Annotated in this window: 43 protein-coding genes and 2 pseudogenes; 16 read left to right on the top strand and 29 right to left on the bottom strand. The window is 66.4% G+C overall.

Annotation, left to right across the window (positions count from 1 at the left end; translation table 11 throughout):
* Window positions 1-116: 116 nt before the first annotated feature.
* Window positions 117-1,067, bottom strand: coding sequence for an aldo/keto reductase (locus QMX85_RS15625; protein ID WP_282342354.1), 951 nt, complete (start codon window positions 1,065-1,067; stop codon window positions 117-119).
* 195 nt (window positions 1,068-1,262) lie between these two features.
* On the opposite strand from QMX85_RS15625, the gene QMX85_RS15620 reads away from it, so the two are divergent.
* Window positions 1,263-2,057, top strand: a complete 795-nt coding sequence (locus QMX85_RS15620) for an SDR family oxidoreductase (RefSeq protein WP_282342352.1) — start codon at window positions 1,263-1,265, stop codon at window positions 2,055-2,057.
* Between the two features lie 149 nt (window positions 2,058-2,206).
* Here the strand turns inward: QMX85_RS15620 and QMX85_RS15615 are convergent, their stop codons facing one another.
* The 3 genes from QMX85_RS15615 to QMX85_RS15605 form a co-directional block, all read right to left on the bottom strand.
* The gene (locus QMX85_RS15615) at window positions 2,207-4,186 is read right to left on the bottom strand and encodes a methyl-accepting chemotaxis protein (RefSeq protein ID WP_282342350.1); all 1,980 of its coding nucleotides are present in this window, start codon (window positions 4,184-4,186) and stop codon (window positions 2,207-2,209) included.
* 197 nt (window positions 4,187-4,383) lie between these two features.
* Window positions 4,384-5,346: a D-2-hydroxyacid dehydrogenase family protein gene (locus tag QMX85_RS15610; RefSeq protein WP_282342348.1), complete on the bottom strand. Its 963-nt coding sequence runs from the start codon at window positions 5,344-5,346 to the stop codon at window positions 4,384-4,386.
* A 28-nt stretch (window positions 5,347-5,374) separates the two neighbouring features.
* Window positions 5,375-6,499 carry a metallophosphoesterase gene (locus QMX85_RS15605; protein WP_282342346.1) on the bottom strand — a complete coding sequence of 375 codons (1,125 nt, stop codon included), beginning with the start codon at window positions 6,497-6,499 and terminating at the stop codon, window positions 5,375-5,377.
* A gap of 153 nt (window positions 6,500-6,652) precedes the next feature.
* Between QMX85_RS15605 and QMX85_RS15600 the strand changes: the two genes are divergently transcribed.
* Entirely contained in the window at window positions 6,653-7,549 is an 897-nt protein-coding gene (locus QMX85_RS15600; RefSeq protein ID WP_282342344.1) for a LysR family transcriptional regulator, read from the top strand.
* Between the two features lie 62 nt (window positions 7,550-7,611).
* Here the strand turns inward: QMX85_RS15600 and QMX85_RS15595 are convergent, their stop codons facing one another.
* Complete coding sequence (locus tag QMX85_RS15595) at window positions 7,612-8,493, bottom strand: LysR family transcriptional regulator (RefSeq protein WP_282342341.1); 882 nt, start codon at window positions 8,491-8,493, stop codon at window positions 7,612-7,614.
* Between the two features lie 115 nt (window positions 8,494-8,608).
* Here QMX85_RS15595 and QMX85_RS15590 point away from each other — a divergent pair, with 115 nt between their 5' ends.
* Window positions 8,609-9,019, top strand: coding sequence for a DoxX family protein (locus QMX85_RS15590; protein ID WP_282342339.1), 411 nt, complete (start codon window positions 8,609-8,611; stop codon window positions 9,017-9,019).
* 57 nt (window positions 9,020-9,076) lie between these two features.
* On the opposite strand, the gene QMX85_RS15585 is transcribed toward QMX85_RS15590, so the two are convergent.
* The 4 genes from QMX85_RS15585 to QMX85_RS15570 form a co-directional block, all read right to left on the bottom strand.
* A complete protein-coding gene (locus QMX85_RS15585) occupies window positions 9,077-9,202 on the bottom strand; it encodes a hypothetical protein (RefSeq protein ID WP_282342337.1) in 126 nt (41 codons plus the stop codon).
* Between the two features lie 72 nt (window positions 9,203-9,274).
* Entirely contained in the window at window positions 9,275-9,502 is a 228-nt protein-coding gene (locus QMX85_RS15580) for a PLD nuclease N-terminal domain-containing protein (RefSeq protein WP_282342335.1), read from the bottom strand.
* Between the two features lie 75 nt (window positions 9,503-9,577).
* The gene (locus QMX85_RS15575; protein ID WP_282342333.1) at window positions 9,578-11,341 is read right to left on the bottom strand and encodes a thiamine pyrophosphate-requiring protein; all 1,764 of its coding nucleotides are present in this window, start codon (window positions 11,339-11,341) and stop codon (window positions 9,578-9,580) included.
* Between the two features lie 126 nt (window positions 11,342-11,467).
* Window positions 11,468-12,343 carry a DMT family transporter gene (locus tag QMX85_RS15570; RefSeq protein ID WP_282342331.1) on the bottom strand — a complete coding sequence of 292 codons (876 nt, stop codon included), beginning with the start codon at window positions 12,341-12,343 and terminating at the stop codon, window positions 11,468-11,470.
* A gap of 453 nt (window positions 12,344-12,796) precedes the next feature.
* Here QMX85_RS15570 and QMX85_RS15565 point away from each other — a divergent pair, with 453 nt between their 5' ends.
* Window positions 12,797-13,609, top strand: a complete 813-nt coding sequence (locus tag QMX85_RS15565) for an outer membrane protein OmpK (protein WP_282342329.1) — start codon at window positions 12,797-12,799, stop codon at window positions 13,607-13,609.
* Between the two features lie 81 nt (window positions 13,610-13,690).
* Here QMX85_RS15565 and QMX85_RS15560 read toward each other — a convergent pair whose 3' ends face one another.
* Together QMX85_RS15560 and QMX85_RS15555 are read right to left on the bottom strand one after the other, a co-directional pair.
* Entirely contained in the window at window positions 13,691-16,267 is a 2,577-nt protein-coding gene (locus QMX85_RS15560; protein ID WP_282342327.1) for an EAL domain-containing protein, read from the bottom strand.
* 108 nt (window positions 16,268-16,375) lie between these two features.
* Window positions 16,376-16,708: an antibiotic biosynthesis monooxygenase family protein gene (locus tag QMX85_RS15555; protein ID WP_282342325.1), complete on the bottom strand. Its 333-nt coding sequence runs from the start codon at window positions 16,706-16,708 to the stop codon at window positions 16,376-16,378.
* Window positions 16,709-17,103: 395 nt separating this feature from the next.
* On the opposite strand from QMX85_RS15555, the gene QMX85_RS15550 reads away from it, so the two are divergent.
* Complete coding sequence (locus QMX85_RS15550; protein ID WP_282342323.1) at window positions 17,104-18,036, top strand: AraC family transcriptional regulator; 933 nt, start codon at window positions 17,104-17,106, stop codon at window positions 18,034-18,036.
* 75 nt (window positions 18,037-18,111) lie between these two features.
* On the opposite strand, the gene QMX85_RS15545 is transcribed toward QMX85_RS15550, so the two are convergent.
* Entirely contained in the window at window positions 18,112-18,537 is a 426-nt protein-coding gene (locus QMX85_RS15545; RefSeq protein ID WP_282342321.1) for an organic hydroperoxide resistance protein, read from the bottom strand.
* Between the two features lie 199 nt (window positions 18,538-18,736).
* Window positions 18,737-19,186, bottom strand: a complete 450-nt coding sequence (locus QMX85_RS15540; protein ID WP_282342319.1) for a MarR family transcriptional regulator — start codon at window positions 19,184-19,186, stop codon at window positions 18,737-18,739.
* Between the two features lie 411 nt (window positions 19,187-19,597).
* Here QMX85_RS15540 and QMX85_RS15535 point away from each other — a divergent pair.
* Window positions 19,598-19,732 (top strand): annotated as a pseudogene (locus QMX85_RS15535) (general stress protein); the annotation flags it as partial.
* A 58-nt stretch (window positions 19,733-19,790) separates the two neighbouring features.
* Window positions 19,791-19,925: pseudogene (locus QMX85_RS15530) on the top strand (general stress protein); the annotation flags it as partial.
* 139 nt (window positions 19,926-20,064) lie between these two features.
* Here QMX85_RS15530 and QMX85_RS15525 read toward each other — a convergent pair.
* The 4 genes from QMX85_RS15525 to QMX85_RS15510 form a co-directional block, all read right to left on the bottom strand.
* Window positions 20,065-20,355 carry a DUF6506 family protein gene (locus QMX85_RS15525; protein WP_090223775.1) on the bottom strand — a complete coding sequence of 97 codons (291 nt, stop codon included), beginning with the start codon at window positions 20,353-20,355 and terminating at the stop codon, window positions 20,065-20,067.
* A gap of 23 nt (window positions 20,356-20,378) precedes the next feature.
* Window positions 20,379-21,326, bottom strand: coding sequence for a bifunctional enoyl-CoA hydratase/phosphate acetyltransferase (locus QMX85_RS15520; RefSeq protein WP_282342315.1), 948 nt, complete (start codon window positions 21,324-21,326; stop codon window positions 20,379-20,381).
* A gap of 182 nt (window positions 21,327-21,508) precedes the next feature.
* The gene (gene xsc, locus QMX85_RS15515) at window positions 21,509-23,269 is read right to left on the bottom strand and encodes a sulfoacetaldehyde acetyltransferase (RefSeq protein ID WP_090223778.1); all 1,761 of its coding nucleotides are present in this window, start codon (window positions 23,267-23,269) and stop codon (window positions 21,509-21,511) included.
* 342 nt (window positions 23,270-23,611) lie between these two features.
* Entirely contained in the window at window positions 23,612-25,081 is a 1,470-nt protein-coding gene (locus QMX85_RS15510; RefSeq protein ID WP_282342312.1) for a PLP-dependent aminotransferase family protein, read from the bottom strand.
* A gap of 170 nt (window positions 25,082-25,251) precedes the next feature.
* On the opposite strand from QMX85_RS15510, the gene thiS reads away from it, so the two are divergent.
* Both thiS and QMX85_RS15500 read left to right on the top strand, forming a co-directional pair.
* Window positions 25,252-25,452, top strand: a complete 201-nt coding sequence (thiS, locus tag QMX85_RS15505) for a sulfur carrier protein ThiS (RefSeq protein ID WP_175534287.1) — start codon at window positions 25,252-25,254, stop codon at window positions 25,450-25,452.
* A 36-nt stretch (window positions 25,453-25,488) separates the two neighbouring features.
* Window positions 25,489-26,286, top strand: a complete 798-nt coding sequence (locus QMX85_RS15500; protein ID WP_282342310.1) for a thiazole synthase — start codon at window positions 25,489-25,491, stop codon at window positions 26,284-26,286.
* Between the two features lie 132 nt (window positions 26,287-26,418).
* Here the strand turns inward: QMX85_RS15500 and QMX85_RS15495 are convergent, their stop codons facing one another.
* The gene (locus QMX85_RS15495) at window positions 26,419-27,753 is read right to left on the bottom strand and encodes an MFS transporter (protein ID WP_282342308.1); all 1,335 of its coding nucleotides are present in this window, start codon (window positions 27,751-27,753) and stop codon (window positions 26,419-26,421) included.
* Window positions 27,754-27,842: 89 nt separating this feature from the next.
* Window positions 27,843-29,507: a choline dehydrogenase gene (locus QMX85_RS15490; protein WP_282342306.1), complete on the bottom strand. Its 1,665-nt coding sequence runs from the start codon at window positions 29,505-29,507 to the stop codon at window positions 27,843-27,845.
* A gap of 237 nt (window positions 29,508-29,744) precedes the next feature.
* Between QMX85_RS15490 and QMX85_RS15485 the strand changes: the two genes are divergently transcribed.
* On the top strand, window positions 29,745-30,542 hold the full coding sequence (locus tag QMX85_RS15485) for an IclR family transcriptional regulator (RefSeq protein ID WP_282342304.1): 798 nt from the start codon (window positions 29,745-29,747) through the stop codon (window positions 30,540-30,542).
* 419 nt (window positions 30,543-30,961) lie between these two features.
* On the opposite strand, the gene QMX85_RS15480 is transcribed toward QMX85_RS15485, so the two are convergent.
* The 5 genes from QMX85_RS15480 to QMX85_RS15460 all read right to left on the bottom strand — a co-directional run bounded on the left by QMX85_RS15480 (window position 30,962) and on the right by QMX85_RS15460 (window position 36,060).
* Window positions 30,962-31,678 (bottom strand): ABC transporter ATP-binding protein, encoded by a 717-nt coding sequence (locus QMX85_RS15480; protein WP_282342302.1) that lies wholly within the window; start codon window positions 31,676-31,678, stop codon window positions 30,962-30,964.
* Complete coding sequence (locus QMX85_RS15475; protein ID WP_273229068.1) at window positions 31,675-32,547, bottom strand: ATP-binding cassette domain-containing protein; 873 nt, start codon at window positions 32,545-32,547, stop codon at window positions 31,675-31,677. Before QMX85_RS15475 ends, QMX85_RS15480 begins: the two co-directional genes overlap by 4 nt.
* Window positions 32,544-33,824: a high-affinity branched-chain amino acid ABC transporter permease LivM gene (gene livM / locus QMX85_RS15470; protein ID WP_282342299.1), complete on the bottom strand. Its 1,281-nt coding sequence runs from the start codon at window positions 33,822-33,824 to the stop codon at window positions 32,544-32,546. The genes QMX85_RS15475 and livM overlap by 4 nt, the downstream gene beginning before the upstream one ends.
* A complete protein-coding gene (locus tag QMX85_RS15465; RefSeq protein WP_090223793.1) occupies window positions 33,824-34,738 on the bottom strand; it encodes a branched-chain amino acid ABC transporter permease LivH in 915 nt (304 codons plus the stop codon). The genes livM and QMX85_RS15465 overlap by 1 nt, the downstream gene beginning before the upstream one ends.
* Before the next feature lie 200 nt (window positions 34,739-34,938).
* Window positions 34,939-36,060, bottom strand: coding sequence for a branched-chain amino acid ABC transporter substrate-binding protein (locus QMX85_RS15460; protein WP_282342294.1), 1,122 nt, complete (start codon window positions 36,058-36,060; stop codon window positions 34,939-34,941).
* Between the two features lie 33 nt (window positions 36,061-36,093).
* Between QMX85_RS15460 and QMX85_RS15455 the strand changes: the two genes are divergently transcribed.
* Window positions 36,094-36,270, top strand: a complete 177-nt coding sequence (locus tag QMX85_RS15455) for a hypothetical protein (protein WP_282342292.1) — start codon at window positions 36,094-36,096, stop codon at window positions 36,268-36,270.
* An 86-nt stretch (window positions 36,271-36,356) separates the two neighbouring features.
* Here the strand turns inward: QMX85_RS15455 and QMX85_RS15450 are convergent, their stop codons facing one another.
* Window positions 36,357-37,643, bottom strand: a complete 1,287-nt coding sequence (locus QMX85_RS15450) for an FAD-binding oxidoreductase (protein WP_282342290.1) — start codon at window positions 37,641-37,643, stop codon at window positions 36,357-36,359.
* A 67-nt stretch (window positions 37,644-37,710) separates the two neighbouring features.
* Window positions 37,711-39,201, bottom strand: coding sequence for an aldehyde dehydrogenase family protein (locus tag QMX85_RS15445; RefSeq protein ID WP_282342289.1), 1,491 nt, complete (start codon window positions 39,199-39,201; stop codon window positions 37,711-37,713).
* A 128-nt stretch (window positions 39,202-39,329) separates the two neighbouring features.
* On the opposite strand from QMX85_RS15445, the gene QMX85_RS15440 reads away from it, so the two are divergent.
* Entirely contained in the window at window positions 39,330-40,217 is an 888-nt protein-coding gene (locus QMX85_RS15440; protein ID WP_282342288.1) for a LysR substrate-binding domain-containing protein, read from the top strand.
* Window positions 40,218-40,324: 107 nt separating this feature from the next.
* Here QMX85_RS15440 and azu read toward each other — a convergent pair whose 3' ends face one another.
* Window positions 40,325-40,774, bottom strand: coding sequence for an azurin (azu, locus tag QMX85_RS15435; RefSeq protein ID WP_090223801.1), 450 nt, complete (start codon window positions 40,772-40,774; stop codon window positions 40,325-40,327).
* Window positions 40,775-41,208: 434 nt separating this feature from the next.
* Between azu and QMX85_RS15430 the strand changes: the two genes are divergently transcribed.
* The 4 genes from QMX85_RS15430 to QMX85_RS15415 all read left to right on the top strand — a co-directional run bounded on the left by QMX85_RS15430 (window position 41,209) and on the right by QMX85_RS15415 (window position 44,809).
* Window positions 41,209-41,796: a TIGR00730 family Rossman fold protein gene (locus QMX85_RS15430; RefSeq protein ID WP_282342283.1), complete on the top strand. Its 588-nt coding sequence runs from the start codon at window positions 41,209-41,211 to the stop codon at window positions 41,794-41,796.
* 49 nt (window positions 41,797-41,845) lie between these two features.
* On the top strand, window positions 41,846-42,871 hold the full coding sequence (locus QMX85_RS15425) for a DUF5924 family protein (protein ID WP_282342281.1): 1,026 nt from the start codon (window positions 41,846-41,848) through the stop codon (window positions 42,869-42,871).
* A gap of 97 nt (window positions 42,872-42,968) precedes the next feature.
* Window positions 42,969-43,478 carry an MgtC/SapB family protein gene (locus QMX85_RS15420; protein WP_282342279.1) on the top strand — a complete coding sequence of 170 codons (510 nt, stop codon included), beginning with the start codon at window positions 42,969-42,971 and terminating at the stop codon, window positions 43,476-43,478.
* A 14-nt stretch (window positions 43,479-43,492) separates the two neighbouring features.
* Window positions 43,493-44,809: a sorbosone dehydrogenase family protein gene (locus tag QMX85_RS15415; RefSeq protein WP_282342277.1), complete on the top strand. Its 1,317-nt coding sequence runs from the start codon at window positions 43,493-43,495 to the stop codon at window positions 44,807-44,809.
* 17 nt (window positions 44,810-44,826) lie between these two features.
* Here the strand turns inward: QMX85_RS15415 and QMX85_RS15410 are convergent, their stop codons facing one another.
* The gene (locus QMX85_RS15410) at window positions 44,827-45,744 is read right to left on the bottom strand and encodes a transglutaminase family protein (protein ID WP_282342276.1); all 918 of its coding nucleotides are present in this window, start codon (window positions 45,742-45,744) and stop codon (window positions 44,827-44,829) included.
* Window positions 45,741-46,765: alpha-E domain-containing protein (locus tag QMX85_RS15405; RefSeq protein WP_282342274.1), on the bottom strand; the 1,025-nt coding region annotated here is incomplete at its 5' end. The genes QMX85_RS15405 and QMX85_RS15410, both read right to left, overlap by 4 nt.

Below are 46,765 nucleotides of genomic sequence, written 5' to 3'. Positions count from 1 at the left end.
CCGCAGGCGGGCGGGATCACCGGGCAGGGCCTGCGCGCCAACGGCGGCGTGGCCTGAGGCGCGGCGCCGGATGGGCGCCGCAGACACCTCCCTGGGGCGGGCTCGCCCTCCGGCGATCAGGCGCCGGTGGCGTTCAGGATCGCCATGTCTTCCCCGTCCAGCTTCAGGCTGACCGCCTTGACCAGGCTGTCCAGCTGGCTGCGCCTGGTCGCACTGGCGATCGGTGCGGTGACTCCGGGCGTGGCGATGAGCCAGGCCAGGGCGACCTCGGCCGGCGTCGCCCGATGCTTCTCGGCGATCCCGTCCAGCGCGGAAAGAATGCGCTGGCCGCGGGCGTCGAGGTACTTCCCGATGTCTTCGCCGCGCGGGCTCTTGCCGAGGTCGGCCACGGAGCGGTACTTGCCGGAGAGGAAGCCGGAGGCGAGGCTGTAATAGGTGATGACGCCCAGGTTCTCCTCGATCGCCAGGTCGCGCAGGGCGCCCTCGTAGCCGCTGCGGTCGTAGAGGTTGTACTCCGGCTGCAGCGTGGCGTAGCGCGGCAGGTCATTCGCCGCGCTCACGTCGAGGGCCCGGCGCAACTGGCCGGCGTCGTGGTTGGAAGCGCCGATGGCGCGCACCTTGCCTTGCTCGATGAGGCGCTGGTAGACGCCGAGGGTTTCCTCCAGCGGCACCTCGGGATCGAACAGGTGCGACTGGTACAGGTCGATGGTTTCCACCTGCAGCCGCCGCAGCGAATCCTCCACCGCGCGTTCGATCCAGCGCCTGGAAAGCCCCTTGCGGTCGGCGCCCAGTTCCATGCCCACCTTGGTCAGGATCAGCACCTTGTCGCGCTTGCCCGGGTTGGCCTTGAGCCAGTTGCCGATGATGGTTTCCGACTCGCCGCCCTGGTTGCCGTCAGCCCACACCGAGTACATGTCTGCGGTATCGATGGCGTTGAGGCCGGCATCGACGAAGGCGTCGAGCAACTCGAAGCTGGTCTTTTCATCGATGGTCCAGCCGAACACGTTGCCGCCGAACACCAGGGGGGCGATTTCCAGGCCGGAATGGCCGAGAGGACGTTTGTTCATCGTTGGACTCCTTGGAAGAAAGGAAGGAACCGCGCACGGCCGGCGGGTCTCTGAACTAGGTTCGAGCCGAGGATAGCGCAAAGATTCTCTTGCCCGGCCGGAGGACGCCTCCGGCCCTTCCCGGCATTTTCCACGGTGCGGCACCGGGCATGTTCTGCCGCCGCGGCTTCGCGCCCAGCCACGAGGAGAAGCAGCATGCACATCGATCTTTCGGGCAAACAGGCGGTGGTCAGCGGGTCCACCGGGGGCATCGGGCGGGCCATCGTCGAGGGCCTCGCCGCCGCCGGCGCCCGCGTGGTGGTCAACGGCCGCCATGCGGACAAGGTGGAACAGGCGATCGCCAGGGTCCGCGAGAAACACCCGCAGGCCGACCTGCTCGGTTTCGTCGGCGACCTCGGCAGCGCCGAGGGCTGCGCGGCCCTGCTGGAGAAGCATCCGCACTGCGACATCCTGGTGAACAACCTGGGCGTCTACGGCCCGCAGGACTTCTTCGAGATTCCCGATGCCGAATGGACGCGCTTCTTCGAGACCAATGTGATGTCCGGCGTGCGCCTGGCCCGCGGCTACGTTCCGGGCATGGCCGAGCGCGGCTGGGGACGGGTGGTGTTCCTGTCCTCGGAATCGGCGCAGAACATCCCAGCGGACATGATCCACTACGGCTTCAGCAAGACCGCCCTGCTGTCGATTTCCCGCGGGCTGGCCAAGCGCATGGCCGGTAGCGGGGTGACGGTGAACGCGGTGCTGCCGGGGCCGACGCTGTCCGAGGGGGTTGGCGAGATGCTCGCCGAGCAGGTCGAGGAGACCGGCAAGTCGCTGGAGGAAGTCGGTGCCGAGTTCGTCCGCACCCAGCGGCCGTCGTCGATCATCCAGCGCCTGGCGACGGTGGAGGAAGTCGCCAACCTGGTCGTCTACACCTGCTCCACCCAGGCCTCGGCTACCAGCGGCGCGGCCCTGCGCGTGGATGGCGGCGTGATCGACGCGCTGGTCTGAGGCAGGTTGCCGAAGGGCGGGCGACCGCAGCCACCAGCGGCGCTGGCCGTGGCTAACGTAGGGTGCGCCGCGCGCACCGATGGGATTACCCAGAACGCCAAGCCCCGCCGGTGCGCATGGCGCCCTACGAGAACCTTCGCTGACACATTTCAGCCGTGGAAGCGGCCGATTTCGTGGCGCAGCTCGTCGGCCAGGCGGTTCAGTTCCTGCGCGGTTTCCGCCAGGTGGGCGACCACTTCGCGCTGTTCGCTGTTGGCCTGGGCGATGCCCTGCAGGTTGGAGCTCAGCACCGTGGCGGTGCTGCTCTGCTCCTGGGTGGCGGTGGTGATGGCGGCGAACTGCTCGCCCGCCGCCTCGCTCTGCCCGGCGATCTGCGACAGCGCGGCGCCCACCTTGGCGTTGAGTTCCAGGCCGCCCTGCATCAACTGGCGACCGTGTTCCATGGTGCTGATGGCGCTGCTGGTCTCGCTCTGGATGCTGCCGATCATCCCGGAGATCTGCTCGGTGGCCTTGCGGGTTCGCGCGGCGAGGTTGCGCACCTCGTCGGCGACCACGGCGAAACCGCGGCCGGCCTCGCCGGCGCGCGCGGCCTCGATGGCGGCGTTGAGCGCCAGCAGGTTGGTCTGCTCGGCGATCGAGGTGATCACCCCGACGATGCCGCCGATTTCCTGCGAGCGCTGACCGAGCGTGTCGATCACCGTCGCCGTGCCGTTCAGCGCGCTGGCGATCTGTTCCAGCGACCGCGAGGCCTCGTCCATGCTGCGCAGGCCGATGCGCGTCTGCTGCGCGTTGTCGCTGGCCATGCGTTCGGTCTCGCGCATGTTGTCGGCGATGTTCAGCGAGGTCGCGCTGAACTCTTCCACCGCGCCGGCCATGCTGGCGATCTCGCCGGACTGCTGCTCCATGCCCTCGTAGGCGCCGCTGGACAGCCCGGACAGCGCGTGGGCGCGGCTGCTCACCTGCAGCGAGGCGCTGCGGATGTGCTCGACCATGTCCGCGAGCGCGCTGCCCATGTGGTTGAAGCTGCTCGCCAGTTCGCCGATCTCGTCGTGGCTGCTGACCGTCATCCGCGCGCTGAGGTCGCCGCCGCCGAGGGCGCGGGCCTGCCGGACCAGCTCGCCGAGCGGACGCAGCTTGCGCCGCAGCAGGCCGATCACCAGCGCCGCGGCGATCAGCATCGCCAGCAGGCTGCCGAAGGCCAGCTGGCTGCCGACGTGCCAGGTCACTTCGCGGATTTCCTTCTTCGGCAGGCTGGCGATGACCTGCCAGGGCCCTTCGCTGAAGGGCGCGGCGACGGCGTAGAAGTCCTCGCGGCCGTCGTTGAAGAACTGCCCGCGGCCCGGCTCGCGGGCCAGTTCGGCGGCGCGCGGTGCCAGTGCGGCGGGGTCGTTGGCGCCGGCCGGCGGCACCAGCCATTTGCCCTGTTCGTCGAGCAGCGCCAGCGAGCCGGTCTGGCCGATGCGAAAGCGCGCCAGGTTGGCGAACTGCGCGTTCTGCGCGTCGGTGTAGTCGAAGCCGACGAAGAGCACCGCGATGACCTGGCCACTGGCGTCGCGCACCGGGGTGTACTGGGTCATGTAGAGCCGCTCGAACAGAGACGCGCGGCCGACGTAGCCCTGCCCGGCGAGCAGGCGCTGGTAGGCCGGGTGGGCGTGGTCGAGCGCCGTGCCGATGGCGCGGCTGCCGTCCTGCTTACTCAGCGAGGTGGTGACACGGACGAACTCCGCCCCGTCGCGGACGAACACCGTGGCGGCGCCGGCGGTGAGCTGGCGAAACTCGTCCACCAGGGCGAAGTCGTTGTTCAGCACCTGACCGTTCAGATAGAGCGTCGGCGGGGTCAGCGAGCCGACCGCGACCCGCTCGTCCGCGCGCAGGCTCAAGCCGCTGGCGAAGCGCTTCTCGAACAGGCTGGCGAGGCGCTGTGTGCTCTCGCGCAGGCTGCCGTGGAAGGTCGCCAGTTGATCGGCGAGCAGGCGCGCCTCGCTGGCCAGGTGTTGCTCACGGGTGGCGAAGTTGGCGCTATCCAGCGAACGCAGGGCGAACAGCGTGCTGGCACCGATCATCACCACGAGAATGAGGGCCAATGCCACGGCGAGCTGCCAGGCTATGCGGGACTTGGGTTGCGACATGTGATCTCTCGCTGCGAATGACGGGCGCCGGGGGGGGGGCCAGGTACCCCGTTATTCGGCGGGTGGCGAGCTTACTTGAGTCCACCACTGCGGTATAGCGACGCACAGGAACCCGGCAAGAAGAGCTCGCAACGCCGGCCCGCCGGGCTACGGCCGCGACGGAGGAGCCCGCCCTGCGATCCCCGGCAACACGTCGATCAGCCGATCACCCGAATTGGCGCGCCCGCGGCCCAGGCCTGGATGTCTTCGATCATCTGGCCGTAGAACACCCGGTAGTTGGCCTCGCTGACGTAGCCGACGTGCGGCGTGGCGAGCACGTTGTCGAGGTGGCGGAACGGATGATCGGCGGGCAGCGGCTCCTCGTCGAAGACATCCAGCGCGGCGCCGGCCAGACGTTTTTCCTGCAGCGCGGCGATCAACGCCGCTTCGTCGACGATCGGCCCGCGGGCGGTGTTCACCAGGTACGCCGTGGGCTTCATCCAGCCCAGCGCCTGCGCGTCGACCAGGCCCCTGCTGCGCGGGCCGAGCACCAGGTGCACGGTGAGCACGTCGGCCTGCTCGAACAGGGTGCGCTTGTCGACATACTCGACGCCCAGCGCCGCCGCACGTTCGGCGGTGAGGTTCTCGCTCCAGGCGATGACGCGCATGCCGAACGCCTGGCCGTAGCCGGCGATGCGCTGGCCGATGGCGCCCAGGCCGAGGATGCCGAGGGTCTTGCCGTACAGGTCGCGGCCCAGCCCGACCTGCCAGCCGCCGTTGCGCAACGAGGCAGCCTCGGCCAGCAGGTTGCGTCCCAGCGCCATGATCAGCGCCCAGGTCAGTTCCGGCGCCGCCTGCTTGTAGCTGTCGGTGCCGCAGACCTGGATGCCGCGGCGCGTGGCGCTGGCAAGGTCGATGGCGGCATTGCGCATCGCCCCGGTGACCAGCAGCCTGAGGCGCGGCAGGCCGGCCAGCAGGGCGTCGTCGAAGCGGGTGCGTTCGCGCATCACGCAGATCACCTCGAACGGGGCGAGCCGCTCGATCAGCGTGGCGGTATCCGCCGGATAGTCGTGCAGAAAGCTCACCTCGCCGATGCCCTCGAGCACCGACCAGTCCACCACGTCGCGGGCCACGTCCTGCCAGTCGTCGATCACCGCGATGCGCACCTTTGCCGAACTCATTGCTCACCTCTCGCTCAGGGAAAAGGAATTACTGGCCGCCGGCGGCCGTCAGGCTGATCCGGGTGATCTCCGACGGCGCGCCGAAACGCAGCGGCGGCCCCCAGTATCCCGTGCCCCGGCTGATATAGACCTGCAGCGTGCCGAGCCGGTGCAGGCCGGCGACCCACGGCTGCTGCAGCCGAACGAAGTGCATCCACGGCCAGAACTGGCCGCCGTGGGTATGCCCGGAGAGCTGCAGGTCGAAGCCGGCATCCAGCGCCGCCGGCGCCGAGCGCGGCTGGTGCGCCAGCAGCAGGCGGACGACACCCTCGGGCGCGCCCTCCAGCGCGGCGAGCGGATCGCTGCGGTGGCTCGGTTCGTACATGCCCGCCGAATAGTCGGCGATGCCGGCGAGCAGCAGTTCGGCATCGTTCTGGCGGATCAGCACATGCTCGTTGAGCAGCACCGTCAGGCCCAGGCGGCGCAGTTCGGCGATCCAGGCCGGCGCGCCGGCGTAGTACTCGTGATTGCCGGTGACGACGAACGTACCGTGCCGCGCGCGCAGCTCGGCCAGCGGCGCGATGTGTTCGCGCAGCTGCGCCACGCTGCCGTCGACCAGGTCGCCGGTGATGGCGATCAGGTCCGCCTGCAAGCCGTTGGCGCGCTTCACCATCGCCTCGATGTAGCCACGGCGAATGGTCGGGCCGACGTGGATGTCGCTGAGCTGGACGATGGAGAAACCCACCAGCCCGGCGGGCAGGTTGGGCACCGCGATACTGACTTCGCGCACCGCCGCTGTGCGCCGCGCGTTGAACAGGCCGATCAGCGTGACCAGCGCCACGCCGAGCAGCACCGCCTCGGCGGAGTGCTCGGCGAAGCCGGCCGGGTCGTGGCCGATCAGCACCAGCACCGCCACCACCAGCGCGCGCAGCAGCGAGAACACCGCCAGGCTGGAGAAGATGCCCATCAGCATCAGCCCGCTCCAGCCGAGCCAGCGCCAGCGCAGCCCGGAGGCGCGAAAGCCCAGCGGCAGCAACGCACAGGACGCCGCCAGCAAGCCCCAGGCGAGAAGGCGGCCCGGCAGTTCCAGCGGCAGGTAGGGGATCAGCGAGGCGCCAACCAGCAGGTGCAGCACGAACAGGATGGAGAACATGGTCAGACGCGAACGCAGCATGGGCGCGAATACCTCGACGCAGACGGAATGGGCCATAGAGTCGCACGTCGCGAGCCGCGGCGGCAGCGCAAATCGCCGCCGCGCGCGCCCGGTTAGGCGGCGAGCGCCGAAGGATGCCACCATGTGCGCCTCCATCGCCGGCCCGGGCCCGCCATGAAAGTCCATTCCGAAGAACTGCAGCACTTCGTCGCCGTTGTCGAAAGCGGCTCCCTCAGCGCCGCCGCCCAGCTTCTCGGCCTGACGCCCTCGGCCCTCAGCCGCTCGCTGTCGCGCCTCGAGCAGAAGCTCTCCACCACCCTGCTCAACCGCACCACGCGGCGTATGGAGCTGACCGAGGAAGGTCGCTTCTACCTGGAAAACGCCAAGGCCATCCTGCAGCAGATGGAAGCGCTGGAAGAACGCCTGACGCTACGCCGGCAGACGCCCTCGGGCCGCCTGCGCATCGACGCCGCCTCGCCGTTCATGCTGCACGCGGTGGTCCCGCACATCGGCGAGTTCCGTCGCCTGTACCCGGACATCCAGCTGGAATTGAGCAGCAACGACCTCAACATCGACCTGATCGAGCAGCGCACCGACGTGGCCATCCGCATCGGCACGCTGAGCGACTCGACCCTGCACGCCCGCCCGCTCGGTGCCGCGCCGCTGAACCTGGTGGCGAGCCCCGACTACCTCGCCCGCCATCCAGCTCCCACCCGCGTCGACGCGCTGCGCGAGCATTCGCTGATCGGCTTCACCCAGCCGGAAAGCCTCAACCTCTGGCCGCTGCTTCACGACGGCGGCAACCAGTGGCCGATCACCCCGGACATCGCCGCCTCCAGCGGCGAGACCCTGCGCCACCTGGCCCTCGCCGGCCAGGGCATCGCCTGCCTGGCCAGCTTCATGAGCGACGCCGACATCGCCGCCGGGCGCCTGATCCGCCTGCTCCCCGAGCACATGAGCGACTACCGCCAGCCGATCCACGCGGTGTACTACCGCAACTCGCAACTGGCGCTGCGCATCCAGTGCTTCCTGGATTTCATTCAGGAGCGCCTGCAACCGGCGCGACCCTGACGGTGGAAGATTCGTCGGCCGCGCTGACGCGCCACCGACCTTCTGAAGCGCATCGCCCTCGGCTACGCGGCGAACGCATCCCTCAGGTAATCGACGAACGCCTTCACCACCAGCGACGACTGCCGGTGCTGCGGGTAGACCGCGTAGACCTTGCTCTGCGGCGGGCCGAAGCGTTGCAGCAGCGGCACCAGCCGGCCGTCGGCGAGGGCTTCGCCGATGATGAAGGTCGGCAGGCAGGCGATGCCCAGGCCGGCGATGGCGGCGTCGCGGATCAGCTCGCCGTTGTTCACCCGCAGACGGCCGCTCAACGGAAAGCCCTGCGCCTTGCCGGCGATCTGGTAACTCCATTCGACGTTCTTGCCGTGCCCGTAGAGCAGGCATTCGTGGTCGCGCAGGTCGGCGGGGGTCTGAGGCGCGCCGCGCTCGGCGAGGTAGCCCGGGCTGCAGCAGGTGACGATTTCCAGCGGCGCGATCTGCCGGGCGATCAGCGAGGAGTCCGCCAGTACGCCGATGCGCACCGCCATGTCGTAGCCCTCGCCGAGCAGGTCGACGGCGCGGTCGTTCAGGTCCATCTCGATGCTGACCTGCGGGTATCGACGCAGGAACTCGGGGATCAGCGTGCTCAGGTGCAGGGTGCCGAAGGACATCGGCGCGCTCAGGCGCAACGAACCGCGCGGCGCGGTGCTCTGCTGGGCGATGGCCTGCTCGACGTCGTCGACGTCGCTGAGAATGCGCTTGGCCCGCTCGTAATAGGCGTGGCCGAGGGTGGTGACGTCCAGCTTGCGGGTGGAGCGGTTCAGCAGACGCACGCCCAGGCGCTCCTCCAGCGCCGCCACCCGCCGGCTTACGAACTGCTTGGACAGGCCGAGGGCGTCGGCTGCCGCGGTGAAGCTGCGATTGTCGAGCACGCCGACGAAAATGCGCATGTCTTCGAGCTGGCTCATTGTCCCCTCCAGGTGGACGATTTTGCGCAGTTCAGGTGATTTTTGCGCAGTCGGCGACACAGTAACCTATCTCCAAGGTGCTGAACACGGCGCCACTTACTCAGGAGCACTCACCATGAACACCTCGTCCCAAGCCATTTCCTCCCTCGTCGGTCGCCTTCTGCTCAGCGGCCTGTTCCTCTTCAGCGGCGTCGGCAAACTCGCCGCGCCCGCCGCGACCAAGAGCTACATCGTCGCCGCCGGCCTGCCGCTGCCCGACCTCGCCTACCTCGGCGCATTGCTGGTGGAAATCGGTTTCGCCCTGGCCCTGCTGATCGGCCTGCGCACCCGTCTGGTGGCCCTGGCGATGGCACTGTTCAGCGTGGCGACCGCGCTGGTCTTCCACAGCCAGCTCGCCGACCAGAACCAGCTGATCCATTTCCTGAAGAACTTCGCCATCGCCGGCGGGTTGCTGCAGGTGGCCGCCTTCGGTGCCGGCGCCTTCAGCCTGGATGCCCGGCTGCAGAAGCGCCCTGCCCTGGCCTGATCCGACGCGCACAAAAAAGCCGGCTGATGCCGGCTTTTTCGTGTACGTAGTTGCGGATCACTCCGCCCCCGCCGGGATCGGGTCGCGCTTGAGTCGTTCCAAACGCTCCTGTTCCTCCGGCGTGCTATGCGCCGGGATGCCTTCGGCCGGGTTGTTTTCGTCACGTTCTTGGTCGTCGTTCATGGTGCCTCCAAAGGTTTCAGGGATGCAGACAGGTCGATCGAGGCGGCAGGCCGGGATTGGGGGCAATCCTGATCAACCCTTGCTGTGCTCCGGTGAGCTGGGGGCTTCGGTGACGCCGCGCGGTCCGGCCACGCCCCAGGCGATCAGGCCCAGCACCGGGAAGACGGCGATCGCCAGCGTCCAGAGAAACTTCGCGCCGGTACTGGAGGGGCTCTTGAACACGCTGACGATGGCCCACAGGTCGAGCGCGATGACCACCACCGCGGCGAGGATGAAGACGATCATATTGGCTTCGATCATGGTTAAGGTCCTCGAACAGGTCTCCTGATTGGGGCCGCGCCCCGTCGCCATCGGTTCCGGCGCGGCGCCGAGCGGTCATTTCAGGATCTGCCTGGCGCTCTGCTTGATCATCGCCCAGCGATCCGGATCGCTGCGCAGTGCGCCGAGGAAGTGCCTAGCCTGCTCGAATTCGATGTGCGGCGGCAACGGCGGCACATTGGGATCGGCGACGAACTCGATGAGCACCGGCCGGTCGGCGGCGAAGGCCTCGCGCCAGGCATCGGCGACGGCCTCCGGGGAGTCCACGCGAATCCCCCTGAAACCGAGCATCTCGGCATAGCGCGCGTAGGGGAAGTCGATCACGTCCTGCGCCGGGGCGAACTTCGGATCGCCGCCGATGGCGCGCTGTTCCCAGGTCACCTGGTTGAGGTCACCGTTGTTCAGCACCAGCACGATGAAGGTCGGGTTGCTCCAGCGCTTCCAGTACTGCTGCACGGTGACCAACTCGGCGTTGCCGTTCATCTGCATCGCGCCGTCGCCGACCATGGCGATCACCGGACGTTGCGGGTGCGCCATCTTCGCCGCGATGGCGTAGGGCACGCCGCTGCCCATGCTGGCCAGCTTGCCGGACAGCGAGCCCATCATGTTGCCGCGCAGGCGCACGTCGCGGGCGTACCAGTTGGTGTGCGAGCCGCTGTCGCCACAGAGGATGGCGTCGTCCGGCAACTGCGCGGACATCTCCCAGAACACCCGCTGCGGGTTCAGCGGATCGGAATCCTGCATCGCCTTGTCCTCCAGCTCCGCCCAGGATTCGGCGACGCTGCGCTCGACGCTCTTGCGCCACGCGCCGTGGGCCTTGGGCTGTAGAAGCGGCAGCAGGCGCGCCAGGGTTTCCGCCGAGTCGCCGAGCAGCGCCTGCTCGATCGGGTAGCGCATGCTGATGTTGCGCGCGTGCAGGTCGATCTGCACCGCGCGCGCCTGGCCTTCCCTGGGCAGGAACTCGGCGTAGGGGAAGGTCGAGCCGACGATCAGCAGGGTGTCGCACTCCTTCATCAACTGGTAGCTGGCGCGGGTGCCGAGCAGGCCGATGGATCCGGTGACCCAGGGCAGGTCGTCGGGCAGCGCCGCCTTGCCCAGCAGCGCCTTGGCGACCCCGGCGGACAACGCCTGGGCGACCGCGATCAGTTCGTCGCGCGCACCCAGCGCACCGGCCCCGGCGAGGATCGCGACCTTCTCCCCGGCGTTGAGAATGTCCGCCGCCGCCTGCAGGTCGGCGTCGCGCGCATAGGGCCGCGGCTCGATGAAGCCGACGCCGGAGAGCACGTTGGCATGCTTGTGCGGCGGCGACTCCACCGCCGGCATCTGTTGCACGTCGTTGGGGATGATCACCGTGGCGACGGACTTCTCGGCCATCGCCACGCGCAATGCGCGGTCCAGCACATGGCGCAGCTGCGCCGGAGTGACCACGGTCTCGACGTAGGCGGACACGTCCTTGAACAGGGTGTGCAGGTCGGTTTCCTGCTGGTAGTCGCTGCCCAGCGAGGTGGACGCCTGCTGGCCGACGATGGCGAGCACCGGCATGTGATCGAGCTTGGCGTCGTACAACCCGTTGAGCAAATGGATGGCGCCGGGCCCGGAGGTGGCGAGGCAGACACCCACCTGGCCGGTGAACTTGGCGTGGGCGCCGGCCATGAAGGCGGACATTTCCTCGTGGCGCACGCGCACGTAGTCGAAGTCCTCGGCGTGCCGGCCCATGGCGCCCATGATGCCGTTGATGCCGTCTCCGGGGTAACCGAAGATCCGCTCGATGCCCCATTCGCCCAGGCGTTCCAGCAGGTGATCGCCGACCGTCTTGCTCATGATGCCTCCTCGACAGGATGGAACCGCCGCGCCGGGGAAGGCGCGGACGAAAAAAAAGCTCCTGTCAGGAGTGACTGGCGGGGCGCGCCATTAGTTGCAGCGGATGCCGCGAGTGGAAGGCGCCGCTCAGCGGCGGTGGCGCCAGGCGGCGGCCAGCCCGCTGAGACAGATCACCAGGATACCGAGCATCGCCCCGGTATCCGGGGTGTGGCCGAAGAACAGCATGCCGATCAACCCGGCGAAAACGATCTGCAGGTAGCTGAACGGCGCCAGCATCGCCGGCGCGGCGTGGCGAAACGCCTGCGTCATCAGCAGGTGGCCGCCCATCCCGCAGGCGCCGAGCGCGATCATCAGCAGCGCGTGGCCAAGCTGCGGCGTCTGCCAGAAGAACGGCAGCGCCGCGCTCATCAGCAGGCTGTTGAGCAGGCCGGTGAGGAAGTTGCTGGTGGTCGGACTGTCGGTTTCCGAGAGGCGCCGGGTGATCAGCTGATAGAAGCCGAAGCAGAACGCCGAGCCCAGCGGCAGCAGCACCGCGGGCGTGAACAGCGCGCCGCCGGGGCGGATGATGATCAGCACGCCGACGAAGCCGCAGATCACCGCCGCCCATTGCCCGCGGCTGACCTGTTCCTTGAGCAGCGGCACCGACAGCGCGGTGACCAGCAACGGCGCGAGGAAGTTGACCGCCGTCGCTTCGGCCAGCGGCAGGTAGTGCAGCCCGGCGGTGAACAGCAGCGAGCAGCCGATCAGGCACAGCGCCCGCGCCGCCTGTAGCCCCGGCCGCTTGGTGCGGATCACCAGCAACCCGCTGCGCGGCACGAACACCACCAGCATCAGCAGCGTGTGCACCACGTATCGCGCCCAGACCACCATGACGATCGGGTAGAAACCGGCCAGGTATTTGGAAACGGCGTCGTGGCTGGAGAACAGCATCACCGCGAAGCAGATCAGCAGGATGCCGCGAACCGGTTGGTTCATGCCGGGGAACGTGGTGGTGGAACTCATCGGAAAGACCAGACGGTTGATGCGCAGCGATGGGCGCGAGGTCGCGTAAGGGGTGTGACGAAACTATAGAGCAGCCCGACACCTACGTTCGTCGTGCCGAAATGAACCGTTGCGGTGCCTTTGCAACGCCGCCTGCACGCTGCGGCGCCCCAAGGCTGCCGTCTCGGCCGGACGGCCGCCCCAAATTAAAGCAGAACTTGTCCTCACGGTCAGAAAACCGCGCACCTACTGATTTCCTCGGCTGCCGGGAGGGTATCGCAGGAATACTGGCTATCTGCTGTTTATCCTTGGAAAATAGGGACTTAAAAATAGAACAGGCTGTTCCGAACGGATTCTTTAGCGGACGGGCGAGAAACAGGACGGCTCTTGGCTTCGTTCTTGCTAAATCGCCTCAAGCCTGACTGAACGGACAGGTTATTAGATCGATAATTTTTGCACCGGGAGCCAACACCGATGAAACGTACCCTTACCTCTCTGATCGTTGCAGGCGGACTTCTCGCCGCAGGCCAGGCCATGGCCGACGGCCCGCTGCTCTGGCAGGGAAACAGCCTCACCTATCTGAATGGCCATGACTACAAGGTCAACCCGGGCATTCAGCAGACGGTGACTTTCGAACACGCCAGCGGTTGGACCTGGGGCGATATGTTCATGTTCGTCGACTGGATCAACTACAACGGTGAGGCGGACAGCGGTCAGGGCAACAGCACGTACTACGGCGAATTCTCGCCGCGTCTCTCCTACAGCAAGCTGAGCGGCAATACCTTCTCCTTCGGCCCGGTCACCGACGTGCTGCTGGCCGCCACCTACGAGCGTGGCGAGAACCGTAATCGCAACTACCTGCTCGGCCCGGGCTTCGACCTGGCCATCCCTGGTTTCGATTACTTCCAGCTGAACTTCTACTACCGCAAACCCGACGGTATCACCGGTGTTCCGTCCGGCCAGTGGCAGATCACCCCGGCCTGGTCCTACACCCTGCCGGTCGGCGACTCGGACATCCTGATCGACGGCTTCATCGACTGGGTGGTGAACTCCAAGGGCTCGGAATCCAAGGGCGATTACGTGTCCAAGAACCTGCACATCAACCCGCAGATCAAGTACGACCTGGGCAAGGCCCTCAACATGGGCGAGAAGAAAGTCTATGTCGGTATCGAATACGACTACTGGAGCGACAAGTACGGCATCAAGGACGGCGGCTTCGTCAGCGACAACTTCGTCGGCAAGACCGACCAGAACACCTTCAGCGTGATCGCCAAGGTGAACTTCTAAGCGCCTGACGCTTCCACCCGCCCGGCGGGTGGCCGTATCCGGACTGCCCGCGCGATGAGAATCGCGCGGGCAGTTTTCGTTTCAGGGGTTGCTGCGCAGGGCCTCGCGGAACGCCTCCGCCACCATCGGCCGGCCCAGATAGAAGCCCTGCGCCTCCTCGCACTCCACCTGCAGCAGAAGGTTCAACTGATCGGCCGTTTCCACGCCCTCGGCCGTCACCGTCAGGGTCAGCGCCTTGCCCAGGCCGACGATCGCCTGAATGATCGCCAGGCTGTCCTCCGAGTCGGAGAGGTCGCTCATGAAGCTGCGGTCGATCTTCAGCCCGTCGAAGGGGAACGCGCGCAGGTAGCTGAGCGACGAATAACCGGTGCCGAAGTCGTCCATCGACAGCCGCACGCCCAGGGCCTTGAGCTGCAGCATGGTCTGCAGCGCGCCCTCGGCATCGTCGAGCATCACGCTTTCGGTCAGCTCGAGCTCCAGTTGACCAGGCGGGAAGCCGGTTTCCTCGAGCACCGCGCGGACCCGTTCGACCACCTCGCCACGCTTGAACTCGATGGGCGACAGGTTGACCGACACGAAGGCCGTGCTCGGCCAGGAGCGTGCCTCCAGGCAGGCGGTGCGCAACACCCAGTCGCTGAGGGGAACGATCAGCCCGGTCTCCTCGGCGAGCGGGATGAACACGTCGGGCGCCAGCCGTCCGCGCTGCGGATGCTGCCAGCGCACCAGCGCCTCGGCACCGGCGATGCGTTGCCCATCGACCCGGTAGCGCGGCTGGAACTCCAGCCGCAGCTCGCCATCGCGCAGCGCGTGGCGCAGGTCCTGCTCCAGCAAGCGGCGCTCGACGACCCGCTCGTTCATGCCGCTGGCATAGAAGCGCCAGGTGTCGCGCCCGGCTTCCTTGGCCTCGTAGAGGGCGATGTCGGCGTAACGCAGCAGCTCTTCGGCCTGGGTGCCGTCGGCGGGCGCCAGCGCGATGCCGATGCTGGCACCGATGAACACCTCGTTGTCGTCGATCATGAAGGGTTGCTGGATGCGCGCGAGCAGCCGCCGGCACAGCCGTTCGACCTCGTACTGGGAAGAGATGCCGGTGACGATCAGGGTGAACTCGTCGCCCCCCAGGCGAGCGACCAGATCGCCCTCGCGCAGGCACTGGCGCAGACGGGCCGAGACCTCGTTGAGAACGCGGTCGCCGGCGGCGTGGCCGAGCGCATCGTTAACCGGCTTGAAGCGGTCCAGGTCGACGCTGAGCATCACCAGCGGATGCTCACGGGTCGGCGAAGCCTGCAACTTGCCATCGAGGAATTCCTGCATGCGGCGGCGGTTCGGCAGGCCGGTCAGCGCGTCGTGCTGCGACAGATGCTCGATGCGCGCCCGCGCCTGGATCTCCTCGGTGATATCGGCCGCGGTGCCGCGATAGCCGGCGCTTCCGGAAATCCGCCGCAGCGAGAGGGAACAGGCGCGCTCCAGTCCGTCGCCGGCGACGTATTCGCATTGCAGGACGCTGCGGCTGCCCGGACGCGGTGTGTGACCGTCGAGCCAGGCGGAAACCGAACCGGCCGCGCTGGTCAGCAACTCGTCGATCGGGCGCCCGAGCCAGGCTTCGCGGGAATGCCCGCTGACCTCTTCGAAACGCTCGGACAAGTAGGTCAGGCGATGCTCGTCGTCGATTTCCCAGATCCAGTCGGAGGCCGCTTCGGCGACCTGGCGGAAGCGCTCCTCGCTGTCGGCCAGCGCCGCGCGCCCTGCCTGCAGGCTGGCGTAGCTGAGTTCCATCGCCCGCGCCGCGACGAGCGAGCGGCGCAATGCGACCACCGTCAGGCCGACGATCAGCAGACCGGCGCTCACCAGCAGCGGCAGCACCAGCGAAAGAAGGTAATGGCCCGGCTCGGTGGCTTCCCAGCGCAGCTGCAGCGCGCCATCCTGCACCGGCAGTGCCAGGTTCGGCTGGGCCTGTCCGTCCGCTGCATCCCGGGCCAGGCGCAGCCCATGGATGCCGTAGTCGTCGCCCAGCACCTGCAGTTCGCCGTCGCTGAGGGTGTCGACGAACAACAGCACCGAGGCCGGCCCCGGCACTTCGGCGACCTCCGGGTCGCCACCGATGGTCAGGGCCGCCGCGGCGACCAGCGTCGGACGCCCATCGACGCGCAGGTAGCGGCTGGCGCTCTCGCCCAGCTCGGCGCTTTCGCGCGCGGCTGCCACCAGGTCGGACAGGTCCTGCTGCAACCATTGGCCGGCATCCAGCGACCGTCGCAGCTTGCCGTCGATCACCGCGTAAGAGGTTCTGCCATAGGCGTCAACGACGAACAGCGCTTCGCAGCCCTGGTCGTCGAACAGCGTCGGGCCCAGGTTCTGCCGGGTGTAAGCCCAGTCGAGGTCGAGTTTCACATGGAGGTTGCGATAGGCATCACCCCAGAAGGCGTTGTCCATCACCGACGCCTGCAGGCGCTTCTTGCGATTATCCAGCGCCTTCTTCACATAGAAGAGGCCCTGCTCGTTCGCCGCCTGATTCTGACTGCGAGCGATGGTGATCAGGGCGATACCGGCGGCGACGAACAGCGCCAGCAGCAGAGCGGAAATCCAGAGCAGCGATCGTCGGGCGCGACGCGAATTTGCAGCGGTAAAAGCGGACTCGCCTGGCAAGGAGGAAGAGGTCGACATCGGGAAAACCACGGCGCTCTATTAATTGGCGCCGGTATCCTGTCATACGACGACCCGGAGGAGAACATTCATTCGCCGAAACCTGCTCCCGCTGGTCTTTCGACGGCCTCAGGCCGCGCAGCGCTGGGCCGCTTCCTGCGCTGCGAAAGTGCCTTCCAGCGTGCGCAATTCCAGCTCGCGCGCACTGCAATTGTCGATGATCGTCGAGAACACCTGCGCCTGCGGCGAGCCGAGGTAGCTCATCAGCGCATCGCGCGACGACCACACGGCGTGGACCAGCCACAGGTCTGTGTCCCCGGCGTCGCGCTGCACCGCGCAGTGCAGGCAACCCGGCGCCGCGTGCGCGGGCTGGAGCAGCGTCGAGAGCTGGGCGCCCAGCTCATCCGAGCGTCCGCGACGGGAACGGATGAGGGCCAACTGGGTAACGGTCTGGTCGAACATGCTGCGGTCCTCCCGATGAGGGCGATAGGGCTTTGTTGTCGATAGGCCGGGCGGGTGCCGGGCGCGACACCTGGGCGGCATCGCTGGAACGAGGCGAGAGGAAGGCCGGCACCGGCTCGATAGCCTATGACCTGAACCGGGAGACAGCCTTGGTGTGAAGCCTAGGCCCCGGCAAGCGCCGGCGGGTAGTCGATTCCTGCTGGTTTATTGCCTGAAACTGTCAGCGCGTCCGCCTGACGTTCGCCATCGGGCTTTGGCGCCGGATAAATGCCTGGGCGCCCCCGATTGCCTGATCCTGCTCATTGGTTGTCCGTTTCTGCCGCCCGAGCGGCGTCGGGCAGACGCGCGCGAACGCGCGGGATAAGCTTGCGAAAAGCCCTTCGGGAGGTTCGAACATGTCGCTGCCCCACTCCTCCAATTCGCCCTTGCCGCTGGAGATCGAAACCCGCCGCACCGAGCTAGCCGACCTGGTAATGCGCCATGTACCCGGCGAAGGCGTCCACACCACCGGAATTTCCAAGCTCGACCTGATCCGCGGCGACCAGCCGACCGAGCATTCCACGCCGGCCCTCTATGAACCCTGTCTTTGCCTGATCGCCCAGGGCCGCAAGCAGGCCTGCCTGGGGGAGGAGATCTATTTCTACGACCCGCTGCATTACCTGATCGCGTCCGTTTCCCTGCCGATTTCCGGACGGGTGATCGAGGCGTCGCCGCAGGAGCCCTACCTCTGCGTGCGACTTTCGCTGGACCTGGCGCAGATCACCGAGCTGATCGCCGAAACCGGCATTCCGCAGCCGCCCCGCTCGCAAAGCAGCCGCGGATTGTTCGTCGAGCGTGTCGACTCGTCGCTGCTGGATGCGATGTCGCGTCTGCTGCGCCTGCTGGAAACACCGGCGGACGCGCCGACGCTGGCGCCGCTGATCATCCGCGAGATCTACTACCGCCTGCTGCGCAGCCCGCAGGGCGCGCGCCTGCAGGAAATCGCCATCGTCGACAGCCAGGCCCACCGCATCGCCCGCGCCATCGAGTGGCTCAACCAGCACTATCACAAGCCGCTGCGCATCGACGACCTGGCACAGGTGGTCAACCTCAGCTCGTCGACGCTGCATCACCGCTTCAAGTCGGTCACCGCGATGAGCCCGCTGCAGTACCAGAAGCAGCTGCGCCTGCAGGAAGCCCGGCGCCTGATGATCACCGAAGGGCTGGACGCTTCGGCCGCCGGCTACCGCGTGGGCTACGAGAGCGCCTCGCAGTTCAGCCGCGAATACAGCCGCCAGTTCGGTGCCCCGCCGCTGCGCGACCTGGCGCGCCTGCGCACCTCGGCCTGACGAATCGCAGGCGAAAAAAAAGCCGCCACGGAAGGCTTCCGTGGCGGCTTTTGTCGTTACCGCAGCGAGACGGGCTCAGACCAGCGTGAGGGTCACGTCGATGTTGCCACGGGTCGCGTTCGAGTAAGGGCAGACGATGTGCGCCTTCTGCACCAGTTCCTCGGCCTCCGCACGTTCCAGCCCCGGCAGGGTGATCTTCAGCTCGACCTCGATGCCGAAGCCGGTGGGAATCGCGCCGATGCCGACCACGCCTTCGATCCAGGTGTCGGGCGACAGCGCGTGCTTGTCGCGGGCGGCGACGAACTTCAGCGCACCCAGGAAGCAGGCCGAGTAGCCGGCAGCGAACAGCTGCTCGGGGTTGGTGCCCTGGCCGCCGGAGCCACCGAGCTCCTTGGGCGTGGCCAGGCTGACGTCGAGCACGCCATCGGAAGAGACGGCGCGGCCATCACGGCCACCGGTGGCATCGGCATAAGCACGGTAGAGAACGTTTTCGATCGACATGGTGTATTTCCTTTTCAAGAGTGGGGTCAGGTGCAGGCGCCCGTTGGCGTCGCGGTAGACGGACGGGCGCGAGCAACCGGGGTACTCCTGCTCTGTAGCGCAAATCAGATCCGTGGAATTAAGTTAGCTCGCATTTATTTTGCGCGCAAGTTATTTGTCGAAAAATTTGCCCAGACAGAAAAAACCCGCCGGCGGCGGGTCAGAGGACGTTTCGGAAATGGCTTCGCAAGGTGACCAACTGGTCCTTCAGCGCGACCAGTTCCTCCACGCTCTGGCCGCTGGCCTCGACGATGCAGAGCGGGAACGCCTCGGCCTGCTTGCGCAGCGCCCAACCCGCTTCCGTGACATGCAGTTCGACCACGCGCTCGTCGCTGCTGCTGCGGGTGCGCGTGATCAGCCCGATGCCTTCCAGGCGCTTGAGCAAGGGCGTCACCGAGCCGGGGTCGGTCAGCAGTCGAGCGCTGAGATCGCCGACGGTGATGCCATCGCCCTCCCACAGCACCAGCATCGCCAGGTACTGCGGGTAGGTCAGCCCTACCGCCTGCAGCAGCGGCTTGTAGATCTTGGTCATCAGCAGCGAGGTGGAATAGAGCGCGAAGCACAGCTGGTTATCCAGCTTCAGTTCCTCGCAGGCATCGGTCCTGGACATGGCGGAGTCCTCCGTTCGACGGCGATAACGTTAACGCGCAAAATGATTCTGCGCCAGTTATTGCCACCAAAGTACACCTATTCGGGAGGCTCTAGTGCAGGCATTCAAACGAAGCGGTGTATCGAAAAACACACTCGAAAGTTGCGTCGAAGTTCAACGCGGAGCGATCAATCGAGCATCGTGCTCCATCGTCGAGACAACATAAAATGCAACTGTGCGCCAACAGATAATTGCAAAAAGCCACCCCTGATTAATTCATGGAAAACCATTCGTCAGTGTTCCATGGATATGCGACTGAACGCCGAACTAGTTGGCGAAAGCGGTCTCAGAAAAAGTGCAAGCCGATGGTAATGATTCTTGAATCAGCGTACTAGCGACGGAGGAAAACCCTTTATGGCTACCCCGCACAGCAACCCCGGAAACTTCGCCAACAACCGCGAGAAGGCCGCCGAAGCGGGCCGCAAGGGCGGCCGCAACAGCGGTGGCAACTTCGCCAACGACCGGGAACGCGCTTCCCGAGCCGGTCGCAAAGGCGGCTCGAACTAGGCGGACGGAACCACCGGAAACCCCTCAATCGATGAAGGAGTGCAGCATGGCTCATTCGAATCCTGGCAACTTCGCCAATGACCGCGAAAAAGCGGCAGCCGCCGGGCGCAAGGGCGGACAGAACAGTGGTGGCAACTTCGCCAACAACCGTGATCGGGCGTCTGAAGCCGGTCGCAAGGGCGGCTCCAGGTAACTTCGGAGCAGCGCAGCACTTATCGCGCAAACTATCGAGTCGCGGCGATCAGCGTATTGAACTTAATCGCACCTACAGATGCAGAAACGGGAAAGTTGCCTGAGCGACTTTCCCGTTTTCATATAGCAAGAGCTGCTCGTTAGCCGACGGCACTCAACGGCGGCGCATCCAGATACTGCACCAGCCCCACCCTCGCCCGCCCCTGCAGCGCCTGGCGAACCTGCTCGGCGTCCCGCATATCGAAGCCGCCGGACAGCTCGATCACCTGCACATGCCGGGTGAGCAGCTCTTGGGCAACCATGACCGCCTCCTCGACGGTCCGCACCGCGCATACGGCGATTTCGAACTGCTCCGATTTCAGGCGCCCCTGATGGGCGAGGAAGTCCATGTCGGGCGTCTTGACGATGAATCCATAGCGTTGTTGCAGCATGCACTGTTCCTCCAGGTGTTCGCTCAGCTGGCCCGCTCGTGGAGCCGGCCGCGCTGATGGTCGATGAAGATCGAGGCCAGCGCGCAGGAGGCCAGGCGCGCCTCCAGCGGGTCGGCACGCGAGGTGATCATGATCGGCACCCGTGCACCGAGCACCAGTCCGGCCGCCGTGGCGCCCATGAAGTACACCATCTGCTTGAAGAGGAAGTTGCCGGCCTCGAGGTTCGGCACCAGCAGGATGTCGGCGTTACCCGCCACCTCCCCGGTGATGCCCTTGATCTGCGCGGCTTCCACCGACACGGCGTTGTCGAACGCCAGCGGTCCTTCGATATGCGCGCCGCCGAGGGCGCCGATGGCCGCCAGCTTGACCAGTTCGGCGGCGTCTACGCTGGACGGCATGGCGGCGGTGACCTCCTCGGTGCCGGAGAGGATCGCCATGCGCGGCTTGGCGTAACCCAGCGCGTGCATCAACTCGATGGCATTGCGCGCGATGTGCAGCTTGTCGATCAGCGTCGGCTGCACGTTGATCACCGCATCGGTGATGCACAGCGCGCGGTCGTTGCCCGGCAGCGTCATGTGGAAGACGTGGCTCAAGCGACTCTGGGTGCGCAGCCCGGCCTCGCGCTTGAGCACCGCGCGCAGCAATACGTCGGTGTGCAAGTGGCCCTTCATCAGCGCGTCCGCTTCGCCGCGACCGGCGAGCATCGCGCTGATCTGCGCGCTCTGCGCGTCGTCGTCGGCCTGCAGCAGGCGGATGCCATGCAGATCCCAGCCGATGCGCTCGGCCAGCGCGCGGATGGCGGCGTCGTCGCCAACCAGGATCGGTTCGATCAGCCCTTCGTCGCAGGCCTGGCGCGCGCTGGACAGGCTCAGTTCATTGACCGGATTGACCACCGCGGTGACCACCCTGGGCAGGCGCTTGGCGCGTTCGAGCAGGAACGGCGGGCATTCACGGGGAATCGTGCTGAGCATGAAGGCTCTCCGGTAGAAAGATTCGGGATGTGGCGCCACGGCGCCGGCCTGTACCGTCGAACGACGGTGCAGGAACTCGGATCAGTGGAGCGACACACGTGCAGCGCGTGCCGTTCCAGGCCTCCCGGGCAAGGAGGATGCCGGCCCGCAGCCGGACGGCAGCGGGCCGAAGCCTTACACGATCAGCAGTAGTCCTTGTACTTGTCGAGGTAGCGCACCGGCTTGGACAGCGCATCGCGGCGGAACGGATCGCCCAGCTCGCGGGTACACATGATCTCGATCACCGTGGTCTTGCCGTCCTTCTGCGCGGCGCAGGCGGCCTTCAGCGCCGGACCTACGTCTTCCAGACGGTCGACGGTGACGCCTTCGGCGCCCATCGCCCGGGCGATCTCGGCGAAGCTCTGGTTCTCCAGATCGCCGGCGACGAAGCGGCGGTTGTAGAAGTCCACCTGATTCTTCTTCTCCGCGCCCCACTGGCGGTTGTGGAAGACGATCGAGGTGACCGGAATGTTCTCCCGCACGCAGGTCATGATTTCCATCATCGACATGCCCCAAGCGCCGTCGCCGGCGTAGGAAATGGCGGTGCGGTGCGGCGCGGCGACCTTGGCGCCGATGATGGTCGGCAGCGCGTAGCCGCAGTTGCCGAAGCTCATGGCGGCGAAGAACGAACGCGGCTTCTCGAAGCGCAGGTAGCTGTTGGAGACCGAGTTGATGTTGCCGATGTCGGTGGAGACCATGGCATCGGCCGGCATCGCCTTCTCCAGCTCGCGCAGGACCTGGCGCGGGTGCAGGTAGCTGCCCTCCTCGCCCTCCTGCTCCTTGATCATGTCCAGCGAGTATTCGTCCTTCTCGTGGACCCATTCGTCGAGTTCCGCTTCCCAGGCGGATTTCTCCGCGGCGATTTCTTCGGCACGCGCGCCCTTGGTCTGCAGGCAGGCCACGTCCAGCGCCTTGAGGCGTTCGTGCAGGCTGACGGCGGCGGCCTTGGCATCGCCGCAGATGCCCACGGAAATCTTCTTCACCAGGCCGAGCATGGTCGGGTCGCAGTCGATCTGAATGATCTTGGCATTCTTCGGCCAGTAATCCATGCCGTGTTGCGGCAGCGTGCCGAATGGGCCGAGACGGGTGCCCAGCGCGACCACCACATCGGCGCGGGAAATCAGCTTCATCCCGGCCTTGGAGCCCTGGTAGCCGAGCGGACCGCACCACAGCGGGTGGCTGGCCGGGAACGAGTCGTTGTGCAGGTAGCTGTTCACCACCGGCGCACCGAGGAATTCGGCCAGCGCCTTGCACTCCTCCACCGCGTCGCCCATCACCACGCCGCCGCCGGAGATGATCACCGGGTTCTTCGCCTGCGCCAGCATCGCCGCGGCTTCGGCCAGGCTCTGCTCGCCGCCGGCGCTGCGCTCGATGCGGATCGGCTTGGGAATCTCGACGTTGATGTCGCCGTAGAAGAAGTCGCGCGGGATGTTCAGCTGGGTCGGGCCGTTTTCCAGCATCGCGCGGTCGAAGCAGCGCGCGGTCAGTTCGGCCATCCGCGCCGGGTTGGCGACATGGCCCTGGTACTTGGTGATGGTCTCGAAGAACGGCAGTTGCTGGGCTTCCTGGAAGCCGCCGAGGCCCTGGCTCATCGAGCCGGTTTCCGGGGTGATCACCACCACCGGGCTGTGCGCCCAGTAGGCGGCGGCGATGGCGGTGACGAAGTTGGTGATGCCCGGCCCGTTCTGCGCGATGCATACGCCGTGGCGGCCGCTGACGCGCGAATAGCCGTCGGCCATGTGCCCGGCGCCCTGCTCGTGGACCACCGGAATGAAGCGGATGCCGGCTGGCGCGAAGATGTCCATCGCGTCCATGAAGGCCGAGCCCATGATGCCGAAGATGTCGGTGACGCCGTTGGCGACCATCGTTTCGACGAGCGCCTCGCTGGGAGTCATGCGTGCCATGTATTGTTCCTTATCGGTTGGTTGCGTGCAGCGACTCGCGCGCCGCGGGAAGGGAGAGCGGGGACGACGACGCCATCCGCGCGGGTCGCGCGACGGCCTGGCGGGCGTGATGGGTGTTCACGGATCGGGTTTTCGCCGGCATCTGCGCCTCGCCCCTTGTTGTTCTTGTGGCTGACATCCGTCGCGACCGCCTCGTGGGCGAGGCCGCGCGAACCTGGACCAAGACTAGGAGCTGCGCGCCCCGCCGCCATAGGGCCAGTTCCCTGCCATGCGTTACGCCAGCCGCTCTGCCGCGGCCTGCGGCGATGGGACCAGTCGGCAGGAAATCGTCGTACCAGGGCGTCATGAGCACAGCCCCTGGATCAGTTCGGCGAGAATCTCGATGCCCGGCCGGATGCGCTCCACCGGAATCGACGAATAGCCGAGCCGGAAGAAATTCTGCGGCGCGTTCTCGCTGTGGAAATGGATGTCGCCGGGCTCGATCAGCACGCCGCGCTCGGCGGCGAGCTGGCGCAGCACGCGGGCATCCAGGTTGTCCGGCCCCTTCACCCAGTAGCAGGAGCCGCCGAAGGCGGGCTGCTGCGACGACTCGGGAAGAAACTCGTCGAGCGCCGCGTGCATCGCCTGCGAGCGCTCCTCGTAGGCCTGCATGAGCGTCATCATCAGCGCGTCGTGGTAGCCGCGTTCGAGGAACAGCGCCACCGAGCGCTGGTTGTTCGCCGCCGGGTGCCGCACCATCAGCCGGCGCAGCGCGCGCGCCTCGCGAATCAGCGCTTCCGGGCCGACCAGGTAACCGACGCGCAGCCCCGGCGCGAGGGTCTTCGACAGGCTGCCGGTGTAGATCACCCGCTCGTTGCGGTCGAGGCTCTTGAGCGCCGGCGTCGGGTTGCTGCGGTAGTTGGTCTCGCTTTCGTAGTCGTCCTCGATGATCAGGAAATCATGCCGGTGTGCCCGCTCCAGCAATTCGTAGCGCCGCTCCAGCGGCATGGTCACGGTGGTCGGGCACTGGTGGCTGGGCGTCACGTACACGCAATCGCAGGCGGCCAGGCGGTCGTCGATGATCAGCCCGTGCTCGTCCACCGGCAACGGCAGCACGCGCGAGGGGTTGAGCAGCGCGATGTTGCGCACGTCCATGTAGCCGGGGTCCTCTATGCCGAGGCAGCGGTCCTTGTCCAGCAGCAGGCGGGCGAGGATGTACAGCGCCTGCTGCGCGCCGACGGTCACCAGAATCTGCTCGGGCCGCGCCCAGACGCCGCGCCGCGGAAGCAGGCGGGTGCGGATTTGCTCCATCAGCAGCGGGTCGTCGTTGTCGAGGCGGTCGCTGGCCCAGTCGCGGATCGCCGGTACGCTGACGGCGTCGCGGCAGCACTCGCGCCAGTTGGCGGTGGGAAACAGCGCCGGGTCGAACTGCCCGTAGATGAACGGATAGGGAAAGTTCTGCCAGTCGCGCGGCTTGATCTTGTTGCGCTGGGCGGACGGATTGAGCACGAAATGCCTCGACCAGTCCGGCGCATCCTGCGTGCGCGGCGCCTGCTCGACGCGCGGCGCGGCGGGCTGGCGCGAGAGGATCGCCGGGTTGACGTAGTAGCCGCTGCGCTCGCGCGCCAGTAGGTAGCCGTCGTCGAGCAGGTGCTCGTAGGTCAGCACCACCGTGTTGCGCGCGATGTTCAGTTGCTTGGCCAGCTTGCGGCTGGAAGGCAGCGGTTTTTCCAGCGGCATATTGCCGTTGAGGATCGCCCGGGCGATCTGCTCGCGCAGCTGCTGCTGCAGGCTGGCGGCCTTTTCCGGGGACAAATGGAACAGTTGCAGCATCACGACCTCGCGTTCTAATTGTTGTTGTCGGACCGGCGGATCGACGCGTGCACGCCTCCGCGATGACGCCGCCGCGCTGGCACCAACGAGAGCAAATCGTTGGCCCTGCATGGCGCCGCGAGCGGCCGGGCAAGCTGGTGGCGGACACAACCGACCGGCCAGGCCGCATGATCGAGCTTCATATAAACGGCGAGGCGCACCGCCTGCCCCAGCCCTGCACCCTCGGCGAACTGCTGCAAAGGCTCGACCTGCAGCAGCGCCGGGTGGCGGCGGAACTTAATGGCTGGGTGATCCCGCGCAGCCAGCACGGGGCATGCGTACTCGCCGACGGCGATCGCCTGGAACTGGTCCACGCCATCGGCGGCGGCTGACTCCGGTCGCGCCACGCCGCCGCACAAGGAGCTGCCATGAACGTCGCCACATCCCCGCCGGACTGCCTGATCGTCCACGGTCACATCTTCACTTCGCGCCTGCTGGTCGGCACCGGGCATTACGCCGACCTGGAGCAGACCCGCGCCGCCGTCGAGGCCAGCGGCGCCGAGATGGTCACCTTCGCGGTGCGCCGCAGCAACCTCGGCCAGGACGCCGCGCAACCGAACCTGCTCGAGGTGATCCCGCCCGAGCGCTACACCCTGCTGCCGAACACCGCCGGCTGCTACACCGCCGAGGATGCGGTGCGCACCTGCCTGCTCGCCCGCGAACTGCTGGACGGCCACGACCTGGTCAAGCTGGAAGTGCTGGGCGACCCGAGGACGCTCTACCCGGACATCGGCGAAACCCTCAAGGCCGCCGAAACGCTGGTTCGCGAGGGGTTCCAGGTGATGGTCTACACCAGCGACGACCCGCTCGCCGCGCGCAAGCTCGAAGACCTCGGCTGCGTCGCGATCATGCCGCTGGGCGCGCCCATCGGCTCCGGGCTGGGAATCCGCAACCCTTACAACATCGGCCTGATCGTGGAGAACGCCCGGGTTCCGGTGATCGTCGACGCCGGCGTCGGCACACCCTCGGATGCCACCTTCGCCATGGAACTGGGCTGCGCCGGCGTGCTGATGAACACCGCCATCGCCAAGGCCCGCGATCCGCTGCTGATGGCCGCGGCGATGCGCAAGGCGGTGCAGGCCGGGCGCGAGGGTTACCTGGCCGGGCGCATGCCCCGGCGTTCGCTGGGCGACGCCTCGTCGCCACTGGGCGGTCTGTTCTACTGAGACTGAGATAGTCGCCTCCTCGCCCCACCGGGCTTCATGCCCGGAGGGGCTCGTCGTTTTCCGCGCTGATCCACCACACGAAGCAAAGCCAGCGTCTCCTCGCGAAGACGCTGGCCGGGCCGTTTCGAGTGGTTACGGCATGGCGCGCGCCGGGTTAGCGCTACCGGCCGAGGCCTGCTTTTCCTTGCCCTGTTTCTTCGCATGCCGACCGATCCACCAGGCCGAGTAGGCGCTGATCACGCCGACGCCGAGCACGTACCAGCAGGTACTCCAAGGTTGCCCGCCGCTGCTGCGCATCAGCGCGGTGGCGATCATCGGGGTCAGGCCGCTGGCAAAGATGCCGGAGAACTGATAGACGAAAGAGATCCCGGTGTAGCGCACCTTGGCATCGAACAGTTCGCAGAACATCGCCGCTTCCGGCCCGTAGACCGAGGCGTAGAAGATGCCGAACGGGATCACGATGGCCAGCCAGATGGTGAACATGTCGCCACCGCTGGTGGTCATCAGCCAGAACGCCGGGAAAGCCGAGATGCCGGTGATCAGCGAGCCCCACAGGTACACCCGGGTTCGGCCGATGCGATCGGACAGCGCGCCGAACAGCGGGATGGTGAAGCACATCACCACCGCGGCCACCATCACCCCGATCAGCGCTTCCGAACGGGGCAGGTTGAGCGTCTGCGTCAAGTAGCTCAGGGAGAACACGCCGAACACGTTGAAGAACACGCCGTCGATGTAGCGCGCGCCCATGCCGGCCAGCACGTTCTTCGGATAGCGCTTGATCATGTCGATGAAGGGAATGCTGGCCTCGGCGTTCTCCTGCTTGACCTTGGCGAACTCCGGCGTCTCCATCACGTTCAGGCGAATCCAGGTGCCGAGGAACACCAGCACCGCGCTGAGCAGGAAGGCCGCGCGCCAGCCCCAGTCGAGGAATTGTTGGTCGCTGAGCGCGTAGGATAGGAACCCGACCACGCCAGAGGCCAGACACAGCCCGATGGCCAGGCCGACCTGCGGCAGGCTGGCGTAGAAGCCGCGCTTTTTCTCCGGCGCGTACTCGAACGCCATCAGCACCGCGCCGCCCCACTCGCCGCCCAGTCCGATGCCCTGGAACACGCGCAGCAACAGCAGCAGGATCGGCGCCCAGACGCCAATGGTGTCGTAGGTCGGTACCAGACCGATGAGGAAGGTGGCGACGCCCATGATCATCATGGTCATCACCAGCATGCTCTTGCGCCCGATCTTGTCGCCGAAGTGGCCGAAGATCACGCCGCCCAGCGGCCGGGTGACGAAGCCGACGGCGAAGGTGCCGTAGGCGAGCATGGTCGACACCAGCGGATCGTCCGAGGGGAAATACAGCTTGTTGAAGACGATGCCGGCGACTACGCCGTAGAGGAAGAAGTCGTACCACTCGATGGTGGCGCCGATGACGCTGGCGGTTACGACCTTGCGTAACGAGTTTTGCGATGACATGGCAGTGCTCCTATTTTTGTTTTGCTAAGCGACAGGCTCCGCTGGCGCCCCGCAGGGCGCGGTTGGCAGGTCCGTCACGTGGAGGTCGGTCAGGATGCCTGGGCTTCTAGTTCTGCACGCGTCGAAGTCAATGGGACTCGCTGGCTGAGCGAGGGCTGGTTCGCCTCTTCGAGGATCATCTCCGAGGCCTTTTCCGCGATCATGACCACCGGCACGTTGGTGTTGCCGGAAACCAGGGTCGGCATGATCGAACAGTCCACCACCCGCAGCCCCTGCACACCATGAACACGCAGGCGCTGATCCACCACCGCCAGCGGGTCGTTGCCCATCTTGCAAGTGCCGGACGGATGGAAGATCGAGGCGCCGTATTCACGGCAGAATTCGAGAATTTCGGCGTCGCTCTCGCACGCCGCACCGGGCCGGTACTCGCGGCGGATCAGGCTCTTCAGCGGCTCGGTTTCGGCCAGCTTGCGGGTGTAGCGGACGCCGGCGATGGCGGTCTGCCGGTCCAGTTCGGCGGACAGGTAGTTGGGCTGCATGGACGGCGCGTCCATCGGGTCAGCAGACTTGATCCGCACGTAGCCGCGGCTCTGCGGACGCAACTGGCAGACCGACATGGTGAACCCAGAGAACGGGTGCACGCTGCCTCCGGCTGAGTCCGCGCTGAGGGTGCCGAAGTGATACTGGATATCCGGCAACCCGTCAGGCGAATGGACATTGGTGAACAGCCCGCCCTGATTGATGCCGATCGCCAGCGGGCCGGTGCGGGTCAGCAGCCATTGCATGCCCATGCGCATCTTGCGCACGAGCGAGTTGAGGTCGTCGTTGGTGGTGATCGGCTGGGTGCACTCGTACATCAGGCGGATCTGCAGATGATCCTGCAGATTTTCGCCGACACCCGGCAGCGCATGCACCAGCGGGATACCGAACTGCTGCAGCAGTTCGCGCGGGCCGACGCCCGACAGTTGCAGCAACTGCGGCGACTGCAGCGCGCCGGCGCTGAGAATCACCTCGCGGTTGGCGCGCACGCTCAGCGAGCGACCGCCCTGACGGTACTGCACACCCACAGCACGGGTGCCTTCGAACAGCACCTTCTCGGCGTGCGCGTTGGATTCCACCGTCAGGTTCGGCCGGCCCATGGCTGGGCGCAGGTAGGCCACCGAGGTGCTGCAACGCAGGCCGTTGCGGGTGGTCAGCTGGTAGTAGCCGACGCCCTCCTGATCGCCAGTGTTGAAATCGTCGACCCGTGGCACACCGAGCCCGTTGGCGGCGCCGATGAAGGCTTCGGTGAGCGGATGACGGGCCTTGATGCTGGAGGCCCAGAGCGGCCCCTCGGTGCCGCGGGTAGGCCCGGCGCCGAGGTCGTTGTGTTCGGCGCGGCGGAAGTACGGCAGCACCTGGTCCCAGCTCCAGCCCTCGTTGCCGGCGGCGGCCCAGGCGTCGTAGTCGGCCTTCTGCCCGCGGATGTAGATCAGCCCGTTGACCGAGCTGCAGCCGCCGAAGCCGCGACCGCGCGGCCAGTAGATCTTGCGGTCGTGCATGCCCGGGTCGGGGTCGGTGTAGAAACCCCAGTTGTACACGGGGTGGAACATCGTCTTGGCATAACCGATGGGAATGTGGATCCACAGGTAGCGGTCCGGCGGCCCGGCCTCCAGGAGGCAGACGCTGTATCGACCGTTCTCGCTCAACCGGTTCGCCAGTACACAACCGGCAGAACCGGCGCCGACAACGACATAGTCGTAGGCGCGTGACATTCGGGAATCCTCTTGTTTTTATATTTCATAAATCCGAACAACGCTTGAAAATTAAAACATTACGGACCACTTTCATGGAACCAGAAGTCTTTCTCCCATGAGGCCACCGCCGGCAGAATTTCCAAATCCCGCAGAAAGCCTTTATAAATCAGTAACGAAGTTAAAGAAGACCATTTGCCGGCCGGAACAGGTAACCAGAAAATGGAACGAAAAGATTCAAAAAAGAATGTAGAGGCGATGGATAGCGAAGCCCTGGGCAACGGTGACCGCAGCCTGCGCGCCCTGATCGCGCTCGAGGCCGTGGTCTGCGCCAGCGAGCCGGTGACCCTGGCGCAACTCAGCGACCGCCTGCAGGCACCCAAGGCGACCCTGCTGCGCATGCTCACCGCACTGGAGCGCCACGGTTACCTGATCCGCGAACTGGACGAAAAGACCTACCTGCCCGGCCCCCACGCCCGGCAACTGGGCCTGCATGCGCTGCGTAACCAGGCGGTGCTGCAGCGCCATCGGCTGATCCTCGAGGAACTGGTCGCCGAGCTGGGTGAAACCTGCAACCTGACCGCGCTGGACGGCAACCAGGTGCTCTACATCGACCGCGTGGAAACCCGCGAGCCCCTTCGCCTGCATGTCGAGCCCGGCACCCATGTGCCGTTGCACTGCACCGCCAGCGGCAAGCTGTACCTGGCGAGCATGAGCGCCAGCCAACGCCAGCGGATGCTCGCGCACCTGCCGCTGACCCGGCAGACCGACCGCACCCTCACCGACGCGGCCCTTCTGGAGACCGAGCTGGAACGGATCAAGGCGCGCGGCGTGGGCATCGACAGCGAGGAGTTCGTCCGTGGCATGGCCGCCGTGGCGGTGCCCATTACCGATGCCGCCGGTCACTGCGTCGCGGCGCTGGCCTGCCATGCGCCCACCGCGCGCAAGAGCCTTAACGACCTGCTCGATTGCGTGCCGCGCCTGCGCGAGGCCGCCGCGCTGCTGGCCGAATCGATGACCGTGCGCGAGGCCAGCCCGGTGAAGGCTGCCAGCTGATCGCGACAAGCAAGACGTGGAAATCCCCGCGACAGCACAAAAAACGCACAGTTCCCTGAAAGCCGCGTCCCCAGGCTGGTCGCGGCGGCCGCCCCCTCCTTATTCACAAGACTATCCACAGCTCCTGGGGACAACTCCCCGACGCTTCGCCGAGCGCCAAGGTCTTCAATAACTGACTGTTTTCCCTTGGAATTCATCCAGTCGGTCAAATTCCGAGCAAACCTCTGGAAGCCGCGCAGGCAGTGGCCCGCAGCACTCTGCCACCACGTTATGCACAGCTCGCTCCACAGTTTCGCTGAACAACTCCAAGGCAGTGACTCTGCCGGTCTGCAGCACCGGGAAGGTTTCCCCGGGCAATAAAAAGCCCGGAGCGGGAAACGAGCCAGGCTCGCATCCCACTCCGGGCGAAAGGGTATTACTCAGTGACCGCCGAGGTAGGCTTCGCGCACTTCGGGGTTGGTCAGCAGTTCCTGACCGGTGCCGGACATGCGGATCTGCCCGGTGACCATCACGTAGGCGCGGTCGGAGAGACGCAGTGCGTGGTTGGCGTTCTGCTCCACCAAGAAGATGGTCATGCCGGTCTGCGCCAGTTCACGCAGGGTCGAGAAGATCTGCTTCACCACGATCGGTGCCAGGCCGAGCGACGGCTCGTCGAGCAGCAGCAACCTGGGTCGGCTCATCAGCGCACGGGCGATGGCGAGCATCTGCTGCTCGCCGCCGGACATGGTCATGGCGCGCTGATTGCGGCGCTCCTTGAGGCGCGGGAACAACTCGAACATGCGCTGCATGTCCTCGTCAGCGAACTTGGCGCCGATGGGGATGGTGCCCATCAGCAGGTTCTCCTCCACGCTCATGTCGGGGAACACGCGGCGACCTTCCGGCGACTGCGCGATGCCGTTGGAGGCGACGTAGTGCGCCGACTTCTTGCTGATATCGGTGCCCTGATAGAGGATCTGCCCGCTCTTCGCCCGCGGCTGGCCGAAGATCGACATCAGCAGGGTCGACTTGCCGGCGCCGTTGGCGCCGATCAGGCTGACCGTCTCGCCCTCGTTGATGTGCATGCTCACGCCCTTGAGGGCATGGATCTGCCCGTAGAAGACGTTGACGTCCTTGAACTCCAGCATCGGCGAACTCATGCCACTTCCTCCTCTTCCGCGCCGAGGTAGGCGGCAATCACCTTCGGATCGTTCTTGATGTCGTCAGGCCCGCCCTGGGCGATGACCAGCCCGTGGTCGAGCACCACGATGTGGTCGGAGATGCTCATGACCATGCCCATGTCGTGCTCGATCAGCAGCACGGTGATGCCGTGCTCATCGCGCAGCAGGCGGATCATCCCGGCAAGTGCCTCTGTTTCCGCGGGGTTGAGGCCGGCGGCGGGTTCGTCCAGGCAGATCAGTTCCGGTGCCGTGCACATCGCCCGGGCGATTTCCAGGCGGCGCTGCTGGCCATAGGAAAGCTCGCCGGCGAGACGGTTGGCGTGCTCCACCAAGTCGACCACTTCCAGCCAGTAGAACGCGGTGTCGAGCAGCTTGCTTTCGGCCTTGCGGTAGCCGGGCGTGTTGAAGATGCCGGCGAACATGTTGCGGTTGGCGAGCATGTGCTGCGCCACCAGCAGGTTTTCCAGGACGGTCATTTCCTTGAACAGGCGAATGTTCTGGAAGGTCCGCGCCAGGCCGGCGCGGTTCACCAGGTGGGTGCCGCCGAACATCTTGTACCAGACCCGCGAACCGAACTGCGCCGGCTTGACGAAGTCGTCCGCCGCGAAGGGCTCGCCGAGCACCTTGATCACGTCGGTCTGCTTGCCCTGGGCGTTGAGCAGGATCTTCCCGCCCGTGGCCGAGTAGAAGCCGGTGAGGCAGTTGAACACGGTGGTCTTGCCGGCACCGTTGGGGCCGATCAGCGCGGAAATCGAATGCCGCTTGACGGAGAAATTCACGTCGTTCAGCGCCTTGATGCCACCGAAGTGCATCATCAGCGAGTCGACGGAGAGAATGACGTCGCTCATGGCGCCACTCCTTTGCGTGGGGCTATGCCGATGCGGTTGATGCGAATCAGGCCGCGTGGTTTCCAGATCATCATCACCACCATGAGGATGCCGAACAGCAGCACGCGGTAGTCCGCGAAGCTGCGCAGCAACTCGGGGGCGACGGTCAGCACGAAGGCGGCGATCACCACCCCGATGGTCGATCCCATGCCGCCGAGGACGACGATGGCGAGGATCAGCGCCGACTCGAAGAAGGTGAACGAGGCCGGGTTGACGAAGCCCTGGTAGGTGGCGAAGAACACCCCGGCGATACCGGCGGTGGAAGCGCCGAGCATGAACGCCGAGAGTTTAACCAGCACGTGGTTGAGGCCCATCGCGCGGCAGGCGATCTCGTCTTCGCGCAGCGCTTCCCAGGCACGCCCGACCGGCATGCGGGTGAGGCGATGCTTGATGTAGAGCACCAGCAGCACGACCAGGAACAGCACGGCGTAGGTGAACAGGAACTTCAGGTTCGGATCGTAGGCGATGCCGAAGAACTCGTGGAACGGCGTGCCGCCATCCTTCGCGCGGCGGGCGAACTCGAGGCCGAAGAAGGTCGGCGCTGGAGCGCTCATGCCGTTCGGGCCGCCGGTCACCGCCAGCCAGTTGTTGAGGATCAGGCGGATGATCTCGCCGAAGCCGAGCGTGACGATCGCCAGGTAGTCGCCGTGCATCCGCAACACCGGGAAGCCGAGCAACATGCCGGCGAACGCGGCGAGGATCGCCGACAGCGGCAGCATGCTCCAGAAGCCCAGGCCGAGGTACTCGTAGCCCATCGCCAGGCCATAGGCGCCGATGGCGTAGAAGCCGACGAAGCCCAGGTCGAGCAGGCCGGCCAAGCCGACCACGATGTTCAGGCCGAGGCCAAGCAGCACGTAGATCAGGCCGAGGATGACCACGGTGAGCAGGTACTTGTTGGCGAAGAACGGAAACGCCACCGCCAGCAGTACCAGCACCGGGAGGATCCAGCGCAGCCGCGACTTGTAGTCCGGCGGCAATACGCCGACACCGCCCGCCGGGCTCTCGAAGCTCTGCAGCACCACGGCGCCGCGCGGGGTCTGCAGGAACAGGCTGAGGGCGAAGCGGCCGACCATGACCACCAGCACCATCCAGCCGACACGGTCGAACTGCAGGTTGAAATCGTAGCCCTGGAGGACTACCCCGACGATCGGACCGAACACGATGAGGGCGATCAGCCCGGCCATCACGCTGTCGATCAGGCTTTTCTTGATATCGATGGAAGAAGTGCTCACGGGCATCACACCTTAGTCACCTGGGGACGACCCAGGAGCCCTTGCGGTCGGAAGATCAGGATCAGTACCAGCAGCGAGAAGCTGAACACGTCCTTGTAGTCGGTGTTGACCATGCCGGAGAACTGCGCCTCGGCCACGCCGAGGATCAGCCCGCCGAGCATCGCGCCGGGCAGCGAGCCGATGCCGCCGAGCACCGCGGCGGTGAACGCCTTGATGCCGATGATGAAGCCGGCATAGAAGTCGAAGGTGCCGTAGTTCAGGGTGATCAGCACGCCGGCCAGGGCACCCATGGACGCGCCGATGACGAATACGTAGGAGATCACCCGGTCGGTGTTGATGCCGAGGATCTGCGCCATCTTGCGGTCCTGCTGGGTCGCCCGGCACATGCGTCCGAGGCGCGTGCGCTGGATGATGAAGGTCAGCGCCAGCATGCCGGCAATGGCGGCGGCGATGATGAACAGCTTGGTGTAGGTGATCATCACGAACCCTTCGCCGACGTGCAGCCGCAGGCTGCCTTCGAGCATGGTCGGGATGCCTTGCTGACGCGCGCCCTGGCTGAGCTGCACGTAGTTCTGCAGGATCAGCGACATGCCGATCGCCGAGATCAGCGGTGCCAGGCGGGTCGAGTTGCGCAGCGGTTTGTAGGCGATGCGCTCGATGGCGAACCCGTAAACGCCGGTCACCACAATGGTGAATATGAGGGTCCCGAGAATCACCAGCGGGAAGGAGTGCACGCCGAAGAAGCCGAGTACCGCGATGGCGATGGCGGCGAGGTAGGCAGAGACCATGTACACCTCGCCGTGGGCGAAGTTGATCATGCCGATGATGCCGTAAACCATGGTGTAGCCGATGGCGATCAGGCCATAGACCGAGCCGAGGGTCAGGCCGTTGATCATTTGCTGCAGGAAAATACCGTCCATAAATCAACTCTCAAGTCATGACGGGAAGAGGAGTCTTGCGAGGGGCCTGGGAGGTGCATCCGGTTGCCTGGGTAAGGCAGGGCGGCGACTCCCCCTTGAAAAGAAGGGCCGGGCGACCGAGGCCGCGCCGCCCTTCCGAGGCTCGACGCAAATACCCGAAGCCCCCGTGCGGGATCACCGCACGGGGGCTTCGACTGACATCAGAGTTGCTTGTACTTGCCAGCGTCGTCCCACTCGTACATCACGTAGTCGGAGACTTTCAGATCGCCCTTGGCATCGAATTCCTTCTTGCCCATGACGGTGGAGACCGGGTTGGCTTTCAGCCAGGCCGAAGCCTTGGCGCCTTCGGTGCTCTTGGCGCCGGTGAAGGCGGCAGCGATGGCCTGGATAGAGGCGTAGGAGTACAGGGTGTAGCCTTCCGGCTCATAACCGTTGGCGCGGAATTTTTCGATGACTGCCTTGCCATCCGGGATCTGACGCGGGTCGGCGCCGAAGGTCATCAGCACGCCCTTGGCGTATTGCGGGCCCCCAGCGGTGCCGACGAATTCGTCGGTGACGATGCCGTCGCCGGAAACGAACTTGGCGGTGACGCCCTGCTCGCGCATCTGGCGGACCAGCGGACCGGCTTCGGCATGCAGACCACCGAAGTAGACCACTTCGGCGCCGGTGGAACGGATCTTGGTGACCAGGGCGTTGAAGTCTTTCTCGCCGCGGGTCAGACCTTCGTAGAGGACTTCCTTAACACCGCGCTTGTTCAGCTCCATCTTGGTGGCGTCGGCCAGGCCCTGGCCGTAGGTGTCCTTGTCGTGGATGACTGCGACTTTCTTGGCTTTCAGAGTATCGACGATGTAGTCGCCGGCAACCACGCCCTGCTGGTCGTCACGACCGCACATGCGGAATTCGCCGGTCAGGCCGCGCTCGGTAACCTGCGGGTTGGTCGACGCTGGGGTAATCGAAATGATGCCTGCTTCGTCATAGACCTCGGAGGCCGGCATGGTCGAGGAGGAGCAGAAGTGACCGACCACGGCGACGGCCTTGTCGGAGTCGACCAGACGGTTGGCGACCGCTACGGCCTGTTTCGGCTCGCAGGCGTCGTCCGCCTTGACCAGCTTGATCTTCTCACCGTTGATGCCACCGGCAGCGTTGATGTCGGCGACGGCTTGTTCAGCGCCACGCCACAGCTGCTCGCCGAACGCGGCGTTACCCCCGGTCATCGGACCGGCTACACCAATGACTACGTCTGCGTATGCAAAAGAGGAGAGGCTCATCGCGCTTGCAACAGCGAAAGCCAGAACACCTTTGTTGAAAGACTTGTGAGGCATGGAGTTGCTCCCTGAGGGGTTTGGATTGGCAGCTTGCAAGAGCAAGCCTTGTGCCATCCAGAAGAAACTCCGGCCGAACGGGAAGAAACAGAGGGTCTTGTCAAAAAATCAGAGGATTCGAAAAAAAATTTAATGACCCTCTATTTCAATGCGCCTTTTTCGGGCAGATATGCGACAGGCCGCCCGGAAGGCCATTTTTACTTTCGGTAACGGCCACTTAGCGAGGGGGAATCGCCCGCCGCTGGTGCACCGAAAATACCCACCCGCACCATCGCTGGTCAGCCCTCCGAACACACTTAGATCACCACGCGCAGGCACTGCCCGGCGTGGTAGAGCGAAAATCCCAGTTCGTACATCCCGCTGCGCAACCGCGGTGCACTGACGGCAGGCGTGGAGCGGAACGGCATCGGCAACGCGGCGGAGTTCCCCGTGCACAGGTAATCGGCGAAGGCCTTGCCGACCACGCTGCCCGTGGTGACGCCACGACCGTTGTAGCCGGCCACCGCGAGCAGCCCCGGCGCCGGCTGGAAGAGACGCATCAGGTGATCAGGGGTGAAGTCGATGCAACCGGTCCAGGTGTATTCCCAATCGACCGCCGGCAGGTAGGGAAAGTAGTGCTTCTGGATGCGCCGGGCCCAGGCGCGCAGGAACCACGCCGGCTTGCGCGTGCCGTTGCCGAGGCTACCGAGCAGCAGGCGGCCGTCGGCGTCGCGGCGGATGCTGCTGAGCACCTGACGGGTGTCCCAGGACCCCTGCCCGCCCGGCAGGATGCGCGTCGCTTCCTCACCGTGCAGCGGCGTCGAGGCGACCTGGTAGTAGAAGCCGGGAAAGAAATGCCGCCGCACCTCGCTCCATTCCCCTTCTGTGTAGGCGCTGGATGCGATCACGACCTGCTCGGCGAGCACCGCCCCGGCCTCGCTGCGCACCACCCACTGCGCGCCCTGGCGTTCCAGGCGGGCGACTGGAGAATGCTCGAACAGCTCGCCGCCCAATTGCTGCACCGCATTCGCCAGCCCGACCGTGTAGGCCATCGGGTTGAGCGTACCGGCGCGACGATCGAGCAACGCGCCGGCGATCCGCTCGGTACCGGTGGCGCGTACGCAGGCCTGCCCAGTGAGCAGCTCGACCGGCGCTCCACGGCGCTGCCATTGCTCACAGCGGCTGCGCAGGTTGGCCAACCCGGCGGGGTTGTGCGCCATGTGCAGGGTGCCCTCGCGGCGCAGCTGGCAATCGATGCCGTAGCGATCGACCAGGGAGAACACCAGCGCGGGCGCCGCGCCCAGCGTCTGGTTCAGCTGCTGGCCGACGGCGAGGCCGAGGCCGGCCTCGATCTCGTCCGGGGCGATCCACATGCCCGCGTTGACCAGCCCGACGTTGCGCCCCGAACCGCCATGACCCACTTCATGGGCTTCGAGGATGCACACCCGCTTGCCGCGCTCGAGCAGGTGCAGCGCCGCCGACAGCCCGGTGATGCCGGCGCCGATCACGCACACGTCGGCCTTGTGCTCCCCCGCCAGCGCCGCCGCACGCGGCCGCTTAGGGGTCAGCGCTTCCCACAGACATTCCTGGCGCAGCATGGTCATGTCCGACACTCCTTTCCTTAGGCTCCCCAGCGAGCCGATGCCCGGCAGATCCTGAAACGCCGCCTGTTCAGTCGAAGGTAATGCCCTGCGCCAGCGGCAGTTCGCGCGAGTAGTTCACTGTATTGGTCTGCCGGCGCATGTAGGCGCGCCAGGCATCGGAGCCGGACTCGCGGCCGCCGCCGGTTTCCTTCTCGCCACCGAAGGCGCCACCGATCTCCGCGCCGCTCGGGCCGATGTTGACGTTGGCGATGCCGCAATCGCTGCCGGTCGCGGACATGAACTGCTCCGCCTCGCGCACATCGTTGGTGAACACGCAGGAGGACAGCCCCTGCGGCACGGCGTTGTTCAGCTGCAGCGCCTGCTGGAAGTCGCTGTAGCCGATGACGTAGAGGATCGGCGCGAAGGTCTCGCCGCGCACCACGTCGCTCTGCTCGGGCATCTCGACGATGGCCGGCGACACGTAGAACGCCTCGGGGAACTGCTCGGCCAGTTGGCGCTCGCCGCCAAACACCTTGCCGCCCTCGCCGCGCGCCTGGCTCAGCGCGCCCTGCATCGCCTCGAAGGCCTGCCGGTCGATCAGCGGACCGACCAGATTGCCCTGCAGCGGATGGCCGATGCGCACCTTGGCGTAGGCCGCCTTCAGCCGGGCGACGATCTCCTCCTTCACCGATTCGTGGGCAATCAGCCGGCGCAGCGTGGTGCAGCGCTGCCCGGCGGTGCCCACGGCGCTGAACAGGATCGCCCGCACGGCCAGGTCGAGGTCGGCGCTGGGCGCGAGGATCATCGCGTTGTTGCCGCCCAGCTCGAGGATGCTGCGGGCGAAACGGGCGGCGACCCTGGGCGCCACCTCGCGCCCCATGCGCGTGCTGCCGGTCGCGCTGACCAGCGCCACGCGCGGGTCCTCGACCAGCGCTTCGCCGGCGCTGCGATCGCCGATCAGCACCTGATTGAGGTACTCCGGCGCGCCGTCGAAACCGGCGACCACCTTGTCAAACAGCGCCTGGCAGGCCAGCGCGGTGAGCGGGGTCTTCTCCGACGGCTTCCAGATCACCGGGTTGCCGCAGACCAGCGCCAGTGCGGCATTCCACGCCCACACCGCGACCGGGAAGTTGAAGGCGCTGATCACCGCGACCACGCCCAGCGGCTGCCAGCTCTCGCGCATGTGATGGCCGGGACGTTCCGAGGCGATGGTCAGGCCATACAGCTGACGCGACAGGCCGACGGCGAAGTCGCAGATGTCGATCATTTCCTGCACTTCGCCCAGCCCTTCCTGGGTGATCTTGCCGGCCTCCCAGGACACCAGTTCGCCGAGGTCGGCCTTGTGCGCCCGCAGCGCCTCGCCAAACTGCCGCACCAGCTCGCCGCGACGCGGCGCCGGCACCGAGCGCCACGCCTGGAACGCCCGCTCGGCGCGCCCGACCGCCTGCTCGACATCGGCGGCGCCCTGCAGCGCGACGCTGCCGATACGGCTGCCGTCGATGGGCGTGTGCACGGCGAGATCGCCCTGCTGGATCAGCTGCGGGGAAAGCCCCAGACGGTCGAACAATGGGCCGAGCATGCGAACTCCTGAAAATCGGTGACGAGGGATGCCTTATTAATAGCGGCTACCGGGCGTGCCAACAAACGAGCATTGTTCCAGTTATCATTCCATTCGCTCATGCAAAGACCCCTCCACCCGAGGCCGCCATGCTCAACAAACGCAACCTGCCCTCGCTCACCGCGCTGCAATGCTTCGAGGCGGCGGCGCGGCACCTGTCCTTCACCCGCGCCGCCGAGGAACTGAGCCTGACGCAGAGCGCGGTGAGCAAGCAGGTCGCCCAGCTCGAGGAGCAGATCCAGCATCTGCTGCTGCGCCGCGTGCGCCGTCGCCTGCAACTGACCCCGGCGGGCTCGCTGTACCTGGACGAGGTACGCAAGATCCTCACCCAGATCGAAATGTCGACCCACTACCTGCGCTCCTACGGCGGCGAGACCGAGGTGCTGCGCGTCTGCGCGCCGCCGACCTTCGCCGCGCGCTGGCTGATTCCGCGACTCAAGGGCTGGCGCCTGGAATACCCGCAGATCCACCTGGACCTGCGCCAGGAACGCGAGCCGGACGACCTGATCCAGGGCCGCAGCGACCTGGCGTTCTATTTCGGCCAGGGTGCGCGGCCGGGCGCCGAATGCGTGCGTCTGTTCGACGAGGAGATGCTGCCGGTATGCGCGCCGGGGCTGCTGCCCGAACAGCCGCTGGAAGACCCGACCCGGCTCGCCGACTTCGTCCTGCTGCAGAACACCGGCCGCCCCGAAGCCTGGCACGACTGGTTCCTCGGCCAGGGCCTGCACACCGAACACAGTTATCACGGGCCGCGCTTCGACAGCTTCTACATGTGCATCCGCGCCGCCCAGGTCGGCTGCGGCGTGGCCTTGCTGCCGCGCTTCCTGGTCGAGGAGGAGCTCGCCGAAGGCAAGCTGGTGGTCGCCTGGGACCACGCGATGAGCAGCCACAACGCCTACTACCTGGCCTACGCGGAGCAGGTGGCCGAAGTGCCGAAGGTGCGCGACTTCGTGCGCTGGATGCTCGAGCGCCTCTGAGCGCAGCAGGAAAAAACGGAATGACCGACCTGGCAGCGTCCATTGAAAGAAACGCCGGGCATGAAAAAGGCCGCTCGGAAGCGGCCTTCTTTCGATCGATGGACGACTCAGTCGACCAGGGTGACCGTGCCCTTCATCATCGCGACGTGGCCCGGGAACGAGCAGAAGAACGCGTAGTCGGTGCCGGCAGCCAGCTTGGACACATCGAAGGTCACGGAGTCGCTTTCGCCGCCGCCGATCACCTTGGTGTGGGCGATGACGCGGTCGTCGCCTTCCTTGATGTAGTTCTTGTCGAGGCCGGCGGACATGCCGTCGGTGGCGACCGGCTGCTCGTTGGCGGCGGAGGTCAGCACCCAGTTGTGGCCCATCACGTTCTTCGGCAGCTTGCCGACGTGTTTCAGGTTCACCGTGAACTGCTTGCAGCTCTTGCTGATCTGAACGGCCTTGGTGTTGAAGGTCATCTGGTCGGTGGCCTCGATATCGACTTTGCATTCGGCGGCAAAGACCGGGGCGCTGGCGACGGCGAGCAGGGTTGCGATTGCGAGTTTGCGGATCATCTTGCCTCCTGGGCAGTAGGGCATTGGCAGTGAGTCATCCCGTCAAGACTGCCAGAGCAGCGGCTTCTTACACAGCACCTGCGGCGCCGTGTCGCAAAGACGCCGTGCCGCAGCATAACGTCGTGGCCGGCGATGGTCCTGGCTTCGTGGGCCGGGATATCGCTGACACCGCGCACCCGGAATCCGCATGTCGGACTATCGGGTTGATACAGATTCTCAACGAGTGGGGCATACCCTGACCTTATAGGATGAGACCGTCAACGCCACTTTAGGAGAGCAATGATGTATCTCAACGAATTACTGCGCGCGGTACTGGCGGCCTATGCCTGTGGTGCCAGCGGTATCAGCCCCGACGCCGAACGACTCGTCTGAAAGCATGGCCCCGCCCGGTGCGGGCCGTTACTCTGTGTGCCTGAATGACCACGGAGTAGATGATGTCGTTACGTTCCGTTTGCGTGTTCTGCGGTGCCAGCACGGGCCGGGATCCTGTTTACCGCGAGGCCGCCGAGCGGCTCGGCGAAGAGATCGCCCGACGCGGCATGACGCTGGTGTACGGCGGGGGCGCGGTGGGCCTGATGGGTATCGTCGCCGACGCCACGCTCAGGGCTGGCGGCGAAGTCATCGGCATCATTCCGCAAAGCCTGCGTGACGCGGAGATCGGCCATCCCGGCCTGACGCGCCTGGAAGTGGTCGACGGCATGCACGCGCGCAAGGCGCGCATGGCCGAACTCTCCGATGCCTTCATCGCCCTACCGGGCGGGCTCGGCACCCTGGAGGAACTCTTCGAGGTGTGGACCTGGGGCCAGCTCGGCTATCACGCCAAACCCCTCGGCCTGTTCGAGGTGATGGGTTTCTACGGCAAGCTCGGCGCATTTCTCGATCACCTGGTGAACGAAGGCTTCGTCCGTCCGCCGCACCGCGAGATGCTGCAGCTGAGCGACTCCGCCTCCGGCCTGCTCGATCTGCTGGATGCCTGGCGGCCCACCGTGCTGCCCAAGTGGGAAGACCGCGAGCCGCGCTGACAGCCGACGCCCCTACCTGAACGCCCCCATTTACGGCTCCGAGAAGCGCATGTCCGTCTGGAAAACCCGAATCGCGCGCCTGGTCGGCCTGGTCACCGAGCTGTTGCGACGCTACCCGCGTGCGATCGCCGTGTTCGGCTTCGTCTCCGGCCTGGCCAGTTTCCTGCTGGTCGACCGACAAGCCAGCCTGGCCAAGCTGATCGCCGTGACCATGCTGGTCAGCTGGCTCTGGCTGGTGCTCGAAAGCACGTTGCGCCGCTGCACTGCACGCTGGTTCGGCTTCGACCTGCCGCCGCCGCTGCTGCGCTATGCGACGCAGATGATCCACCAGGAGAGCCTGTTCTTCGTCCTGCCGTTCTTCTTCATCACCACGACCTGGAACAGCGGCCAGGCGCTGTTCACCGGCCTGCTCGGCGCCGCGGCGCTGGCCTCGATCACCGACCCGCTGTACTACAAGGGGCTGGCCGCGCGGCGCTGGGTATTCATGTCGTTCCACAGCCTGACGCTCTTCGCCGTGCTGCTCACCGCGCTGCCGATCATCCTTCACCTGAGCACGCCGCAGGCCTACGCCTGGTCGCTCGGAGTGGCCGCGGTGCTGTCGTTCCCGAGCCTGATCGGCAGCCTCAAGCTGGCCGGCTGGCGGCGTTGGCTGATCTCGCTGGCGCTGATGCTGGTGCTCGGCGCGGTGGGCTGGCAGGCGCGGCTGTGGGTGCCGCCGTCGACCCTCTGGCTGGGCGAAGTGGCGGTCACCGAGCAGTTCGACGACCTTACCCGCAAGCCCGGCGTCAGCGTGGAGAGCATCAGCGCCGCGCAGCTCAAGAGCCAGGGTCTCTACGCCTTCACCCGGATCAACGCGCCGCGCGGACTGAAGGAGCGCATCTATCACGTCTGGCAGCACGACGGGCAGATCGTCGACCGCATCGCCCTCGACATCCACGGCGGCGGCAAGGAAGGCTACCGCTCGTGGACACACAAGCAGAACTTCCCCGACGACGTGGTCGGCGACTGGCAGGTGCAGGTCGTCACCGAAGCCGGCCAGATGATCGGCGTGCTGCGCTTCGAGGTCATGCCGTAGGTCGTGCCGCGCGTTCGATGCGCGGATAAAACCCTCGCAGCGCGGCGGGGTCAAAACTGCCGAGGCGCGAGCGGGCGCATGACGGCGGGAGCGGTGCATGGAGTGGTGGCAGATCATCAGCGCGACGGTCGCCGAAGAGTTTTCCGACCTGCCGGACCTTGCCGAAACCACGCGCCTGGTGCTGCGCCTGGGCCTCGCCGCCCTGCTCGGCGGCGCGCTGGGCTACGAGCGCGCCGCCAAGGGCAAGGCCGCCGGCGTGCGCACGCACATGCTGGTGTCGCTCGGCGCCGCGCTGTTCGTGCTCGCCCCGCACATGTCCGGGGCCGAGCACGACGCCCTGAGCCGTGTCATCCAGGGCATCGCCGCAGGCGTCGGCTTCCTCGGCGCGGGCACCATCATCAAAGGCAACAGCGTCCATGAAGTGCACGGCCTGACCACCGCCGCCGGCATCTGGCTGACCGCCGCCATCGGCATTGCCGTAGGCATGGGCCGCGAAGCCACGGCGCTACTCAGCACCCTGCTCGCCCTGATCATCTTCTTCGTCATTCCCAAGGTTTCACCGAACGACTCGGACGACGAGACTCACCCACGAGAACGACTCCCCTGAACCCCGGAGATGCGATGAACCGCCTACCCACCCTGCCGCTCACCCTTGCCCTCTGCGTCGCACTGGTCGGCTGCGAGAAGGCCACGCTGCCGATCGCCGACAGTTACGGCCCGCAACCCCGGTTGCCCGAGCCCGCCTCCAGTCTCCTGCCGACGGTGAACATCGCCAAGGCGCGTGGCTGGGCCGAGGGCCAGACGCCAGTCGCCGCCCAGGGCCTGCAGGTGCGTGCGTTCGCCCAGGGCCTGGATCACCCGCGCACGCTGCTGGTCCTGCCCAACGGCGACATCCTGGTCGCGGAAACCGACGCGCCGCCCAAACCGGACGACGGCAACGGCGTGAAAGCCTGGCTGACCAAGAAGGGCATGCAGCGCGCCGGCTCCGGGCTGGGCAGCGCCAACCGCATCACCCTGCTGCGCGACGCCGACGGCGACGGCGTTGCCGAAGTCCGGAGCGCCTACATCGAAGGCCTCAACTCGCCGTTCGGCATGGCGCTGGTAGGCGACACCCTGTACGTCGCCAATACCGACGCCGTGCTGAGCTTCCCCTACCGCGAGGGCGCGCTGCGCATCGACGAGCCAGGCAAAAAGATCGTCAACCTGCCGGCCGGCAGCATCAACCACCACTGGACCAAGGACCTGGTCGCCAGCCGCGATGGTTCGCTGCTCTACGTCAGCGTCGGCTCCAACAGCAACGTCGCCGAGAACGGCATCGACGCCGAGCGCGACCGCGCCGGCATCCTCGAGGTCGACCCGGCCCGCGGCACCTCGCGGCTGTTCGCCGCCGGGCTGCGCAACCCGAACGGCCTGGCCTGGCAACCGGAAAGCGGCGAGCTGTGGGTGGCGGTGAACGAGCGCGACGAGATCGGCAGCGACCTGGTGCCCGACTACATGACCTCGGTGAAGAGCGGCGGTTTCTACGGCTGGCCCTACAGCTACTACGGCCAGCACGTCGACAGCCGTGTCCAGCCCCCGCGCCCCGACTTGGTGGCCAAGGCCATCGTTCCCGACTACGCGCTGGGCGCCCACACCGCGTCGCTGGGCCTGACCTTCTATCGGGGCGACCTGCTCAAGCGCTACAGCGGCGGCGCCTTCGTCGGCCAGCACGGTTCCTGGAACCGCGAGCCACGCAGCGGCTACAAGGTGATCTACGTGCCCTTCGCCAACGGTCGCCCGGCCGGCCCACCGGAAGACGTGCTGACCGGATTCCTCAGTGACGACGGCGAAGCCCTCGGCCGTCCGGTGGGCGTGGCGACGGACCAGCAGGGCGCGCTGCTGGTGGCCGACGACGTCGGCGATACGGTGTGGCGGGTGACGCCGCAGACGCCGCAGTGAAACGACGCTCCCGGGCGCTACTCACGCCCGGGAGCCACCGCCACCTCACCGGCCGGGGTGACGGTGACCTGTACGTCGGGGTCGTGGCTGCCGCCACCGAGGATCACCCCGCGCAGAGGCGACACGTCGGAGAAGTCGCGGCCCCAGGCCAGGGTGATGTGTTCCAGGCCCGGCTGCACGTTGTTGGTCGGGTCGAAATCCACCCAGCCCTGTCGCGGGCAGTACACCGACACCCAGGCATGCGAGGCATCGGCGCCGATCAGCCGTGGCTGGCCGGGCGGCGGCTGGGTCAGCAGGTAGCCGCTGACATAGCGCGCCGCCAGGCCGCGCGAGCGCAGGCAGGCGATCATCAGGTGGGCAAAGTCCTGGCAGACCCCGCGGCGCTTCTCAAGCACCTCAAGCAGCGGCGTCGCCACCTGGGTAGCGGTGGCATCGAAGGTGAACTCGCGGAAGATCTTCTGCATCAGCGCCTGGACGCCCTGCAGCAGCGGGCGGCCCGCGGTGAAGCAGTCCTCGGCGTAATCGACGAAGGAATACTTGAGGCGAACCGCCGGCGACTCGAAGCGGAAGCGGCCGGCTTCCAGTACCTCGGTCGACAGCGGCGCGCCGCTGTAGGAGAGCGCGGCGCTGGCGTCCTCCCAGGGCGGCGACTGCAGGGGATCGAGCAGCGGCCGAGCGAGAATCTCCACGTCCAGGCGCGCCTCGACGCGCAACTCCTCGTGCGGCCGCTCGAAGGCCAGGCGGGTCAGCGGATTACCGAAGATGTCCAGCTCGTCGCGGCGCTGCGTCGGCGCCGGCTCGACGTTCAGTTCGCGGACGATGCAGCGCTGCCAGGCGCAGTCGCGCGGCCACAGGTGCGCCAGTTGCTTGGCCAGCGACACCGCGGTGGCGTAGCGGTAGTGGGTGTCGTGGATGACCTGGTAGCGCGCGCTCATGAGGACACCGTCTGCTGGCTGGCATCGACGTGGGCGAAGAAGCGCAGCGCCAGGCGATCGGAAAGCTGCCCGGCGGCCTCGCCGACCGCGCGCAGCAACTGGCTCAGGCCGTTGAGCACGGCGCGCTTGCCGGCCTCACCGAACAGCGCGTTTTCCAGGGTGCCGAGGTCGACCAGGCGCAGGCGGTCGGTGAGCAGCGCCAAGGTCAACTCGTGCTGGCTGCCGAACTGCTCGCTGAGGTGGTCCAGCGCCTTCTCCAGCTCGAGCAGCTGGAACAGCGCCGCGTGCGGGTTCTGCTCGTCCAGCAGCAGCAGGTCGAGCACCGGGATCAACTGCGGCGCGGCCTGGTAGCGCGAGCGGTAGGTGATGGTGCTGTTGCCCAGCTCGAGGAGCCACTCCAGCGCCGCCTGGTCCTGCACGGCCTCACCATCGAGGAATCCGGCGATGGCTTCGGCGAGGAACTGCAGCCGTTCGATGCGTCGGCCGATCATCAGGAAACGCCAGCCGTCGTCGCGGGTCATGTCGTCGAGGGCGAAGCCGGACAGCGCCGACAGCGACATCAGCAGGCGGTTGAGGAAGTCCAGCAGCTCGCCGAGGTCGGCCTCCTCGCGCTCCAGGGTCTGCGCCTCGCGCTGGATTTCCATCAGCGCCAGCCAGTTCTCCCGCGACAGCCGCCCGCGCACCTGCGACGCGGTCCAGTTCAGCCGCTGCAGGTTGGCGCGCAGGCTGTAGATCCAGTCCTCGCCGAGCAGGGCGACGAACAGCCGCTCTTCCAGCGTGCCCTCCTCCTCGTCCGGCAGCACGCTGAGGTACTCGGCCAGTTGCAGCGCGGTCGCCAGCGCCATGGGTTCGTCGTCGTCGCCGACATAGCGCGACAGAACCACGCGCAGCAGGCGGGTCAGGTCGTCGCAGCGCTCGGCGTAACGGCCGAACCAGAACAGGTTCTCGACGATTCGCGAGGGCAGGTGCGGATCGCGGCGGACCACGTCGTGCACGCCCAGCGGACGCGGGCGTGGCGCCG

The organism is Pseudomonas sp. PS02288 (assembly GCF_029959715.1).
GTDB classification, from domain to species: domain Bacteria; phylum Pseudomonadota; class Gammaproteobacteria; order Pseudomonadales; family Pseudomonadaceae; genus Pseudomonas_O; species Pseudomonas_O kuykendallii.
The sequence above is the reverse complement of the archived record's forward strand: the minus strand, read 5'-3'. Positions and strand labels throughout refer to the sequence as shown.

What these genes read in the sequence shown, in the direction of transcription:
- QMX85_RS15585 (WP_282342337.1), bottom strand. Translation starts at nt 9,202, where the DNA reads ATGAACGACGACCAAGAACGTGACGAAAACAACCCGGCCGAAGGCATC.
- QMX85_RS15625 (WP_282342354.1), bottom strand. Translation starts at nt 1,067, where the DNA reads ATGAACAAACGTCCTCTCGGCCATTCCGGCCTGGAAATCGCCCCCCTG.
- QMX85_RS15500 (WP_282342310.1), top strand. Translation starts at nt 25,489, where the DNA reads ATGAACGTCGCCACATCCCCGCCGGACTGCCTGATCGTCCACGGTCAC.
- QMX85_RS15610 (WP_282342348.1), bottom strand. Translation starts at nt 5,346, where the DNA reads ATGAGTTCGGCAAAGGTGCGCATCGCGGTGATCGACGACTGGCAGGAC.
- QMX85_RS15540 (WP_282342319.1), bottom strand. Translation starts at nt 19,186, where the DNA reads ATGTCCAGGACCGATGCCTGCGAGGAACTGAAGCTGGATAACCAGCTG.
- QMX85_RS15480 (WP_282342302.1), bottom strand. Translation starts at nt 31,678, where the DNA reads ATGAGTTCGCCGATGCTGGAGTTCAAGGACGTCAACGTCTTCTACGGG.
- QMX85_RS15495 (WP_282342308.1), bottom strand. Translation starts at nt 27,753, where the DNA reads ATGTCATCGCAAAACTCGTTACGCAAGGTCGTAACCGCCAGCGTCATC.
- QMX85_RS15430 (WP_282342283.1), top strand. Translation starts at nt 41,209, where the DNA reads ATGTCGTTACGTTCCGTTTGCGTGTTCTGCGGTGCCAGCACGGGCCGG.
- QMX85_RS15575 (WP_282342333.1), bottom strand. Translation starts at nt 11,341, where the DNA reads ATGAGCAAGACGGTCGGCGATCACCTGCTGGAACGCCTGGGCGAATGG.
- QMX85_RS15615 (WP_282342350.1), bottom strand. Translation starts at nt 4,186, where the DNA reads ATGTCGCAACCCAAGTCCCGCATAGCCTGGCAGCTCGCCGTGGCATTG.
- QMX85_RS15600 (WP_282342344.1), top strand. Translation starts at nt 6,653, where the DNA reads ATGAAAGTCCATTCCGAAGAACTGCAGCACTTCGTCGCCGTTGTCGAA.
- livM (WP_282342299.1), bottom strand. Translation starts at nt 33,824, where the DNA reads ATGCCCGTGAGCACTTCTTCCATCGATATCAAGAAAAGCCTGATCGAC.
- QMX85_RS15590 (WP_282342339.1), top strand. Translation starts at nt 8,609, where the DNA reads ATGAACACCTCGTCCCAAGCCATTTCCTCCCTCGTCGGTCGCCTTCTG.
- QMX85_RS15425 (WP_282342281.1), top strand. Translation starts at nt 41,846, where the DNA reads ATGTCCGTCTGGAAAACCCGAATCGCGCGCCTGGTCGGCCTGGTCACC.
- QMX85_RS15580 (WP_282342335.1), bottom strand. Translation starts at nt 9,502, where the DNA reads ATGATCGAAGCCAATATGATCGTCTTCATCCTCGCCGCGGTGGTGGTC.
- QMX85_RS15410 (WP_282342276.1), bottom strand. Translation starts at nt 45,744, where the DNA reads ATGAGCGCGCGCTACCAGGTCATCCACGACACCCACTACCGCTACGCC.
- QMX85_RS15445 (WP_282342289.1), bottom strand. Translation starts at nt 39,201, where the DNA reads ATGCTCGGCCCATTGTTCGACCGTCTGGGGCTTTCCCCGCAGCTGATC.
- QMX85_RS15550 (WP_282342323.1), top strand. Translation starts at nt 17,104, where the DNA reads ATGTCGCTGCCCCACTCCTCCAATTCGCCCTTGCCGCTGGAGATCGAA.
- QMX85_RS15565 (WP_282342329.1), top strand. Translation starts at nt 12,797, where the DNA reads ATGAAACGTACCCTTACCTCTCTGATCGTTGCAGGCGGACTTCTCGCC.
- QMX85_RS15555 (WP_282342325.1), bottom strand. Translation starts at nt 16,708, where the DNA reads ATGTTCGACCAGACCGTTACCCAGTTGGCCCTCATCCGTTCCCGTCGC.
- xsc (WP_090223778.1), bottom strand. Translation starts at nt 23,269, where the DNA reads ATGGCACGCATGACTCCCAGCGAGGCGCTCGTCGAAACGATGGTCGCC.
- QMX85_RS15485 (WP_282342304.1), top strand. Translation starts at nt 29,745, where the DNA reads ATGGATAGCGAAGCCCTGGGCAACGGTGACCGCAGCCTGCGCGCCCTG.
- azu (WP_090223801.1), bottom strand. Translation starts at nt 40,774, where the DNA reads ATGATCCGCAAACTCGCAATCGCAACCCTGCTCGCCGTCGCCAGCGCC.
- QMX85_RS15620 (WP_282342352.1), top strand. Translation starts at nt 1,263, where the DNA reads ATGCACATCGATCTTTCGGGCAAACAGGCGGTGGTCAGCGGGTCCACC.
- QMX85_RS15475 (WP_273229068.1), bottom strand. Translation starts at nt 32,547, where the DNA reads ATGAGCGACGTCATTCTCTCCGTCGACTCGCTGATGATGCACTTCGGT.
- QMX85_RS15560 (WP_282342327.1), bottom strand. Translation starts at nt 16,267, where the DNA reads ATGTCGACCTCTTCCTCCTTGCCAGGCGAGTCCGCTTTTACCGCTGCA.
- QMX85_RS15450 (WP_282342290.1), bottom strand. Translation starts at nt 37,643, where the DNA reads ATGACCATGCTGCGCCAGGAATGTCTGTGGGAAGCGCTGACCCCTAAG.
- QMX85_RS15420 (WP_282342279.1), top strand. Translation starts at nt 42,969, where the DNA reads ATGGAGTGGTGGCAGATCATCAGCGCGACGGTCGCCGAAGAGTTTTCC.
- QMX85_RS15595 (WP_282342341.1), bottom strand. Translation starts at nt 8,493, where the DNA reads ATGAGCCAGCTCGAAGACATGCGCATTTTCGTCGGCGTGCTCGACAAT.
- QMX85_RS15520 (WP_282342315.1), bottom strand. Translation starts at nt 21,326, where the DNA reads ATGCTCAGCACGATTCCCCGTGAATGCCCGCCGTTCCTGCTCGAACGC.
- QMX85_RS15510 (WP_282342312.1), bottom strand. Translation starts at nt 25,081, where the DNA reads ATGCTGCAACTGTTCCATTTGTCCCCGGAAAAGGCCGCCAGCCTGCAG.
- QMX85_RS15525 (WP_090223775.1), bottom strand. Translation starts at nt 20,355, where the DNA reads ATGCTGCAACAACGCTATGGATTCATCGTCAAGACGCCCGACATGGAC.
- QMX85_RS15570 (WP_282342331.1), bottom strand. Translation starts at nt 12,343, where the DNA reads ATGAGTTCCACCACCACGTTCCCCGGCATGAACCAACCGGTTCGCGGC.
- QMX85_RS15490 (WP_282342306.1), bottom strand. Translation starts at nt 29,507, where the DNA reads ATGTCACGCGCCTACGACTATGTCGTTGTCGGCGCCGGTTCTGCCGGT.
- QMX85_RS15415 (WP_282342277.1), top strand. Translation starts at nt 43,493, where the DNA reads ATGAACCGCCTACCCACCCTGCCGCTCACCCTTGCCCTCTGCGTCGCA.
- QMX85_RS15460 (WP_282342294.1), bottom strand. Translation starts at nt 36,060, where the DNA reads ATGCCTCACAAGTCTTTCAACAAAGGTGTTCTGGCTTTCGCTGTTGCA.
- QMX85_RS15440 (WP_282342288.1), top strand. Translation starts at nt 39,330, where the DNA reads ATGCTCAACAAACGCAACCTGCCCTCGCTCACCGCGCTGCAATGCTTC.
- QMX85_RS15545 (WP_282342321.1), bottom strand. Translation starts at nt 18,537, where the DNA reads ATGTCGATCGAAAACGTTCTCTACCGTGCTTATGCCGATGCCACCGGT.
- QMX85_RS15465 (WP_090223793.1), bottom strand. Translation starts at nt 34,738, where the DNA reads ATGGACGGTATTTTCCTGCAGCAAATGATCAACGGCCTGACCCTCGGC.
- QMX85_RS15605 (WP_282342346.1), bottom strand. Translation starts at nt 6,499, where the DNA reads ATGCTGCGTTCGCGTCTGACCATGTTCTCCATCCTGTTCGTGCTGCAC.